We start from the raw sequence: 57,671 nt of genomic DNA, 5'->3' as shown, positions 1-57,671 counted from the left end.
GTACTCATCCATATCCTGTTTACTTAATTCTGAATTTTTTTCAGCCATTTTTTCCAAATCGCCGTAGAGATCCAAAATACTGCCATCTGGAAAGAAGGAACGCCATTCATGCTCTACCCGTTCCGTCGAAATGTAATCTTCCATCTTTACATCACTATTAGTAAAGAGTTTTTCAAAAATAGGTTTCATTGTCAAAATAGAGGGACCTAAATCGAAACCGAAGCCGTCTGTATTCAAACGATTGAGCTTTCCGCCTAAGTGCCCATTTTTTTCATAAAGTGATACCTTAAAACCTTGCTGTGCCAAGGATACTGCTGCAGATAGTCCACCTAAACCGCCGCCAATCACTATTGCTGTTTTTGCCTGATGCATGTCTGTCCCTCCATTTAATAAAACATTTTGAATATCAAAATCATCTTACCTTATATCGCACACGATGTAAAACGTTTTCTTTTTTAACTTTTTTGAGTTATTATTGTTTACATCGTACAAGATATAAAATATGATAGTGGTAACATTAATAAAATTCGAGAGAGATGGTGCGGCATGTATAGTGAGAAAAAGAAGGTAATCGTAATAGGAGCCGGGGTAGCTGGTTTATCAAGTGCGGTTCGCCTACAAAAAGAAGGTTATGCAGTTGAGATTTATGAAAAAGAAAGTATCCCTGGTGGGAAGATGCATGTTATTGAAAAAGATGGCTTTAAATTTGATTTAGGCCCAACCATTGTGATGATGCCGGAGCTTTATCGTGAGGTTTTTGAGTTTGCCGGAAAAAATCCCGACGATTACATTCCGATGAAACGTTTGGACCCCATGTATCGTTCTTATTTCGATAAAGGGACGGAAAGTATTGATATTTCTTCCGATCTTGTGCAGCTTATGAAGACACTTGAAGCAAGAAGTCCACAAGATGCGGCTGGTTTCCTGCAATACTTGAGCAGCATCTACGATCGTTTCTCGGTAGCGCGGGATTATTTCATCCAACGTCCTTTCAGAAAGAAAAAAGATTTCTATAATCCGTTTATGTTGCAACAAGCTTTGAAATTAAAAACATTCGATTCAGCGACAGACTCCATCTCCAAATTCGTTAAAGATGAAAAAATCCAGCAAATGCTGACTTTCCAAACCCTGTATATTGGCGTCAGTCCCAAGAATGGTCCATCACTCTACACGATCATTCCCATGATTGAACTTCTCTATGGTATTTGGTATATCGATGGGGGCATGCACAAAATGGCAGAAGGAATGGAAAGTGTATTCCTGGAGTTAGGGGGTAAAATCCACTATAATTCTCCCGTTGAAGAAATTGTGGTTGAAGAGGGTCGTGCGACTGGTATCCGTGTAAATGGCGGGGAACAAAGTGCTGACTATGTCGTTTGCAATGCTGATTTCCCTTATGCAATGAAGAATTTAGTGAAGAATGAAGGAGCTAAAGGCAAATACACGGATGAAAAGATAGATAAGATGAAATATTCTTGTTCTTGTTTTGTACTTTATTTAGGGATGGACCGTAAATATGAGGAACTGGAACACGTGCATACTTTCGTCTTTTCTGAGGATCTGGATAAGAACCTTGAACAAGTCTTTTCCGGGGAATTTGTAGAGGATCCTTCCATTTATATCGTGGCAGCTTCAAAAGTTGATCCAACTGTTGCACCAGAAGGGAAAGAGGGACTGTATGTCTTGGTACCTGTTTCAGACTTGGCAACAGCTGATTATGATTGGAACGACGAAGCAACTGCCAAGTATTACCGTAAGAAAGCCTTGGATGCCGTCAGCAATTTGCCGGGCATGGCTAATGTGGAGAATGAAATAATTTCCGAAAGTATGATCACGCCGTTAGATTTCCAGGACCGATTTAATGCCTACAATGGTGCTTGTTTTGGATTGCAACCAACCTTGTTGCAGAGTAATCACTTCCGCCCGCAAGCGAAAGCAGAAGCATGCGAAAATCTTTATTTTACAGGAAGTAGTACGCATCCTGGAGCGGGTGTTCCAATTGTCCTTTTATCCGGAAAAATTGCCGCCGATGAATTAATGCTTGACGACAATAAATAAAGTGAAAGGGTGAATGCAATGGCAGGAACCGACTTGAAGAAAGATTATGCTTACTGTGAAAAAGTGATAAAAGCTTCTTCGAAAAGTTTTTATACGGCCTTTTCAAAGTTACCTAAGGAAAAAGCGGAGGCCGTCTATGCAATCTATGCATTTTGTCGACAAGCCGATGACACGGTGGACGCGAACGAGCCGATAGCGTTGAAGAAAAAGAAATTAATGCAACTGGAAGAGGAGCTGACAGCCTTCACCCAGGGAGAAACGCCTGATCACCCAATGTGGCGAGCGTTACGCGATGTTTTTACACGTTATGATATGGATGCAGCACCATTTTTTGATCAACTTGAAGGGCAGAAACGTGATCTATCCTTTCAAGAAATTACGGATTTGGCAGCTTTGAAAGAATATAGTTACTATGTAGCTGGTTCGGTCGGATTGATGCTATTGCCTATTCTGGCCCATCAAAAAGGAATAAACAAGGAAATAAAAGAAAGTGCTATATCCCTTGGTGTTGCAATGCAATTGACAAACATTTTACGGGATGTGGGCGAGGATTACCGCGATAACGACCGTATCTATTTGCCAACTGAGTTGTTGAACCACCATCATGTGCAATTGGAAAAAGTGATGCAGATGGGGCCTGACCAAGCCTTCATCGCTTTATGGGAAGAACTGGCCAAAGAGTCGGAAGAGGGGTATCAGAACTTTTTCGGTAGTATTCATTTGTTTGATAAAGATTGTCAGTTACCCGTTTTGGTTTCCGCAAAACTTTACAGTGGTATTATGGATAGTGTCCGCAAGAATGATTATGATTGCCTCAATAAAAGAAATTTTGTTCCTGAAGTTAAAATGACGGAATTGATTCTTGAAGCAAGAAAACTATTAAAGAAACGGTGATTTAATGGATGAGTCTATTTTTGATCGGCGCCTCGATGAACAGCTATGTTTTCGGCTATATCGTGCCTCGAGTGGCATCAACAAAATGTATGCCCGGGCACTGCAGACTTTTAACCTGACATTCCCCCAATATTTAGTTTTACTCGCTTTGTGGGATGACGAAGGGGTACCTATCAGTTCCATTGGAGCAAATACCGGCATGGGGATTGGCACATTGAATCCGATACTGAAACGAATGGAGGCAAGCGGGTGGATTGAAAAGAACCCGCATCCTTCTGATAAAAGAACCATACTAATTTTTTTATCAGCAAAAGCCAAAGAAAGTAAGTCATTGATAAATCGGTCGATTCTCAAGGAACTGGAAACCTGTAACTTTTCGGGAGTTGATTTGCCCGAGTTAATGAAACAACTTTCGAGTTTACAACAACGTCTAGACGAGATAAATGATTAAATTTAATGGAGGTTAACGGATATGGGGATTTATGATATTCCAGTAACAACAGAAAATGGCGAAACATATAAATTAGATCGTTATAAAGGGAAAACAATGCTGATCGTCAATACAGCGACCAAGTGTGGCCTTGCACCCCAGTTTGATGAATTGCAAAAACTGTTTGAAAAATATCAAGACCAAGATTTTGTAGTCCTGGGTTTTCCTTCCAATCAGTTCAAACAAGAAGTGGCTACTGCGGGCGCAGCCGCTGAGTCATGCCGAATGACTTATGGTGTATCATTCCCCATGCATAAAATTGTAACAATAAATGGAAAAGATGCCCATCCTCTTTTCAAACTTTTAACTGAAGAAACCAAAGGTATTTTGGGAAGTGCCATCAAGTGGAATTTCACCAAGTTCCTGGTAGATAAAAACGGGGATGTCATCAAACGCTTCGGGCCAACTGAAGAACCACTGTCTTTCGAAAATGAAATAGCAGCTTATTTGTAAAATGGATTTTTTGGCTAGTCGCGGCAGCATGGTGCCGTGACTAGTTTTTTTTAGGAGGTTTGATACAATAACCTTAACAAATATTCTGGCAGGAGGGATTGGATGTGTCAGTAAAAATTACGCGTAAGACGGGTTGGATTGGTCTCCTTGTATCAGTAAAAATCCGTATAAATGGTGATAAAGTTGCAAGAATTAATGATAACCAAACCATTGAGATGGAACTGCCAACAGAAGAAGCAATGATTCAAGTTACCCAACAAGGCTTTCGCAGTAATAAGCTGCAAGTTAAAAAGGGCGACAAACTCATGATACAAATGCGCAAGAGTGCAAAAATTATATATTTATTAATGTCTTTTACACCGCTATTATCCATTCTTTTTCTGTCAGGGTATGAGCATCAATTCCTGATTGGCCTGGTAGCCATTCTGGGGCTGGGTGCAAGTTTATTTCTTTTTAATGCTTATACAATCACTAAAATACCTTAATCCATATCATTAGGAAATGACACTTTTTGTTGTTACGCTTATTTTGTAAGGCAGTAAAACAAGAGGAGGATTTTTTATGCGTAAAAAAACGATTCTGATAACAGGTGCAGGGACGGGCTTCGGTAAAAATATCGCCTTTAGATTAGCGGAAAAGGGACATGATGTCATTGCCGGTGTCGAAGTAATGTCGCAAGTATCGGCTTTGGAAAAAGAAGCACGGGAAAAAGGGTTGGAAATGAGACTCGAACAACTCGATGTAACGAATCCTAAAGACCGCGAAAAAGCCTGGAAATGGGACATCGATATTTTAGTGAATAACGCCGGTATTAAAGAAGGTGGTTCCTTAGTGGATATCCCAGAAGAAAACTTGCGCCGTCAAATGGAAGTAAATGCGATTGCGCCCATGATTTTAACCAAAGAATTTGCGCGCAAGATGGTGCAGAATAACAAAGGCCGGATCATATTCGTATCGTCCATTTCTGGACTGGCTGCAAATCCATTTTCGGGCCCGTACGCGGCTTCCAAGCACGCGGTTGAAGCTTTTGCGGAAGCATTGAGTATGGAATTGCAGGAATTTAAAGTCGAAGTCGCAACCATCAATCCAGGTCCTTATTTGACTGGATTCAATGACCGTGAATTTGAAACCTGGAAAAATTGGGATGATGATCCTGCTACGCGCGTCTTTGATTACGAAAAGCTCGCTTTTGCGATGGAGCAGTTCGATCCCGATGAAGTAACGGAACCAGCCATCAAAGTCATTTTGGGTGAAACCAAGACCTACCGCAACCTTATTCCGGAAAAAATGATTCCGATGATTAAAGAAAAAATGGATGCAGTATGGCAAAAAACCACCGATGATAAATTAGGTAAACGGCATCCATCTGTGCAGAAGTCTTATGACGCTGAACCAGGAATGAAAGCATAATCTAAAAAGGGCCAGGACACGTGTCCTGGCCCTTTTTGTATTTAAAACGCAAATTCTTCTAAGAAAATTCGTTCTGGATCAACATGATTATCTGCCAACATTTTCTTAGCGGCATTTAACATCGGAGGGGGCCCACAAATATAATAATGGGCTTCATCATAAAGATCTCCCGCACCAATTTCCTGTAAATATTTGGGGGAAATGAACCCATGGGCGTACCCTGGCACTTCCTCATTGCTGAAGATAAAATGATAGGTGAAATTCGGAAATTCTTTTGCCAGTCGGTCCAATTCCTCCACCAACATAATATCTTCTTTAGTAGCCAAGCCCCAGACAAAGAAAATGCGCCGATCGGATTTATTCGCGATTTCGTGGCGTAAAATACTCAAGTTGGGTGTAACACCGATACCACCAGAAAGAAGAACCATCGGGGTCTTAGCCATTGCGGCCTCTTTAGGAAAGTAATCGCCATAAGGGCCATCCAGAGTCACTTTATCACCGGGCTTGACTTGATTGAGGGTCCGGGTAAAGTCACCTGACTCTTTGATAATCATTTGGAGTTTTTCCTTGCTGTGTTCAGGGGAACTCGAGAGGGAAAAGGGGTGACTTTCATTTGCTACATCTGAATCGACAAACCTCAGGAAGGCATATTGTCCTGCTTTATATGTCAGAACAGGTTGATTGTCAGCCGGAATTAATTCGAGCTGGTATAAGCTTTGGGTCGGCTTGCTAATGCTGTGGACGCTATACCTTGGTAAACGCATCAAGTTTATTTTGTAGATAGCATACCAACCTAAAACCACAATAGTGTAGGTAGTCAATAAGGTCATGAATATGGCATTTGAGGAGACGAAACGCAAGTTGAACAAGTGGAAATATATGGCCACGATTGCCAATAATGATAAACGGTGCAACCATAATTGCCGCTCACGTTTATATATAGTGTCTTTCCGTTTCATTAATTTTTTGGAGCGTTTGATGAAGGTGTTGGACAGTACAAAAACACCTGTCAATATGACGATAAGGAGCGAGAAAGCCCCGATAAAACCAAAAAGTGAGGCAGTGGATACTTGACCGGAAAAAATAACGGCGAAACCATTCCATTGATTCAGGAAGTGAATGAGGACCGCTAAGAGTGCTGCCATTCCCATAAAGCCGTGGACCGCATATAAATTTGGCAGGCCGATATGGTGCTCGATGACCTTGATTCTAACGGAAATCAACACTTGGGTCAGCATAAGGGAATAAGCAAACAAACCGCAAGCAAATGAAACGAGTACTTGCCATGAACCCGGGGTCCATTCCAACAAAAGGGTGCCTAATAAACTAATGAAAATAAGCAATGCCAAACTTGGGAAAAGTAGACGCATATATATTTTAGTCATATCTATTCCTCCAATAGGAAAATTACCTGTCCTACACTGTTAAACGACATGATTATTATGCAATTATTGTATCATTAACGACTTTTTATTAAAATTTTTATACTCATCGACACCTTTCTTAAAAATGATAAATATACTATAATCAAAATAGTGATAATTTGGAGGGAGCATTATTAATGAAACAACCAGACTTAACAGTAACGAGTAAATCACTTATTGAAGTGGATGGATTCAAATTTAAAGATTTAAATGGAAACGGTATCTTGGATGCTTATGAGGATTGGCGGTTGACAAGCGAAGAACGTGCTAAAGATTTAGTTAGCCAAATGACTACTGATGAAAAAGTGGGTATGATGCTCATCAACCAAATGAATATGGGTAAAGCGAAAAAAGAAGGCGACAATACACAAGTTTTGGATGAAGAATTCGAAAAGGCTGATGGCTCACCAATGAAACGTCGCGATAAGTACCCTTCGACAGAAACAATGGAACGATTGAAATTACGTCATTTCATTTTGCGCGACAATATGCCAAGCGAAGATATTGCGGAATGGGTTAACAAAGTTAATGAAGTAGCGGAGGCAACACGCTTAGGAATTCCGGCTCTTATTGCATCGAACTCTCGTAATGAAAACAGTGACGTTACCATTGAAGGTGATAAAACAGAAGGTAGTTTCTCACTCTACCCAGGAACATTGGGAATAGCGGCTGCTGTCCAAGGTGAGTTATCAGCTGGTGCTGATTATACATTAGTGGAGGAATTTGCTGAAACGGTGCGTAAAGAGTGGTTGGCTGCAGGAATCCGCAAGGGGTACATGTATATGGCCGATATTGTAACAGATCCAAGATGGCAACGGTCGTATGGGACATTCGGTGAAAATCCTGATTTGGTTGGAGAGATCATTAGCCGCTTGATTCCGGGTATCCAGGGAGAGAAACTGTCTGAAGATTCCATTGCGATGACAATCAAGCATTTCCCGGGTGGTGGACCACGTGAAAATGGGTTTGATCCGCACTACTTAGCCGGTAAATGGAATGTATACCGCACTCCTGGCAGTTTGGAAGATTATCATTTACCATCGTTTACTAAAGCAGTAGAAAAAAACCCCAGCTCCATCATGCCTTATTATTCTGCACCAAGCATTGAAAAAAGTCATTGGCAAGCAATTGAGGGGGAAATTGTACCCTTTGAAGAAGTGGGAATGGCTTTTAATGCGTATATGCTCCAAACTTTATTGCGGGATAAACTTGGCTTCAAGGGCTATGTTAACTCTGATTCCGGAGTAACAGATAATACGGCTTGGGGAATGGAAGAGGCAAGTGTTCCGGTTCGTTTTGCCAAAGTTGTGAATGCTGGAACGGACATTATTGGCGCAACTAATGATGTCGGGAATTTAAAAGCAGCTGTTGTGAAGAACTTCATTGCACCCCAACGTATCGACCAAGCAAACGTACGGTTGTTGAAGGAAATGTTTGATCTCGGGTTGTTTGATGATAAGACATACGTGGATGTCGAAGCTGCGAAAGCTGTTCGTTTAGAGCAAGCAGGTAGAGAAAAAGCTTATGAAGCTCATCTTAAATCCGTGACATTATTGAAAAATGAAGCAGGTTTGCCAGTCGGCAAAGACAAAGTTTATGTGGAAGCTTTCCATAAAAACTTGGAAAAAGCAGAAAAAATTACTCAAAATGCACGCGAAGTTGCAAAAGAGTTAGGCATTTCACTCGTTGATGACTATAAGGAAGCTGAGACAGCAATCTTGTTCCTACAACCTGAAAGTGGTGATTACTTCAATGCTACTCCAGGTTTACTGGAACTGGAAATTTGTGAAGATAAGACAAACATTGCCATGAATGGTGATACTTATAAAGAAACGACTCTTTCCAATTATAAGCGCTTTGAAAAAATCGCTGATGAGATGCGAGCAGCCGGGAAGACAGTGGTTGCCAGCGTAAATATCACGTTGCCGTGGATTTTAGGAAATGTAGAGCCAAAGGTAGATATTTTAATCGCTGGCTATGATACCTTCCTTAAGGCACAGCTGGAAGTTTTAATTGGCAATTATCAACCAAAAGGTAAATTGCCGCTGACTTTGCCGAAAAATACGGCTGTTATTGCGGTAGACGAACATGGCGTTTGTGTATCCCGCAATGATGTTCCGGGATATGACAAGGACAAATACTTCCGTGAAGGCATGACCTATGCTTATGAAGATACATCGGGAAATGTTTATAAATTTGGATATGGCTTAACTAAATAATAACGAAAGTCAGAGCGGAAATAGATCGCTTTGACTTTTTTCTTTTACGGATTATTCTCTAATCTTTTGCTGAACCGGTGTTTCTCATCATCAACAAATATAAAAAAAGTTTCATTTCTCATAAAGCCGAGGCGTCAACTTTTGTAAACGCTAACTAATTCAAAACCAAAATTATGATTAAAAATAAATTAAAAAATGGTTTGACATTCTCATTTTGTAAAGGTAAAGTAAGGGCACTAAAGAACAGACAAGGAGCGTTAACTATGACGAACAAGCAAACCTATTTCGCAAATCCGAATAATAACGCTCATGCAGCAATTATTTTATTAATTAAGCCCTAGGATTCTAACTATTAAATTAGTTGAGTCCTCATTTGTGTACCATTGAGGGCTTGGCATTTCTGAAGCCCTTCGATGCGAAGGGCTTCTTTTTTTATTTGCTGGTCTGAGAACTTGAGTATTGCTTACGAACTATTTGGAGGTGTCAGCATGAAAAAATATTTATGGAAAAGGTTTATGATTGGATTCGTTGTTCTATTTTTTATCACTTTTCTGTCTTATATGATTATTAACTTTGCACCAGGAGATCCGGCAACCTTATATGTGAGTGCCGATGCTACTGAAGAGCAAATCAATCAAGTGAGAGAAAGCTTAGGTCTGGATAAACCCCTCCTGATTCGTTACGGCTATTGGCTAAAAGAGCTCCTGCAAGGAAACTTAGGTAATTCGTTTGCGACTCGCCAACCGGTTATGAACATTCTGATGGAAAGAGTAGGCCCGACCGTAATCTTGATGGGGTCATCCCTAGTGGTGGCATATCTGATTGCTATCCCACTCGGAATCTACAGTGCTGTTAAGCAAAACACTTGGGTGGATTACCTTATCACAGGTTCATCGATTATGGGTGTATCCATTCCAAATTTCTTTTTCGGATTATTCATGATTTACATCTTTGCCGTTCAGCTGAAATGGTTACCTACTGGCGGGATGCAAGTTTTGGGATCAGATGGCGGGTTTTGGGAAAGAGTTCAGCATCTCATCTTACCGGTTGCCGTTATTGCCTCTACCATTTCAGCCAATATGGTTCGTTATGTGCGTTCAACCATGATTGATATTTTTGGGGAAAATTATTTAAGAACAGCTAAAGCTAAAGGATTGAAACCGAGTCAGATTATCTTTAAACATGGTATCCGGAATGCCTTGGTTCCTATCATTACCATCATTGCATCTGATATTCCAAAATTAATAGGTGGCGCGATTGTTACCGAACAAATTTTCCAATGGCCTGGACTTGGAGCCCTGACCATTAGCTCAATCCAATCAAGGGACTACAATGTTTTAATGGCAATTACACTGATTTCAGCCATCTCAGTATTGGTCGCAAACATCTTGATGGATATATTTTATGCCGTAGCTGATCCACGGATTCGTTACAGAGAAGGGTAGGGATAATCAATGGCTTCAATCACGACAGATTTTCAACGCGTTAAAAATGACGATACCCTGTTTCCTCAAGAACAGAGTGTTGCACAAACAGTAAAAACGGAAAGTAACCGTCAAATTGTCCTGAAACGATTTATGAGACACAAACCCGCTGTTATGGGATTGACCGTTTTAACCGGCATGATTCTAGCAGCCGTGTTCGCACCCATGATTACACAATTTGATCCCACTTTGATTACGCCAGATTTCGAGGCCAAACCAGATGCGACTTATTGGTTGGGGACCGATGCGATAGGCAGAGATGTCTTTAGCCGCTTGATTTATGGTTCCCGTGTCTCCTTGTTTGTGGGTGTTAGTTCGGTAGCGATTTACACCGTTATCGGAACGACACTGGGATTGGTTGCAGGATTTTTTGGAGGGAAAACAGACAATTTTATTATGCGGATGACAGAAATCATCCAGTCATTTCCATCCTTCATGGTTATCCTCGTCCTCGTCAGCATTATTGGACCCGGAGTATGGACCATTACCTTAGTCTTGGGATTATTGAATTGGGTTCCGTTATGTCGCATCGTGCGCGGAAATGTTTTGACCATCAAAAACACTGAGTATATTCAGGCAGCTATTTCTGTAGGCTACAGCACGTCATATATCTTGTTCAAGGAGATACTACCGAACGTACTCTCCAGCATCTTCGTGAACGCAACCTTCGGAATCGCCAGCGCGATATTGACAGAATCGTCCCTCAGTTTTTTGGGAATGGGAATTCAACCACCAACAGCAAGTTGGGGGAACATGCTCTCCCAAGCCCAATCTTTAACTGTATTATCCAGCCAACCATGGTTGTGGATTCCAGCGGGAATTATGATTGTGCTCGCAGTTTTATCTATCAACTTCATCGGTGATGGCTTAAGAGACGCCTTTGACGGCACGACAAACTAAAAATTGGAGGAATGAAAATGAGAAGAATGAATAAAAGATTTATCGGTTTTATGATGACGGCGAGTATGATGGTGTTGGCTGCTTGTGGGAACACAGATGCAGCAGAGGAAGGCACCTCAGGAACGGAAACAGCCAGTAGTTCAAAAACTTCAAGCGACACCCTTTATGTTGGTGTGACGAATCCGATGGGTAACTTGAGTCCAATCAATGCCAGTGGTGTTTCAACCAGATGGGTACAGCGTTATTACTTCGATACGCTTTTGGAAATGACGAGTCCATTGGAATTTGAACCAAAACTGGCCGATTCATTCGAAACAACGGACAACCAAACATATACGGTAAAGCTTAATCCGAACGCAACTTGGACGGATGGCACACCAATCACAGCCGATGATGTAGTCTTCTCATTGAATCTTTTTGCTAATCCAGAAGTTCAGACCACCGGACTCTATTTAACCGCACTGGAAGGCGTGAACAATTCCGGAAAATTGGAAGAAGGAACGGAAATTCCGAACCTTGTTGCGGTGGATGAACATACGGTAACTTTCAAAACGAAAACCCCAACTGACCCGAACTATGTTAAAGAAATGATTGGAACAAACATTTTTGTCCAACCTAAACATGTGGTAGAAGGCATTCCCTTTGCGGAATTGGATGCATCTGATGCTTTCACAAAACCATCCGTAACGAGCGGACCTTACAAATTTGTTGAATACGTACAAGATTCCCATATGGAGTTGGCTGCCAACGAAGATTATTATCGTGGGGCACCAAAAGTTTCTTCCGTATTCATCCGCGTTATGTCGGGTACAAACTTGGCAACGGAGTTGCAAACGGGTGGGGTCACCATGAATGCGAGTGGTGGAATCGGAGAAATTGCCATTTCCGATATCGATATGGTTTCCGGTGTAGAAGGTGTGACGCTTGAAACACAGCCTTCCTGGACAGCACAGTATATGTATATCAATACAACCAGTTATGATGAAAACATTCGTTTGGCAATGTCCCACGCGGTAAACCGTGACACAATCGTAGACAATCTGCTCCAAGGAAATGCGGATGTTATTGCGAGTCCATATTCGGCAGCGAGCCCTTATTATAACGACGATTTGAGTCCGTTGGCATATGACCCAGAAAAAGCAAAAGACTATATCGCAAAATCAGAATATAACATGAGCGAACCAATTGAATTGATGGTTCCAACAGGAAACAAAGTGCGTGAACAATCCGCTAACTTGATTGAGCAGGATCTGGAAGCAGTTGGTTTTACCGTTGAACAAGTTACTTACGACTTCCCGACTACTTTGGAAAAAGCGCGTGCTGCTGATTTTGATTTGTACCTAGGTGGAATTGCAGTCCCGGTTGACCCGGATTTGGCAAGTTACTTCGGTTCAGAAGGCGGCTCCAACTATGCACATATCCAAGATGCTGAAATCGATGCCATGCTGGAGGCAGGGAAATCTGAAACGGACAGTGCCAAACGGAAAGAAATCTATGACGCTTTCCAAGTTATGTTGCAAGAAAAAGCACCAATCGTTCCGCTATATTCCCAACACGATATCGTCATCAAACAAGATAATTTAACTGGTGGTATTAAGGAATACTGGGGTGGCTCATTGTACGATGTACATGAATGGACATTGGATTAATTAAATGGAGGTAGAAGCATGACAAGAACCTATCAAACAACAGCTATTGAATCGGCTCAGGAAATGGCCCATAAAAGAATGGAAGAATTTGAAGACTATTTACGTCTGGAGTCTGTTTCAACAGCAAACAGACAAATTCCCGAAACAGTTGCCTACGTGAAAGCATTAATCGAAAAAACGGGGGGAGAAGTCCAAGTCCTGGATGACTTGGGCGGAAATCCAGTTATATATGGCTTCTTCGCTGCTTCACCTCAAGGGAATAGTGAACGGACGCTTCTTTTCTACAATCATTACGACGTTCAACCGCCCGAACCACTTGAAGAATGGCTAACAGAGCCTTTTGAACCAACTGTTAGCGATGGCGTCCTTTATGCGCGTGGTGTATCTGATAACAAAGCCAACTTCATGGCCCGCTTAAATGCTCTTTCAGTACTGAGAGAAGCAGGCGGCTTTCCTTGCAACGTGAAATTTTTATTGGAAGGAGAAGAAGAAATCGGCAGCCCCAATTTGGGAAGGTATATTGAAAAGTATGCGGATTTATTCAAAGCAGATGCATGTATTTGGGAAGCGGGATCCAAAGATAAGTACGAAAACTATGTCGTGAGTGCCGGTATGAAAGGCATCGCCTACTTTGATTTAGAAGTAGATACAGCAAGTATTGATATCCACTCTTCCATGGCAGCGATTGTGGATAATCCAGCATGGCGTTTGATTCACGCTTTGGAATCAATGAAAAACAGTAATAATGAAATCGTGGTTGAGGGCTTCCATGATGGTATCCAGCCATTATCAGAAAAAGATAAATTAGCCGCAGCCACCCTGCCTTTCGAACCTGACCAGGTTGTCGAACAATACGGATTGACCGGTAAATTCATTACTGATGGCACAGATGTAACTCCGACAGAAGCGTTGGCGTTCTATCCAACAATGACCGTATGTGGCTTCTCCAGTGGCTACACGGGACCGGGCATTAAAACGGTTTTACCACGTTCGGCTAAAGCGAAACTGGATTGCCGACTTGTACCGGGGCAAAGTCCTGAAAAAGTTCGCGACAGTGTTCGTCGCCATCTGGATGAAAAAGGTTTTGAAGATGTCCGTTTAACGATGATTGCGGCAGAAGGGGCCCAACGTACCTCAGTCGAAGATCCGTTTATCCAGACAGTGGTTCAAACTGCGCAAACAGTTTATGGTGATAAAAATCCGGTCATCGTTTCGCCAAGCATGGCGGGAACAGGACCGAGTGAATTGTTTGAAAAATATTTGCACCTACCGATCGCAGGTGTTGGTGCAGGTTGGGCCCATTCAGGCGCACATGCCCCAAATGAAAATATTCGTTTGGAAGATTTTTACGAAAATATTGCACATATGGTGACCTTGATGGAAGTGTTTGGCAGTTAGAGAGAAGGAATAGGTGAGGATATGCATAAAAAGCTTTTGGAAGTAAAGAATCTGGAAATAGGATTTCGTACATATGCGGGGGAGGTTCAAGCGGTCAGAGGTGTTAACTTTGATTTGTACAAAGGAGAAACATTAGCGATTGTGGGTGAATCTGGATCAGGAAAATCGGTCTCTACGCAAGCAATCATGGGTTTGTTGGATAAGAAAAATACGATGATTAAAAATGGCGAAATACTCTATTTAGGACAAGATTTACTTAAGTTGAGCGACACAAAAATGCAGGACATCCGGGGAAAAGAAATAGCAACGATATTCCAAGATCCTATGACATCTTTGAATCCGACCATGACTGTCGGCAAACAAATTGCTGAATCGATTATCCAACACCAACGGACCTCTAAGGAGGAGGCTTTGGAAAAAGCCAAAGAGCTTCTCGAAATGGTTGGGGTGAAGGACTTTGAAAATCGGATGCATCACTATCCGCATCAATTTTCCGGTGGGATGCGGCAACGGGTCATGATAGCAATCGCCCTGGCCTGTAAGCCTAAAATCTTGATTGCCGATGAACCGACGACTGCATTGGATGTGACAATACAAGCGCAAATTTTGGAACTCATGAATGATTTGAAAGATAAAATTGATACATCCATTATTTTTATAACTCATGATTTGGGTGTTGTAGCCAATATGGCGGACCGCGTAGCTGTTATGTATGCGGGTAAAATCGTGGAGTGTGGCACAGTGGACGAAATTTTTTATAATCCTCAACATCCGTATACATGGGGCTTATTGGCATCCATGCCGACGATTGAAAATGTCGATAACGCTCTTTATTCCATTCCAGGGACACCGCCAAACATGCTCAATCCACCAATAGGGGATGCGTTTGCGGAAAGGAATGTTTATGCATTGGCGATTGATTTCAAGGAAGAACCACCTGTTTTTCCTGTTTCCAAAACCCATTTCGCGGCAACGTGGCTTCTGCATCCAGAGGCGCCGGCAGTAACACCACCTGCGGAAATTGTACGTCGCTATAAACTATATCAAGATAACCTAAAAGGAGGGACGAACGTTCATGGCACAAACAAAGAAAAAGTTGCTGGAAGTCAGCAACCTTAATCAGTTTTTCAACGCAGGAAAACCCAATGAAGTAAGAGCAGTGAATGATTTGTCCTTTTTTATTTATGAAGGTGAAACGTTTGGTCTGGTGGGTGAATCCGGATCGGGCAAATCGACGACCGGGAAGCTGGTTTCCAAACTTCAGGAAGCCACTTCCGGTGCCATCAAATTTGATGGCACCGACATCAGCTCGGTAAAAAAACGGCGCGAACTTCAAGCATTCCGCAAATCTGTTCAGATGGTCTTTCAAGATCCTTATGCATCATTAAATCCCCGTAAAACGGTTATGGAAATTATTGGTGGCGGACTTGAAGTGCATGGCTTGGTAAAAACACAAGCTGAAAAACAAGCGAAGGTTTTTGAACTACTTGAGCTAGTGGGTTTGAACCCCGAATACGCAACGCGCTATCCACGTGAGTTTTCTGGCGGCCAGTGCCAACGGGTGGGGATTGCCCGAGCTTTAGCGGTTGATCCCTCGTTTATTATTGCAGATGAGGCAATATCGGCACTGGATGTTTCCATCCAGGCCCAGATTGTTAATCTTCTTATCAAACTGAAAGAAGAACGTAATCTGACCTATCTTTTCATCGCACATGATTTGTCGATGGTAAAGTACATCAGTGACCGTATCGGTGTGATGAATGGCGGCCGGTTGCTGGAAGTTGCACCGGCAGATGCTCTTTATACAACGCCTTTGCATCCATACACGGAATCTCTCTTGTCGGCTGTTCCGCTTCCTGACCCAGTTAAGGAGCGCCAGCGCCGACGTATTGCTTACGACGAAACATTCCACCAATATGAGAACGAAAGCGACGTTGGACTGTATGAAATTGCACCGGAACATTACGTCTATTGCAAGAAACAGGAAATTCCTTTTTTAAGAAAAAAACACGAGAAAATGACTGCGCAAGCGCGAGCTTTCGAGAAAGAAGGTAAGGCATGGAACATGTAAAAATGACAGCAACAAATACTTACGAACGTTGGGCAGAAGAATTGGAGGAGAATTATACGGAAACGGTGGCGATGAGACGCCATTTGCATCAGCATCCGGAACCTTCCTTTGAAGAAAAAGAAACGGCGGCTTATATTGTCAATAAATTACGTTCTTTTGGCATTACGGATATTCAGGAGAATGTTGGCAATGGCTATGGAATCGTGGCAAAAATCGTTGGTGCTTATCCAGGCCCGACCCTTGCCTTCCGAGCGGACTTTGATGCACTTCGTATCCATGAAGAAAATGATGTGCCTTATAAGTCCCAAAATCCAGGCGTCATGCATGCTTGTGGCCACGATTCCCATACGGCAACGTTATTGAGTGTGGCGCAAGTACTAGCCAAATCTGCTGACGAATTACATGGTAATGTCGTTTTAATTCATCAAAATGCCGAGGAAGTTTTGCCAGGAGGGGCCAAAAGCATGGTCGAAGCCGGTGCAATGGATGGTGTTGATTATGTATTTGGTCAACATATTCAATCGTTACTGGAAGCAGAAACGATTGGCTATACACCAGGATATGCCATGGCGGCAGCTGATTTTTTCAATATTTCCATTCAAGGAAAAGGTGGACATGGCGCTTATCCGCATGAGACTGTCGATTCCGTCATTATTGCTACAAAATTAGTGGATGCCTTGCAAACTTTGGTAAGTCGGGCTGTTAATCCGTTGCATCCAGCGGTTGTTACTGTTTCAACTGTCCAAGCGGGGGGTGAAGCGAATAATATTATCGCGGATACTGCTTTGATCAAGGGAACGATCCGGACTTATCATGAAGAAGCGCGTGAAACGATTCGTAAAGAGATGGCTGTCATGGCGGATAGCATTGCTTCCATGTATCATGGAACAAGTGAGTTAACGTATGTTCGTGGTTATGATGCCGTGTATAATCATCCGGAAGAAACCTCCCGTTTTGTGGAATTGATGAAACAAAAATTTGGTGAGGAACGCGTCGTTGAACGTGAGCCTTCGATGGGCGGTGAAGATTTTGGCTATTTCACGAAAGTTCGTCCAGGAACTTTCTTCAATGTGGGTGCTTTCAATCCTGAATACGATGCAACTTTTCCGCACCATCATCCCCGTTTTAACATCGATGAAAAAGCGATGCTGGTTGCAGGTAAGGCCTTCCTGGCAATTGCAGATGATTATTTAATTAAAGAATAAAAGTAACAGAGTCCATTGTGTTGGTGAATCGACATGATGGACTTTTTGCGTCGCGATATACTATGATAAATGGAAAGACGAAAAAAGGAAGCGATCAGAGTGAAGCAAAGAGATATGAGAATGTTTGAACCTTTTACATTTCCAAACGGGGTTACGATTGAGAACCGGATTATCATGGCGCCGATGACAACCAATTCATCCTTCGTGAACGGAATGTTGACAACGGACGAGCTAGCCTATTATAAACGTCGTACGAAAGGGTTGGGCGCCGTTATCACCTCCTGTGCCCAAGTAATGGAGAATGGCCGTTTTGCCGGCTCTTTAAGTGCAGCGTCCGATGAAATGATTCCGAGTCTGCGCAAACTTGCAGATACCATTCATCACAACGGTACGAAAGCGATATTGCAGATTTTTCACGTGGGAAGGATGGGATCTCGGGAAACATTGAAAGGGCTCCAAACCGTCAGTGCCAGTGCCGTTGCGCCTTTACGTGAAAATGCTGAAGAACCACGTGCTCTGGAAGAAGAAGAGGTTGAAGAAGTGGTAAACGCTTTTGGAGAAGCCACCAGACGAGCCATCGAGGCCGGGTTTGATGGTGTCGAGTTGCATGGCGCCAATACTTATTTAATCCAACAATTCTTCTCTCCTCATTCAAATAGAAGAGAGGATCAGTGGGGCGGAACGTTAGAAAAAAGGATGGCGTTTCCTCTTGCCGTAGTAGAAGTGGCAAAAAAAGCTATCACTAAGCATGCAACTAAACCATTTATTCTAGGCTACCGTATCTCACCAGAAGAATTAGAAGAGCCAGGTATTACGTTGGATGACACCATGCTATTATTAGATGAACTGGGCAAGACGGGATTGGATTATCTCCACGTTTCATTGGGGCATTATAATCAATCCTCTATGCGGGATAAGACGGATAAAACGGCTCTCCTTTCGAAAATAATTACACACATTGGCGACCGTATCCCAGTAATAGGGGTTGGACAAGTTAAGTCAGCGGAAGACATTAATCACGTATTGAAAATGGGTGCACCGTTAGTGGCTGTCGGGCGCCAATTGATTGTTGATCCGGATAGCGTGGAGAAAATCCGTAAAGGAAAAGAATTATTAGCCACTATTTCCGAAGAAAATCGCGAGGATTTAGTGATTCCCGATATGATGTGGGAATACCTGCATGGTCGTCCCGGATGGCTCCCCTTTGAATAAACAGAGAAACCGCCTTGCTCCAAGAAATTGGAGCAGGGCGGTTCAATTTTATTTGTCTTTATCTTCTTCATCTTTTTTTGCTAATTTGTCGGCCGCGTCGAGGTTAAAATGTTCAAAATCTTCCGGAACAACATCGGCTTCTTTTTCTTCTTCAGTCGGTTCTTTTTTTAAGTCTTCGTCATCAACCAGGGCATCGGGATGAAGAACGGGATTGACAATTTTAGGAATATCTTCTCTGTTTTGCATCTCTGCCACCTCCTTTTTCGCTCTATTTTCCCTAACTATAACATTATAAGAAAGCGTTTCCTAGCGAGATGGTCAGTAGAAGGGATTACGATTCTGTTACAGGCCTGCGATGATGGATGCAGCGATTCCAGCCAAAACGACAGAACCAATGGATACAGTGACGAATCCCGCCACCAGCATTTTAGGGAGAATGTGATTCCGGATGGCATCGCGCTCCTCGTCCGTTGTGCCGATAGCTTGGGTAACTTCCTGTGACACGATGAAAGTGCCCGGGAAGCCAAACAAGGCGGATATGCCGATTCCAAAACTCATCCACATGGACATTTTTAAAATTTTGCTTGCAACAAATGTGAAAAGCAGGATTCCGATAGAACCAAAACAAAGTGCCACCAAAATACTCGGCAAAAGACCAAAAACGATTTCTGGCGTGGCGGCTGCCAATGTGGACAGGATAACCGAAGTCAAAGCCGCCATTCCCAAGCCAAATGAATTACCTTTGACCAGAATGTTATTATCAAGGAATCCCAATTCACTGAAGACAATTCCCAGCAATAGGGCCATGATGTTTGCGTCCATCAAACGGAACCCGACACCATCATTTATCCAGGTGGCAACGTAAGCCGCGAGTAAAGCGATCAAGGCTGTCTTAGCCAGAAAATAGTTGCTTGACTCGTAAGCAGTAGGGGCTTGGGGGAACAGTTTTTTCTTTTCAACCTTTTCTTCGGTTGCTGTTTCAGCCTGCACGGGGGCAAAGCTTCCGGCAATGAATTGTTCCCGGACGATTGTTGCTTCTTTCTTCAAGAAAAAAGATGCCAACGGATAACCGACAAAACCTTGGACAACAACCAGTAAAGAGGCCAAAACAGCTAAGTCTTCACGTCCTAGGAAATTTGCGGCTTCAGCCATCTGGATTCCCGCAATCACACCCCCGGAAACAGGTGGTGCAGCAACCAATGCTGCTTCCAGCCCGATAATAGGAGACCCCAAAAGGACGATGCCGACCGAAACACCGACAATAGCTAACAAGGCAATAATGACCGTTTTCCATTGTTCTTTCAGTTGTTTAATATTCAACAGAGTTCCCATGTGCACCAATAGCATGGTAATCATGACCTGTCCTAATGCAAGCAAATTAGAATCAGCAAAAATCGTGGTCGGCAAGCCGGACCAAAAAGCAGTTATAAAGAATACAGAAGCGAAAAAGAGCATGGAAATGATACTTTTCGTCTTGACCGCCAGCATATCACCGATGGCGAAGACGACTAAAATGATTGTTAAAGCCAAAAGACTGTTCATGATTGAACCTCCAAATAAAAGTTGTGTATAAATGTTTCTTCTAATCTTATTATAATATAAGTAAATCGTCAATTTACATTAGCTTATGAAAAAGAAATAACCATTTGACATTTAAAAGGATTCGCTTTAATCTAAATTGGAGCATGATTAAAAAAAGGTTAAAAAGGGGTCATTAATCGTATGGTACAAAATGCTATTGAAACAACAATAAAAGAATTCCTTCACGAAAACGAGGAACTGATGATTGCTTTTCGCCGGGACTTACATCGTTTTCCGGAATTATCCTTTGAAGAAGTTGAAACGACTCGAAAAGTTGCTGAAAAATTGGATGCATGGGGTGTTAGCTACCGTCTGACCGAACCTACCGGATTGATTGCAGAAATCGTAGGCGGAAAACCAGGCAAAACAGTTGCCTTGCGTGCAGATATGGATGCATTATCCGTGCAAGAATTATCAGACGATTTAGAGTATCGTTCAACCACTGAAGGAAAAATGCATGCTTGCGGGCATGATGCACATACATCCATGTTATTGGCTGCTACTAAAGCTTTGAACAGTGTGAGAGAGCATATTCCGGGAACTGTTCGCTTGTTATTCCAACCAGCGGAAGAAATTGCTGAAGGTGCGAAAAAAATGATTGAGCAAGGAGCTATTGACGGTATTGATAATGTCTTTGGTATCCATATTTGGGCACAGGGACCAGCCGGGAAAGTTTCTTGTCCGGTAGGTCCATCGTTCGCAGCTGCTGATATTTTTAAGGTCCACTTTAAGGGCAAAGGGGGCCATGCTGCAACACCACATTTGACTATCGATGCAGCCGTGATTGCAGGGCAATTCATTACTGATGTTCAATCAATTGTTTCACGTAAAGTTGATCCATTGAAACCAGCTGTTGTCACAATCGGCAAAGCAACGATTGGACAACGATTCAATGTCATCGCGGAAGATGCTTATATGGAAGGAACAGTTCGGACTTTCCATAATGATATCCGTCAAACGATTGAAGATACATTGCGAGCATATGCAGTTGCTTTGGCGGAAGCGAACGGCGCAACGGTGGAGTTCGAGTACATTCGTATGACCGAACCAGTTGTTAACGAAGAAAGAACAGCGCATCTCGTTCAGAGAGTAGCGGAAGATGCTTTTGGAAGAAATAATTTATATTCAGAGCCACCAACAATGGGTGCAGAAGACTTTGGTTATTACATGGCTGAATGTACAGGGGCTTTTGCTTTAGTAGGTGCCGGAAACGAAGAAAAAGGCACGACTTGGCCACATCACCATGGGCGCTTCAATGTTGACGAAGAAGCTATGATAGTTGGTGCCGAATTATATGCCCAATATGCGTTAGCATATTTGAGCCAGGATGAATTTTAATAAGCAGATAAAAAAACCGACAGAGTTTCTGTCGGTTTTTTTAGTTTATGTAAATGGGACTTAAGGCGCAACCAATTCTGGTTTCAGTTGGTTATAATGAAAAAAGAAAGGGGTGAGCCAAGATGACAGAAAAACAGATTATTGAAACCAACCGCAATGTTATTCGCCTATTCATTGTAATGGGCATCCTTTTATCCGTTGGATTGGCTTACTATACCTATCAAATCGGCTATAATGAAATATTGTCCGGTACACAAGCCCTCATATTCAGAATGGGAATCTTGGGACCCATTATATTTATCCTCTTACAAATGTCCCAAGTAATCTATCCCATCGTGCCGGGAGGGATTATTCTCATTATCGCCCCTTTACTATTTGGTAATCTTTGGGGGTTTATCCTGAGTTTCATCGGTGTGACATTGGGGTCGATAGCCAACTTTTTCTTGGCCCGTCGGTTTGGAAAAACGTTTGTCCGCGCTTTTGTTCAAGAAGAAACCTATCAAAAATATTACGCCATTCTAACCAAAGGAAAACGATTTGATATTTTTCTGGGGGTCGCTTTTGCTTTTCCTGGCTTTCCGGATGATTTTTTATGCATGTTGGCTGGCATTACGGCGATGACTTTCAATCGGTTCATGAAAATTTACCTTTGGACTAAACCATTGACACTCTTTGTTTATGGCATCGGTGGGGCATCCATTACTGATTGGTTCATGCGTTACCTGGGACTATGATCAGCGTTTTACTTTCATCAATGCTTTGGCGATAATAGGTGCAATGATGGCAGAAGCGACAGCTTCGGCAATCCCGTTCGTAGCTACAACGGCAGCCAGGGCACCCATTAGATTAGCTGAGCTGATTCCCAAGGCCTCAGAGTATTGCTCTCCAAAAAGCAGGGCAATAAAACCGAGAACTAAAATTGTATTTGTAAGTGAACCAACGACAGCTCCAATAACCATACCGCGTTTTTCTTGCCCGCGTTTATTGAATTGTTGGAAAATCCATCCAGCAGTTAAACCAATCAGAATACGGGGAATAAGAGAAATCATGGGATTGGTAAATAATAATAAATCAAGTGGAGAAGTTGGTAAGGTATAGGCTTTTAACATACGTACCAATCCCCAAATCCCACCGACAATCATCCCATCTTTAATGCCCAAAACAAAAGAAGCAACGATAACCGTGATTTGAATAATGGTTGGATTAAGTGGTGGAATCGGAATATTTCCAAGAAACGGGACAAAATTTTGAATGATGATGATAGCTGATAAAATTCCTAAAATGGCGATTCGATAGGTTTTGTTTTTGCTTTCTTTCATGGTTTTATTCTCCTTTGAAATGTTCCTTATATTTTACCAGATTAACTACATGGCGCAAATGATATTTTAGTTATGGTAAAATAGAATTAGATTAAAAGTTTTTATAAAGGAGAGGGAAAATGATGGAAGAATTGAAGAAAATATTTCTAGCTGGTGTTGGCCTGACCTCTATGTCTGTGGAAAAAGCAGAGAAACTGATTAATGAAATGGTAGAAAAAGGGCGGGTAACCGTTCAAGAAGGAAAAGAGCTACAAAGTGAACTGACGCGAAAAGTCACTGACAAACGCCCTATTCAAAAGAGCGAACTAGCTGACCTGGGCTATGCGAAAAAAGAAGACCTTGACGAAGTACATGAAAAATTAGATGCTTTAAGTGCAAAATTGGAAGCGCTGTTGAATAAATAATGGAAATAGGCGGGGGAGAGAACAATGGCAGATGACAAACGCTTGCGGGAAATTGTGCGGGTCCTTTCAAATTACGGATTTCGTTTTGTTTACCACCATAAAGTTCAAAATCGGACAGATGCTGTTGAGATTGATGCAGTTAATTTGCGCAAAGCTTTTGAAAAATTGGGACCAAGCTTTATTAAAATCGGCCAAATTCTCTCTACCCGTCTAGATATTTTACCGCAAGCTTTTGTGGATGAATTGACGCTCTTGCAAGATCGTGCGCCAGAATTCCCATTTTCCGAGGTGGAACGCATTTTTCTTGAGGACACGGGACTGTCTTTGGGCGAAGTCTTTTTGCATTTGGATGAAAAACCGTTAGCGAGTGCCTCGATGGCCCAAGTCCATAAAGGAACGTTGCGAACGGGCGAAGTGGTTATTCTTAAAGTGCAACGCCCGGTTATCGATGAATTACTTATTCGGGATCTGGATATCTTGATTCGCTTGAGTGATTTAATTCCGAAAGGCATTGTCGATGTTATTGACCCCAAGGAAGCTTTCCAGCAAGTGAAAGATGCAACGATGATAGAACTCGATTTTCGTAATGAAGCAAAACTCTTGGTGGAGTTCCAGGAAAAGAATAAGAGTGTAGCTTGCGTGGCAGTGCCTAAAGTGTATGAAGGTTTGACCAGAAGAAGAGTTCTGGTCGAAGAATATATTGAAGGAACAAAGATAACCAATAAGGATGAATTGGAATTGCTTGGTTATGATATGGAAGATATCAGTCAAAAATTGATTCTTTCCTATTTAAAACAAATTTTTAAGGATGGCTATTTCCATGGCGATCCTCATCCGGGGAATATGATTATTAAAGACGGCAAAATCTATTTCATTGATTTCGGTATTATGGGGAAATTGAGTGAAACCTTAAGGCTAGAACTCAATCGTCTAATAGAAGCTTTGGCTTTACAGGATCTCGATATGATGGTCAAGTCTGCTTTGAAGATTGCAACGCCAAGTACGCCCATGGATAAACGTAAACTATACCGTGATTTGGAATACATCTTTGATGTTTATTTGACCTCAGATATGCAAAATGTGCGCATATCCGAAGCATTAATAGACTTCATTAAAATGTTTAAACGCCATAGCATGGTGATTCCCAGTGAGTTGACGATTTTAGCCAAGGCACTTTCAATCCTGGAAGGCGTTTATTTGGATTTGGCACCAGATTTGAATTTAATTCGGACCGCAAAAGAGTATTTGGCTGAAAACATTAATGTCTATACCTTACTAGAAAGATTTGAAAAAGAGAAGGTTTTAGGTAAAGGGTATACCGTCCTAAAAGACGTCAGTGAAATGCCGGAAAATATTTCTACGCTCCTGAAACAAATCATCAATGGTCGTTTGCGTTTGAATATCGATACGGATGATCTGGACGAAAAGTGGGCGGACGTAAAAAAAATGTCGAACCGGGTCGTCATGGCCATCATCATTGTAGGATTATTACTATCTTCCTCTTTCATGTCTTCTACAGAAGGCGGACAGTTGCTGGGGCAAACTGGTTTCGTCGTTTCAGGTTTGTTTGGTATTTGGCTTCTTTACTCGATATTCCGCTCGGGTAATTTGTAAATGAGAATATCATTAAAAATGGTTGAATATAATTGAAAAATATCCAGACCTATTTTAAGATGGATAAGTCCGTAATTTACGGATTAAGGGAAGGGTAGCGAAGTGGCTAAACGCGGCGGACTGTAAATCCGCTCCTTCGGGTTCGGCAGTTCGAATCTGCCCCCTTCCACCATTGGGCTATAGCCAAGCGGTAAGGCAACGGACTTTGACTCCGTCATCGTTGGTTCGAATCCAGCTAGCCCAGTTCAAAATCGAATAATAAGAATGAGTGCGGCGATGAGGAGATTCGAAAATCCTCATCGCCGCTTTTTTTGAGAAAATGCGGCGATGGCTAGCAAAATATTATCCGAACGCCACACTCCACGGTGTTTCTGTGATTAAATAATTCCAATTTGAAATTTCTTAATCCAGGCTATTGATAAAAGCTTGTGAATAATGTACTATACTAAAAGTAAGCGAAATTATTCCCCGGGAGGACAATACATTATGAACGTATTATTAATTAAAGCAAATGACCGTCCAGCAGCAGATAGTGTTTCAAGCCGTATGTATGAAACATTTTTAAATGAGGTACAAAATAAAGAAAACTTGAATGTACGTATTTATGATATTTTTGAAGAAGATATGCCTTATATCGGTCAAGACCTATTTAACGCTTTTGGTAAAGGCGCAATTGGTGGCCAATTAACCGAAACTGAAAAAGCTGTATTAGAAGCAAACAATAAAGCACGCGAAGCATTTACAGAAGCTGATGTTATCGTTATTGCATTCCCATTATGGAACTTAACAATTCCAGCACGTTTACAAACATTCATCGATTACGTATTTGCAGGTGGTTTCACTTTCAAATATGACGCTGAGGGCAACATGGTTCAACTACAACCGAACAAAAAAGTTATTTTATTAAACGCACGTGGTGGCATCTACTCTACAATAGAAACACAGGCGATGGACATGAGTGTAAACTACCTACGTAATGTATTTGGCGGAGTTTTTGGTCAAGAAATTATTGCTGAAGTCGTTATTGAAGGACATAACGCACAACCTGACAAAGCAGAAGAAATCATTGCTGAAGGTTTGGAACGCGTTAAAGAAGCAGCTCAACTTTTATCTAAATAATCAAAAGGCAAGCCCGTTAATTTACGAGGCTTGCCTTTTTTCACTTATTTATCTAGAAAGTGCTAAGTAATAGCGTGTCCAGGTTGCTTTTTGATAAGGGACCGAGTAAAAGGCGACCAGGCCAAATGTGAGAGAAGCCGCCAGGTCCCACAATATAAAAGACCAATCCATCACGAACAAGTCCCATTTATAGCCATCCGTCAGACGTTGGGACAAGTCAATCGCTTGGGTGATGGTGATGGAATCATCTTCGGCTAGAATATACGGAACCAGAGAATAGGAATAGGCCTTGACGATGCCCGGAATAACCAACAATAATGTCCAGAGAAAGGTGTAGAGTCCCACCAAAAGCATGGCACCTATGTCGCGCAACCAGCGTTCGTTCTTAAACATACTTTCTTTCACATTATTAAATGAACCGATGCTCAAGTGAATGGCCAAACGACTAAGGGGAACTAAAAAAATAAGCTCAAAAATATTTAACCACTGAATCCGAATCTGAATCTGCGTATTTTTACCGATCAGTGAGGATGAATCATAGTTATCAAACTGCGAATAGCTCTGGAAAAAAATAATAAAAATAGAAATAAGAGCAATCAAAAGCCAGGGTAAATAATTGTTACGTACATCATGTTTAGCTTGCTTTTTTAATGTTTTCCGATTCAAGTAACCACTCCTTTTTATATAACAATATTGTATAGGAAACTCCTGAATTTGTAAAAGTTTGTTGATGATGGGTTATTCTAATAAACTGTTATGATATAATTAAGCAGATCTTACTAGTAGGGGGTGGTCTTGTATATGAACTTTGACTTTGACAATATACTAAGCTGGCAAAACCTCACGAATGTCATTGATATCATGCTTGTATGGTACTTGATTAACAAATTAATCACCATACTTAAGGGAACCCGGGCAATTCAACTTTTAAAGGGCGTTCTGGTCATTGTCCTTATTAAGATGGGGGCTGTTCTCTTGAATCTGAGCACGATTGATTGGATTATTAATCAAATCATTCGTTGGGGCGTAGTTGCGGTTATCATCGTTTTCCAACCTGAAATTCGACGCGGCTTGGAACATCTTGGTAAAACGGGTTTTCGGAATCGAGCAAATCGACGGGTTCGAACTTCCGAATATTTTATCCAGGAAATCGACAAAGCGGTCCAATACATGGCAAGGCGTAAAATCGGGGCTTTAATTTCAATTGAACTGAATGATCTTTTGGATGAATATGCACACACGGGTATACAAATAGGTGGAGATGTTTCTAATCAGTTATTGATAAACATCTTTATACCCAATACGCCCTTGCATGACGGTGCAGTCATCATTCAAGATTTTAAAATCACTTCCGCTGCCGGTTATTTGCCTCTGTCGGAGAATCCCTTGATATCCAAAGAATTAGGGACACGACATCGGGCAGCAATCGGGTTAAGTGAAATTTCAGATGCATTGACCATTATCGTTTCCGAAGAGACTGGTGGCATCAGTATTGCACACCAGAATCGTTTGTACCGGGATATGACGCGAGAGGATTTTGTTGCTTATTTAACTGATCAGCTTGTTATGGACGAAGATGAAGAAGAGAAACCGAATTTGGTACAAGAATTCCTGGATAATTTGAAATGGGGGAATCCCAAATGAGTAAAAAAAACAAGGATTTATTTGAGAATGTCTGGATAGTTCGATTGACTTCTTTACTCGTTTCCATTCTCCTGTTTAGTTATGTTTATTCAGAAAACTATGGGTTGAGTACAACAAACCGAAATGATGCAATCAGCACGTTGCGAAGTGAAACAATTTCTAATTTACCAATCCAGATAAATATGGACACAGATCGTTACTTTATTTCCGGTCTACCGGAAACGGTGATGCTTAACGTCTCGGGTCCAGAAAGTGTCATTGTTCAAACTTTATCCGCCAGCGATTTTAATATCGTTACGGAAGATTTGGATTTACTTGGTCCGGGAAGGCATACTGTTCAATTACGGGTAGAAAACTTATCGGAAGAATTGACCTATCAAATTGTACCATCGCGTATTAATGTTCAAATTGAAGAGAAAGTAACAATTGAGAGTCCGATAGAGGTTGTGTTCGATACTAATTCGGTAGACGATTCTTATGTTGCAAAAGATCCGATTTTAAGCCGAGAGTCGGTAATTATAACAGGACCAACATCTACGATTGACCGAATCGATCGTATTTATGTGCGTGTCCCTTCTGAAAACGAACTGACAAGTTCAATTAATGCGACGCTTGTCGTTCAAGTAGAAGATGAAGCCCGCAATAAATTAAATGTTGTTGTGGAACCACAAGAAATAGACGTGGAAATTCCAATTGAACCATATGAAAAAACAGTCCCTATTCGTTTAGTCCAAAAAGGGACACCGGTTTCTGGTCGTACGTATGAGTTAAGCCTGGCAGGTACGGAGAATGTAACGTTGACTGGGAATCAAAAGCTATTGGCTGATGTGAATGAAGTGGTTGCCGAGGTTGATATCAGTAATATTCGTACGACTTCAGTTGTGACAGCAAATGTGGTACCATTAGATATTATGGGCACAGAAGTAACTCCAAACCAAGTTGAAGTGAATGTCACTGTTAAGACCACGGAGACAGAAGCAACTTCGGACCGTACAAACCAGACTACAAATACTACAAATAATAGATAAAAATTTCGAGGATACATAAAGGAGATTGAAGAATGGGTAAGTATTTTGGAACAGATGGCGTGAGAGGCCTTGCAAATAGTGAACTAACACCGGAATTAGCATTTAAATTAGGGCGTTATGGTGGACATGTTTTGAAGGAGCACGCTCCAGATGTAAACAAACCTCTTGTTTTGGTTGCACGTGATACAAGGATTTCTGGTCAATTACTTGAACATGCTCTTATAGCAGGTTTGTTGTCAGTCGGCATTGAAGTATTGCAATTAGGCGTTATTACTACCCCTGGCGTGGCGTATTTGACACGCGTTCAAGGTGCAGTAGCAGGCGTTATGATTTCAGCTTCACATAATCCAGCTGAAGATAATGGCATTAAGTTTTTCGGCGCAGATGGATTCAAACTTTCTGATGACCAAGAATTGGAAATTGAAGCATACTTGGACCAAGAAGAAGATACTTTACCACGTCCAGCAGCTGACGGTTTGGGAACAGTTGACGAGTATAATGAAGGTGTATTGAAATACATTTCATACTTGCAAACAACAATCCCCTCTGATTTATCAGGTTTAACAGTTTGTGTGGATGGTGCGAATGGCGCAGCTACGCCACTTGTAAACCGTTTGTTCGCTGATTTAGAAACAGATTTCTTCACGATGGGTGTTAAACCGAATGGTACTAATATCAATGCTGGTGTTGGTTCTACTCATCCTGAACAATTGCAAGAATTTGTACGCGAAAAAGGTGCTGATATTGGTGTTGCCTTCGACGGTGATGGGGACCGCTTGATTGCAGTGGATGAGAATGGTGAAATCGTTGATGGCGATAAAATCATGTTCATCTGTGGCAAATTCTTGAAATCAAGAAATGAATTAAAACATAATACAATCGTATCTACTGTTATGAGTAATCTTGGTTTCCATAAAGCAATTGAAAAAGAAGAAATGATTGCATTGAAGACCCAAGTTGGTGACCGTTACGTTGTTGAAGAAATGCGTAAAAATGGCTACAACTTAGGTGGAGAGCAGTCAGGTCACATCGTATTCCTTGATTTGAATACAACGGGTGATGGTATTTTGTCCGCTATTCAATTAATGTATGTCATGAAAGCAACAGGCAAAAAACTTTCCGAGTTGGCTGCTGAAGTAACAACTTACCCACAAGAACTTGTTAACATTCGGGTTAAAAATAAAAACGGTGTTATGGAAATTCCAGCTGTGAAGGCTGTCATCGATCAAGTTGAAGCGGAAATGGCTGGAAATGGTCGTATCCTGGTTCGTCCTTCCGGTACAGAGCCATTATTGCGTATCATGGCTGAAGCTGAAACAGATGAAAAAACACATGAATACGTAACACGTATTGCCGATATTGTCCGTCAAGAAATCGGTGAATAGAATATTATGAGAAGCAGTCAGGTTTTCCTGGCTGCTTCTTTTTTACAGCTTTATTTGATGGAATTAAACCATTTTGGACGAAGGTTAAGGTTGAAATGGTTTAATCCTGAATAATTAAACCATTTGAAGTAAAAACTTATGTCAAAATGGTTTAATTATTAAAATGGAAGGAATTAATGAAGCATTTGAAGGGATTGTTGACTAATTGCTGTCATTTAGTATATACTTTCCTTGCTTCTGGAAAATTTGAGAATAAGGAGGATAGGTGAGGTTAGAACGGATAGCGCCAGGCCTAACCAAGCTGACATGCTTGTGTAAGGTGACGAGGATTGAGTTTATCGAAAGATTCGGCGGATGACTCAAGGTAAGTGTAATCTACAGAGTGGATAAAAAATAAACTGCAAAGTTTAAACAGAGGTCCATTCCCACACCCAGAAGCAAATTTAATAGAAAAATGAGGTTTATTTGCTATGTGTGGAATTGTAGGATATATCGGTCAAGATGCTGTACAGGAAATTTTATTATCAGGTTTAGAGAAATTGGAATATCGGGGTTACGATTCAGCAGGGATTTTTGTGGTCGATGAAGAAGGGAAAAGTCATCTGTTCAAGGAAAAAGGTCGTATTGCGGAATTACGTGAGGTTGTTGATTTTACGGTTCCCGCACATATGGGGATTGGGCATACACGTTGGGCGACACATGGCGTACCAAGTATCGTGAATGCTCATCCACATCAATCAGTGGATGGTCGTTTTACGCTTGTCCATAACGGTGTCATTGAGAATTTTCAGGAACTGAAAGAAACTTATTTACAAAATATTTCACTTTATGGAAATACAGACACAGAAATCGTTGTGAATGTCATTGCCCATCTGGCACAAAAAGAAAAATTATCCACCAAAGAAATATTGCGGAATACGTTAAAATTAGTCAAAGGTTCGTATGCCTTTGCTTTAATCGATTCCGAAGCACCAGCAACGCTTTTTGCCGCTAAGAATAAAAGTCCATTACTGATCGGTGTTGGAGATGGCTTCAATGTCGTCGCAAGCGACGCGATGGCAACGATCCAGCTAACAAATGAATATGTAGAAATTCACGACGGCGAAATGGTTACTTTGACAAAAGACCATGTTGAGATTGAAACGCTGGAAGGTGAGGTAATTTTGCGCGATTCCTATCAAGCAACTGTGGACGCAGCGGATTTGGAAAAGGGCATGTATCCTTACTACATGTTGAAAGAAATTGATGAACAACCTGCGGTATTGCGGAAAATCATCCAACAGTACCAAAACGACAGGGGTGAATTGGCAATTTCCGCTGATTTAAAACAAGCTATTCAAGAGGCAGACCGCATCCATATTGTAGCTTGTGGCACGAGCTACCATGCTGGCTGGTTAGGTAAACACTACTTGGAGAAGATAGCGAACATCCCAACTGAAGTGCATGTGGCAAGTGAGTTCTCTTACAACCCGCCATTGGTTGTTGGAAAACCATTGTTTATCTTCATTTCCCAATCAGGCGAAACAGCGGATAGCCGTCAAGTTTTGGTAAAAGTGAAGGAGTGGGGTTATCCAACTCTGACAATCACCAACGTGCAAGGTTCGACGTTATCGCGCGAGGCTGATTACACGCTGTTACTGCATGCTGGTCCGGAGATAGCGGTAGCCTCAACCAAAGCCTACACAGCCCAAATTTCTGTTTTGGCGGTGCTTGCGGCAACACTCAGTGATTCAGCGGATATTGACATGATTCACGAGCTGGGTCTGGTTGCGAACGCTATGGATACCGTCATTACTGAAAAAGAACAAATTGCTGATTTAGCGCAAAGTTACCTCGCTGAGCAGCGCAGTGCTTTCTATATTGGTCGGGGACTGGATTACTACGTCTCGATGGAAGCAGCCTTAAAATTAAAAGAAATTTCTTATATCCAAACAGAAGGATTTGCGGCTGGAGAATTGAAACATGGGACCATTGCCTTGATTGAAGAAGGTACCCCTGTGATGGCAATTATCACCCAAAAAAATAATGCTAGCCACACCCGCGGAAATATTGAAGAAGTGCGTTCTCGTGGCGCACATACGTGTATCTTTGCGATGGAAGGATTGGAGCAAAGGGATGATCAAATGGTATTGCCAGCTGTTCATCCGTTGTTGGCGCCGCTATTGGCAGTCGTACCAACCCAGTTATTTGCTTATTATGCCACTTTGCAACGTGGTTATGACGTGGATAAACCTCGTAATTTAGCGAAATCTGTTACAGTAGAATAGACATTGCGGAGCAGGAGAAAGTTATTTCTTCTGCTCTTTTTGAATTTAGACTTATAATAAGAGTAACGAAGGGATGAAAGTGGGAGAGGACATGAAGAAGGTAAAAAAAGTGTTGGGTAGCATATTCATTTTCCTGCTCATTATGGTGGGTATATTTCTAATCTATGTGAATGATGATTCAAATGCGGAAGATGTAGCACTTACAGCCCTGGAATCTGACGACCTCATTCAAGTGGTGGGGGAAGATCCGCTGTACTTTTCTCCAAAAAACAAAGCATCAAAAGAAGTAGGGATTATTTTTTATCCAGGGGGCAAAGTGGAATATGAGAGTTATGCACCGTTGATGCGTCAATTGGCTGAAAATGGTTATTCGGTATTTTTGGTAGAGATGCCATTTGGATTGGCGGTGTTTGATATTGATGCGGCTGGAGATGTAATGATGGAACATCCAGAAGTTACGGAGTGGTATTTGGCGGGGCACTCACTGGGTGGGTCGATGGCTGCAATTTTTGCGGGGAATGATCCAAACCATGTAGATGGATTGATATTGTTGGCTGCCTATTCCACTGCAGATTTGGCCGAAACGGGTCTTCCGGTCTTGAGTATTTATGGTAGCGAAGATACAGTTTTGAGTAAGGAAAGCGTAGAGGAATACCGTTCGATGTTACCCGTTAACTATGTAGAATTCATAATTGAAGGTGGAAATCATGCGCAATTTGGTAATTATGGTGAGCAAGATGGCGATGGCGAGGCTTTGATTTCGCCTTTGGAGCAACAACAAGTCACGGTTGAAGAAGTGACGCGTTTTATAGAACAGGCCGAACTTTCACCACGTTAAGATGGTAACAAGCTAGGAGGAAATAAAAAAATGACGAACCTAGAAATGGACAAAATTGGCCTCACGGAATCATTTGTCAACGAAGCCCAAAAATATCCCGATTTATTTGTCGGTCGGGTTTCATCGCAATCGAAAAATTTATATAAGGTATTGACGGAAAAAGGTGAAGTCACAGCTGAAATTTCTGGTAAATTTCATTATCAAACAGAGGAACTGTCACAGTTTCCTGCGGTGGGAGATTTTGTGATGGTTGACCGGGTGAATGATGCATCTGGCCATGCCATTATTCATCACGTTTTGGCACGAAAAAGTGTCTTTGTACGAAAAGTAGCGGGCACACGCGAAGATAGTCAAGTGGTAGCAGCCAATATCGATACCGTCTTCATTTGTATGGCGCTAAATAATGATTTTAATTTAAGAAGGTTGGAACGCTACCTGGCCGTGGCTTGGGATAGTGGAGCGATGCCGGTTGTTGTACTGACGAAGTCGGACTTAAGTGCCGATGTTGAAGCGCAGCTGAATGATATTCATGCGGTGGCGGTCGGGGTGGATGTATGCATAACTTCGAGCGCACGAGAAGAGGGTTTTGACGCGCTACTAAAATATGTGGCACCTGGGAAGACGGTTGCATTTATCGGTTCTTCCGGTGTGGGCAAATCGACCCTCATCAATCACCTGGTCGGCAAGGAAATAATGATGACCCGAGGCCTCCGCAATGATGACAAAGGAAGACATGCCACGACTAGCCGTGAGTTACTTCTTGTTCCGGGTGCCGGTGTAGTCATTGATACACCAGGGATGCGGGAACTTGGCCTCATTCAAACGGACTTAGCCAAATCGTTTAGTGACATTGAAGAACTAGCCACCCACTGCAAATTCAATGATTGTACCCATACGACTGAACCGGGCTGCGCCGTTCAGCAAGCCATCCAGGAGGGCACCTTGCCAGTAGAGAGATTGGAGAGTTACCGTAAACTTGCCAAAGAAACGAAATATGATGGCTTAAATTCCAAAATGATTGAACGTGAAAAAATGAATGAGATGTTCAGCGAAATGGGTGGCATAAAAAATGTAAAAAAATACCTCAAGGAAATAAAGCGAAGAAAGCAGTGATAGCATTGCTTGGAGAATCGTAACTGTTCTGGCTATAATGGTAATAGCATAAGAGGTTGGAGGCGAAGTTAGATGAGTAGACATAAAATATATGATATGACCATGGCAAGAATCTATCCATTATACATTAACAAAGCAGAAAGAAAGGGGCGCTCGAAAGCAGAAGTTGATGAAATTATTTGGTGGTTAACCGGTTACGACCAAGAAAGTTTCGAGAATCAGTTGACTAAAGAAACGAACATGGAAGATTTTTTTGCGGAGGCTCCACAACTGAATCCATCCCGTTCATTAATAAAGGGAGTCGTTTGTGGGGTCCGCGTTGAAGAAATCGAAGAGCCATTGATGCAGGAAATTCGGTATATGGATAAGTTGATCGATGAGTTGGCAAAAGGTAAAAAAATGGAAAAGATACTAAGGACTTAATAGAATGGAGTGATTGAAATGCAGACAAAAACGAAAGCATGGCTTAACCTGATAATCCTTTTAGCAACGTTGGGAATCAATTTCCTCGGTGGCACGGGTATGATAAATAATGCTTCCCAAGGAGAGGTTTCCGCTGAATTTCAGACACTGATAACACCGGCGGGATTTGCATTCAGTATTTGGAGCGTCATTTATGGTCTTTTGGTTGCAAGTATGATTGTGATGATTGTAAAAAGTGATGAGCCGTATTATCAAAAAGCAATCAATGGCATTTCACCATTCTTTTGGCTGAGCTCAGCGTTTAATATGATATGGATTGTCGCCTTTTCCTACTATCAAATCGGGATTTCGACATTGTTCATAGTAGGGTACCTCTTGAGCTTAACGCGAATTATTCAAATTCTTTTGAAAATCCAGGAAGGTAAACGGTGGTTATTACCACTGACTTTTGGCCTTAACGCGGGTTGGTTGTTTATTGCAACGGTTGTTAATATTTCAGCCTTTTTAGTTCAAATCGAGTGGAATGGATTCGGTTATGCTGATGAAGTTTGGGCTACCCTCATCTTGGCAATTTCCGTTGTACTTTGTTTGGCCGTTTTATTACGCTTGAAGAATGCAGCTTTTCCACTTCCGATTGCGTGGGCCTATTGGGGTATTTATCAAGAGTTATCCGGTGCGAGTGATGTTGGACTGGTCAGGATTGTCGCGTTGGGTGGAATGGTTATCCTGGTTTTACTGGCAGGTTTCGTATTCTACCGAAATCGGCTTACCATTTTACCGGAATAGATTTTATCGAACCATAGCATCCTGCTGCGGTTCTTTTTTGTATTGGGTTATAATAAGGAAAAACGCGATAGGGGTCGATAAAAATGACAAAAGAAGCTTTGTTGATTGTGGACATGAGTAATGATTTTGTAGCGGATGATGGAACGTTGACAGTAGGAAAACCAGCTCAGGCAATTGTTCCTTATATTGTTGATTTGGCAAATCAATTTCTTGCTGAGAGAAAACCGGTTGTGATTGGCATGGATGCTCATCAAGTGAATGATTCACACTTTGAATTATGGCCAGCCCATAATGTTGTAGGCACCGAGGGACAAAAACTCTACGGAGCACTCAATGATTGGTACGATGAAAATCAAACAAACGACCTCGTTCATTATGTTCCTAAAACCAATTACAATGCTTTTTTCAAAACACCTTTAGCGGATACATTGCGGGAAAAAGGTGTGGAAAAAGTCCACGTTGTGGGGGTTACAACCGATATTTGTGATTTTATGACGGTTGCAGGTGCAGATTCAGAAGGTTTCCGGACCGCTATCCACAAACGGGGCGTGGCAACTTTTACCGAGTTGGGTGAAACGATGTTGAATCACATGGTACGGTGTTTCCACACGGAAATCATCGATTAAAGGAGTACGCGATGAAAAAGAGAATCCTCATTACCGCAGCGGTGTCAAGTTTCGTTGCTGCTTCGTACCTCGCTGTTGGAAATTTTTTCTATGAATACGCATTGAAAACGAAAAAGAAACAACTCGTTGAAGAGAATGACCCCGTTGAAAAAGATGTTTTAACAGAAACGGATTTAGCGAATGTTGCTTTTCTGGAAAAACATCCACCGCTTGAGAAATATCTTGTTTCAAAGGATAAAAGGGCGCTTAGATTGCATGCTTCGTTTTATCCGCAAGCCACAACTACACACCAATGGGTCATCGTGGTTCATGGCTATACGAGTCATAATCGGGAAATGACGCAATGGACGCGTGGTTTTTACGAAAAAGGTCTAAATGTCTTAACCCCTGATTTAAGGGGACATGGTATGAGCGATGGCGATTACATCGGTATGGGTTGGCACGACCGGATGGATATTTTAAATTGGGTGGATGCAATCATGGCGGAGGATCCCATCGCTGAAATCATTTTATTTGGTGTGTCAATGGGGGGCGCTACCGTCATGATGGTGGCAGGAGAGCGTTTACCTGAAAATGTGAAGGTGATTGTGGAGGATTGTGGCTATACAAGTGCGCGCTCCGTTCTTTCTTATCAATTGAAGGAACGGTTTAATCTACCGGAGTTTCCAGCAATACAAGCGGCTAATACGGTCGCTCAAATTCGAGCAGGCTACAATTTGTTTGAAGCTTCAGCGGTGAAGCAACTTTCCAAAGCGAAGGTTCCGATTTTATTTATTCATGGGGAAGAAGATACCTTTGTACCTTACCAGATGATGGAAGACTTATATGTAGCTACCCAAAGCGAAAAAGAAAAATTAACAATTCCCGGAGCGGGGCATGCTGAAGCAGTGAATGTTGCTCCGGAATTGTATTGGCATACGATATGGAAATTTGCTGGACGATTCATGAATTTAAGTGAACTAGACTCGGCGCGGTAAACGCCAATCATAATGCGCTGAAATGAGACGGAAGCAGACGATGGCCCCAAAAAGAAAACCAGCTTCCCATAGGTTATCAATCAGATCCAAACCAATAATGAGGCCGCCCATAGCGGCCCATAATGCGTAAATATCGGTATGCAGAATCATGGGTTCCTTGTGAGCGAGTATATCACGCACTACTCCGCCACCTGAACCAGTTAGGGTGGCGGCTACGATGATACCACTCAAGGGCATTCCTGCGTTTAAGGCTGCAAAAGCACCTTGAATCGAAAAAACGGCTAATCCGATAGCATCGAAAAGTACCGCCCATCTATCCCAACGGTCAATCCAGCGTTGGGGAACAAAAAAGACAACAGTGATGGTCACGAAAGCAGCAATGAAGTGTGCGTTTTGCGACCATATCAACTCAATGGGCGATCCGATCAGTAAGTTTCGGATAGCCCCACCACCAAATGATGTAATGAAGCCAAGGACATAAAATCCCAGAATGTCATATTTTTCTTCCAGGGCGGTAATCGCCCCACTGGCTGCAAAAGCAATGATTCCCATAAAGTTAAATAGTTCTATCATTCTGTTAAACCCTCCTGATAAACAAAATCTTCTTATACCTTATCATAGCTATTGGGAGGTTCGGAAATAGGATCACTTGAAGGTCAGCAAGTACCAAGCATCCATCGCGGTATGCTCTGAACCGGGTAAAGGTTGATCTAACAAAGTAAAACCAAATTTTTCATAGAGACGACAAGCCACATCAAGTTCCTTGAGCGTCTCCAGATAACAAGCTTCATAATGTGTGGCCGCATAAGCGAGAGCTGTTTTCATGAGAAGGTTTGAATAACCGTGTCCCTGAGCGCTGTCTTTCAGATAGAGTTTTTGTAGCTCACAAATTCCATCCTGCCATGGCGCGATTCCAACGCCACCAATGACTTCACCGTCCAACTCCAATACCCAGTATGCAGCATTTGGGGTGGCGGCATAATAAGAGGTTAAGTCCGCCAGCTGTGGATCAAAATAGGCAGTTCCGGGTAAATTAAAGCCACGGGATTTTAAAGCATCCTGGATAATTGTTTTGATGGCAAGGTTATCGGAATGGGTGATATTTCTAATAATCATGGCACACTTCCTTTTTTCAACAGTCTATCGAAACCATCTGAACGGGTCAAATTTATTTTTCAAAGGGGGAATTTATATGAACCGAATTAATTTAATCGCCTTAGGTGTCCGGGACATGGAAAAATCATTGGCGTTTTTCCGCGAAATCGGATTTCAAACGCGCACAGACGAAAAAAATCCGCCGATTGTTTTTTTCAATAACGAAGGATCCAAGCTGGAGCTATTTCCGTTGGAGGAACTGGCTCGGGATATTAATGCGATGGATCCTCCAGCATTATCCCAGGGAGGTTTCCCGGGATTGACACTTGCCTGCAATATGAAGTCCCAGGAAGAAGTGGACGCGGCTATGAAGAGAGCGGCGGAAGCGGGAGCAACAATTGCCAAAAAGCCCCAACAATTATCTTGGGGCGGTTATGGTGGGTATTTTATGGACCTGGATGGTTATTATTGGGAAGTCGCCTACGGACCAGACTGGGAATTTGATGAACAAAACATGCTGGTTATTGAATAATGACGTTTAAAATGACTTACTGGTATTTTCTGCCGAGCAAGTCATTTTGTTTTATTTTAAAGTGACTTGCGAATCAAAAAAACTGACTAAGTCACTTTAAAGGTCCTGTTTAACGATTTTATCCGCTTCCGTTATATCACGCAGAACGCGGCAAGGGGAACCGACGGCAACAACATTTGCAGGAATATCGCGTGTTACTACTGAACCGGCACCAATTACGGAATTTTCACCGATTGTTACACCGGGCATCACGACAACATTAGCGCCGATCCAGACATTGTCAGCGATAGTAATGGATTGATTATATTGCAGATGCTTTTTGCGTGCTTCAGGGTCAATGGGATGCGTACCCGCTGACAAAGTGACGTTTGGACCGAACATAACATCATCCCCGATATAGATGGGTGCGTCATCGACAAGGGTCAGATTAAAGTTAGCGTAACAATTTTTCCCGAAATGAGTATGACAGCCCCAATTAGCATAGAGTGGGAGTTGGATATAACTGCCTTTTCCGTAATGGCCCAATAATTGTTTGAGCTTCTCTTCTTGTTGTTTTATTTGAGTAGGACGCAGTTGATTCAAATCGAATAATAATTCATTGTAAGCGCGTTGTTCTTCCAAAATGTCTCCATTATCCGGGTTATATATTTCCCCGCTAAACATAACTTTTTTGAAATCCATTATTTACCTCCCGTAAATTAAATGAGTTATTACCATCTTACACTTAAACCTTCGCAACATCACGGAAATACATCCGAGCATGGTTCATGTATAATAAACTTAATTATAAAATGAAAAGAGGGGTTTTATGGTAAATAAGAAGACAAGGATCGGAATTGTAGGTTATGGAAATCTTGGAAAAGGTGTGGAAGAACAAATTCAATTCAATGAAGATTTAGAATTAGTCGGTATTTTTTCCCGCCGCAAGCCCGAGTCGGTAGAAAGTGAGAATCCCGTTTTTCATATGGATGATTTAGTGTCGATGAAAGACGCTATCGATGTTCTTCTTTTATGCGGAGGCTCAGCGACGGATATCCCAGAACAAGCACCGGTTTTACAAGAATCATTTAATACCGTCAATGCGTATGATAACCATGCGGAAATACCTGCTCATTTTGAAATTTTGGATGAGATTGCACTTCGTCAAGGTAATGTTGCCATTGTCGCAACAGGTTGGGATCCGGGCCTCTTTTCATTGAACCGTTTAATTTCCGAAGCGATTTTGCCAAAAGGTGAAACCTATACGTTTTGGGGAAAAGGAGTAAGCCAAGGCCATAGCGATGCAATCCGTCGTGTGGAGGGGGTTAAACGTGGCGTTCAATATACTATTCCCAATGAAAGTTTGATTAAACAAATCAAAGATGGCGAACAGGTTGTTTATACCAAGACTTCTTCACATAAACGCGTGTGCTATGTTGTAGCCGAAGTCGGAGCGGATGAACCGACGATCGCTGAAACGATTTCCACAATGAAAGATTATTTTGCCGATTATGAAACGGAAGTCCATTTCATTGATGAAGAAACTTTTGAACGTGACCACGGCGGTATTCCTCACGGTGGACACGTCATTCGTCGCGGTTACACGGCTGAAGATACAATGGCGGTTTATGAATTGAATCTGGATTTGGGAAGCAATCCAGGCTTTACGGCAGCAGTGATGGTCGCGTATGCGCGCGCTGCTCATCGTTTGGCAAGTGAGGGAATTTATGGGGCAAAATCTGTATTTGATGTGGCACCGTCCTATTTATCACCAAAGACATCGTCACAACTAAGAAAAGAACTCCTATAATAGATGCGCCGAGATGAAACTTAAACCTTTTATCTCGGTTTTTTTGATGAATATGAGTCAGGAGGAGGATAGGAATGCTATATCTCGGTTTATTGCGTGGCATAAACGTTGGTGGCAAGCATCGCGTTCCAATGGAAGATCTAAAAAAGTTATTTTATCGATTGGGATGCACGAGCGTGGAGACACTACTAAACAGTGGCAATATTCTCTATGAATGGGAAAACTCGTTAGCAGACAATGAAGTTGCTGAAGAATTAGCTGAACATTTATGAAAGCGTTTTTGTGTTATAATGGAGGCGACGTAAGCAATCACCCTCGCAAACACAAACCCCTAAATCATCTTTTATACTGCTTGAAGGTTTTTCTTTTCAAGAAATGAGGAAAAATTATGAATAAGACGACGAAGGGAAACGTTAACAGCGTCTCTCTCTTCAAGAAAATCGGTATGATTGTCTTGTTTCTCGCTACGTTTCTATTTTCCGCTAAGGCGTTTGCTTCTTCCTGGGACATGATGCCTGAAATCGATACTTTGGCACAGGAAGAAACCGTTGAAGGACCTGGTTTTTTTCTGGTACTTTGGTACGCGTAGATGGGACTGTCAATGGGACGGCTTTTGTCACCGGTGAAAATGTCCAGATTAATGGTACTATTAATGGTGATCTGTTTGTGGCGGCACAGAACGCAACCATAACCGGGGAAATAACTGGAAATGTTTATTTTGCTGGGATGACTATTATCATGGAAGGTGAAGTTGCACAGGATACTTTCATGGCCGGCCAAACTCTGACCATTGGAGAAGATGCATCTTTAGGTAGGGATTTATTTACAGCAGGGAGTACGATCATTCAAGCGGGAGCTGTTGAACGGCACATGTTTGGCGCAGGCGATAGCATTGTATTGAATGGCTCCATCGGAGGAGACGTCAATCTTGATTTAAATCGATTATCCCTGGGAAACGCGGCGGTAATCAATGGCGACCTTACTTACACGAGCGATAAAGAAGCCAACATGGAATCAGGAGCCCAAGTGCAGGGCGAGACCGATTTCCGCCAGGTTGAGAGAAACAGACAGGATATGTATAACAGGCAGATGCGTCGAGGCTTTGGTTCCCAAATCTGGTTCGCGGTTTTAAGTGTACTTAGTGCTGCCTTAATCTGGTTAGTAATTAAATTATGGCGCCCAACTTGGTGGGAAAGAACAGCACAACCTCTGTTGGAAAGACCACTAGCCACTATGGGAATTGGCCTATTGGCATTGTTGGTGACACCACTACTTGGTATCTTGCTGATGATAACCATTATCGGAATCCCGTTGGCATTTATTTTGTTGACAGGGTATGGCATCATGCTCTACCTAGCTAAAATATTTGTTTCTGTTGCGGCTGCTCTTGCACTTACTAGAAGAATCCATGGTACTAAGCGGATTAAGGAAAGCTGGCTGGTTGTTTTGAGTCTACTTATTCTAGGACTGATTGGGATGATACCGATTCTCAATTTCTTCTTATGGGTTCTGATGGCTATCGCGGGTCTAGGGACATTTGCCCTATCCCACTATAAAAAAGCTTCAGCATAGTAAATGTAACGGAAAAAGTAACTGCCAAAACTTAGTTGGCAGTTACTTTTTCTCGCGTTTCGTCATTTTTAGATTAAAAAATTAATTGATGTTCGGTTTCCACAAGGTTTAAATTAAAATAAAGTGAGAAAACCAGTGACAAACAATAGGAAGCGTGCTAAAGTAACCATAGAATAATCCACTCTCCACCTTTCAATACGCATCAAATCACTTCTGGAAAAACACTCTTCTTTTCTGACTCTCCAAATTTTATCCCTCTTACAACTTTTTTATCCACGATACAAGTAGCTTTATTTGTTATACCCTTTTTTCACCAACTGGGTCCCCCAAAATAATCTTCGATTACCAGTCCTTGCGTCACCACCACATTTTAACACCTGCCACCAAACGACCAACAACCTTATCTTTTCGTTGCCTCACAGGTCACCGGTGACGCTTATGAACAATTTTGAAAAGTGAGTTGTTTTAAATGAAAATACATCTTACCGAAACTAAAAAATTCATATTTCTTGAAAGTTCAGGGAAGAGGTGGAAATACTCCAAAAGAATTTTTTACTTGCTTTTCCTGATTACGATCGTTTTCCTGGCTCTGATTATAAGAGGTCTACTTGCTCAACCGATCCTGACCAACTTGGAGATGGGATTTGGAAACTTTGAACCCATTAATAATCCGGTGCTCCTGCAAGAAGATTTCGCAACACTGGATTCAATCAATGTGACGGGAGAAGAAACAAAACCGAAAGTATTTGCCTTTTACCAACTGGACGGATTTCCCAACAAGGAGAACAACGATTCCCTCCTGGGAAATATTGATAGCATTGACATTTTAGTTCCAGATTGGTTTTTGTTTGACAAAGAAGGTTCAATTATAGAAAAATCGGATCTAGAGATTGATTTATTGGCAACTGAGAACAACGTACAAATTGTCCCATCTATTTCCTTAAGTGAAAGCACCACAGCCGATGATCTTCATGATTGGCTTTCAAACCCAGCAATCAAGGATAAAATAATCAAGAATCTGCTAAATAAGATTAAAACCAAAGGCTACAAGGGTCTGCATTTAAATCTTTCGGCAGTCCATTGGGATGATAGAGAGCTATATAATGAGTTTGTTACTGATTTATATAACACTTTCCATCAATCTAATTTGCTCCTTACGGTTTTTGTTCGGTTAGGCGATGAAACCTATGACACCAAGTTTCTTACCCAAGTCTCGGATCATATTATGGCTAATGTATTTGACCAACATATTGAAAAAGATGAACCGGGTCCTTTGGCATCTTTTCAGTGGACACAAGAGACACTGGATCAATATCAGGGGGAAACAGAAAAACTGGTTCCTTTATTGGCCAACTATGGATATGCCTGGAACTTGACAACTAATGAGCCCGCCATCCCATATGATTTCACCAGTTTAATGGAAATGGTCAATAGGCAAAAATTCGAAATACAGTGGGAAGATCATTTATTAAATCCCTATATTCGCTATAAAAAAGATAAAGAAGAACATGTCATCTGGCTTTTGGATGGGACGACTTTTTATAATCAAATGAAACTGGCCCAAAGCAAGGAAATTCCATCCATAGGTGTTTGGAATCTGGGTTCGGAAGATCCGTCCATCTGGAAATTGTTGGTAAATGATAAGGTTGATGCCCTGGATTTGGAAACAATACCAAATCGCGTATCTACAGCAGTATCCGGGGATGGAGACTTTCTAAAAGTGACGATGGTAGAGGCGGAAGGGAAAAGGAACCTCGAAATAGACCATCATTTTATAACCAAGGCGACTTATGAAAAATACCCAACGCCCTATCTTCTGGAAAAATATGGAATGAATGAGAAAAAGGTAGCCATATCTTTTGATGACGGACCTAATCCAAAATATACTGGAAGAGTTTTAGAAATTTTAGACCAATACAATGTGAAAGCAGCCTTTTTCCTGATTGGCCAAAACGCCTCGATGTACCCCGAACTTACGAAAAAAATCTATGATGAAGGGCACGAAATTGGCAGCCACACTTATACGCATAAAGACATAATATCAGTTTCCGATCAGCAGTTGGAGTTTGAGTTAAATTCCACTCAACGTGTCATTCAAGGAATTACGGGGCACTCAGTAATCATGTTCCGCCCCCCTTATCTTTTGTTGAACGACGAACCTAATGAATTGCCGTCCAAAAAAGTACTGGATCGCTTTTTGACCATTCAAGAGATGGGATATACTGTTGTTAGTTCGACAATAGATCCCAGAGATTGGAACGGAGGAACAGCAGAACAAATATTTAATGACACCATCAAACGAATTCAAAATGGGCGTACGATTCTTTTCCACGATTCCGGTGGTGATCGAAACCCGACGATTGAGGCCCTACCAAGGGTTATCGAATGGCTGAAAGAGAATGACTATTCAATTGTTCCGGTGAGTGAATTAGTGGGATTGGAACGAAAACTTGTGATGCCGGATGTTCAAGAGGCTGAAAAGACAATGGTCCCGCTGTTTCAATTTGGTTCTTCCTTTAATGCGATGTTCATCACATTCGCAAGAAATCTCTTATCTGTATTGATTGGTATAGGCTTGGTACGTCTCGTCATTTTGGTTATTTTCAGTTACAAACAAAAAAGAAAAAGTGAAAAGCTTGTGTTCGACGAAGACAAACGTCCGTTTGTTACGGTTCTGATTGCTGCTTACAATGAGGAAACAGTAATCGGAAATACCATCCAGTCCATTTTGGCGAGTAGCTATCCCCATTTTGAAATCCTGATTGTAGATGATGGTTCAAAAGACAAAACAGCAAGCATCGTGGAAGCAGCAAGCAAAAAGTATCCTAACATTCGCTTGCTGAGAAAAGAAAATGGCGGAAAAGCCTCTGCTTTGAACCTGGGTATTCAAAAAAATTCATCAGAAATTATTGTTACCCTGGATGCCGATACGCTCATCGCGGAAGACACGATTGCTCTGATTATCAGACATTTAGAAAATCCTGAAGTTGGTGCTGTTTCGGGAAATGTGAAAATCGGGAACAGGAAAAACCTTCTTACTTGGTGGCAACATATCGAGTATGTGACTGGATTCAACTTGGAAAAACGTGCGTTTGATGAATTGGATAGTATTACTGTTGTTCCAGGAGCCATCGGAGCTTGGAGAAAGAGTGCCTTGCTGGAAGTTGGTTTATTCGAAGAAGATACACTGGCGGAAGATACTGATGTCACGATGAAGCTGTTGCGCAAGGGTTATAAAATAAGAAGTGAAGTTGCAGCGATTGCTTATACGGAAGCACCCGAAGATTTAAAAAGTTTTACTAAGCAGCGCTACCGTTGGACCTTTGGTATTCTACAGTGCATTTGGAAGCACCGAACAGCTTTATTCAATATGAAAAATAAAAAACTCGGATTCCTGGCCATGCCGAATATGATTTTCCAATATGTCTTGTTGGCAACTGCGCCACTTGTAGACTACATTTTGATTCTGGCGCTTATCTCTGGTAATATGTCTGTAATCTATTTCTATTTAGCGTTTTTATTGGCGGACAGCTCAGTTTCTATCTATGCTTTCAATTTGGAAAAAGAAAAGAAAAAACCATTACTGACACTGTTCATTCAACGGATAGTATACCGCCAATTTTTTACCATTGTTGTATGGAGAAGTTTTGTCAATGCTATCAAAGGACAGTTGCAGGGCTGGAATAAATTACAACGAACCGGTCATGTGACATGAGTAATGTGTGAAGCTCTCGTTTCACGATAGGCCGGAAACAGGAATTGAGGTGATAAACCAGAGGATGAAAAAAATGTTGAAGAACTTGGTTTTGTTGGCGCTTGCATTCGTTATCGGAGGGTGTAATTCAAGGGAGCAGGAAAAGGTCATGTATCCAGATAATGTCTCAGAGGAGCAGAGAGAAAAAGATATCCAGTATGCTTTCGAGGTATGGAACGAACGGTATTTGAAGCAAATTGATGAAGATCAATATTATGTGGCGTATGATGACAATGATAGTACCGTTTCGGAAGCGCATGGTTATGGGATGTTAATCTTGGTAATGACGGAAGGGCAGTATGGCATCGAAACAAAAAAACATTTTGATGGTATGTATCACTATGCCAAGTCTCATCCCTCGGACCGAAATCGTTCCTTTATGGCCTGGAAACAAACGCGTCAATCAGATGGAACGATGATGGATGACAAAAATGGGAGCCATACTGGTTCTGCCACAGACGGTGATATGGATATCGCTTTTTCCTTATTACTTGCCGACCAGCTGTGGGGGAGCGATGGCGATATCGACTACAAGCAGGAAGCAAACACAATAATTTATGCTTTGATGGAAACAGTTGTTAACCATGATGAGTGGACTTTGAAGCTTGGTGATTGGGTCAGGGATGAAGACCCCAAATATGGGAAAGCCACAAGGACCTCGGATTGGATGATTGGTCATATGGCTACCTTTTACGAAGTGACAGGTGATGAGCGCTGGCTACAAGTATTGGATAAGACCATCGAACTGACCGCAAGCATCCAAAATAAATTCAGCCCCGAAACAGGGCTCCTTCCTGATTTTGTTCGGAAACAGGAAGATGAATGGATTCCTGTGGAACAAAATTTTCTGGAAAGAGAAAATGATGCCTATTATGCCTACAATGCATGCCGCGTCCCTTGGCGGTTAGCCTCTGGTTATTACGTCACAAATAACATAGAAGTGAAGCAGCAGATAGAAAAAATCAACGCTTGGGTCATCGAAATGACGAACGGTGATCCTTCCATGATTAAGTCTGGTTACGATTTGGCTGGAAATGCGCTTGTCAGCTATACCGACATGGCTTTTGTCGCTCCGTTTATCATGAGTGGTTCCATAAATGCTGATAACCAGGAGTGGGTCAATCTTTTATGGGAAAAAATGACAAAACAACTGGGACCGGATGAAGCCAGTAATTATTACAGTGACACAATCCGCTTACTTGTCATGCTATTCATGGGGGAAGCGGAAAACCCATCCATTAACGTGACAAATATATAAATAAAATTATGGATATAAAAATACCGGACTACTATTTTAAAGTAGCTCGGTATTTTTGTATCTATTGGGGTTGATAATATGTGGTGGTCTGTGGAGGTGGTATAATTTACTTAGAAAGAAGGTAAAAAATGATTATAAGAGAAGCAGAAGAACAAGATTTAGATAAATTGATAGAGCTTTGGTATGAAGCGTCCCTCAAGGCCCATGATTTCATTGACCCGAAATATTGGGAAGCAAATAAAACAACGATGCGTGAGCTATATTTGCCTTTGTCTCAAAACTGGGTAGTAGGTGATTGCGATGGATTTGTATCCATGATGGGAAGTGAAGTCAATGCGTTATTTGTTTCCCCTGGCCAACAACACAAAGGTTTAGGCACTGCATTAGTAAATTGGGCAAAGAGAGAGGAAGGCACCTTGACTTTAAATGTTTATGCTCGCAATGAAAAAGCAATTCAGTTCTATGAAAAAATGGGCTTCGCTAATATAGAAACAAGTATGGATGAAGTGCTCAATGAAAAACAATTTCGGATGCAGTGGGTAAAAGGGTAAAATTTTAACAACAGTTGTTATCATACATATTATAAAGATATGTGTAGTAAAATAGAGTTAAGAAAAGAGGAATACGTGTGACAAAAATAGCAATCGTGGGAATGGGCGCCGCCGGGGTGAGTGTACTCCATGCCATGACGAAGTTCCCTGAGTATGCTGATGCTGAAATCATTATTTATACAGATCCAGATACTTTTGGAACCGGACTCCCTTATCAGCCGGACACAAGTATCCTTTTATTGAATCAAAGGGCAGAAACAATGAGTATTAAAGTAGAAGACCCGCTCGATTTTGTAAAATGGGCAGCAGTAAATAAAGGTTTCAATGACGGGGAGAAAGCACATTTACCCAGAACTTGGTATGGTGAGTACTTACAAGAGACCATGAACAAAGCGATTGAAATACTCAAGCCCACCATTATTAAGGAAGAAGTGCAAGATCTTTCTATTAAAATAGATGGAGCAATAATATTGAAAACGTTAAACAGCGAAAAACAAGTCAATATGGTTCATTTATGCATCGGCCACCTGCCCTATCAGGATCCTTACCACTTAAAAGGACATCCTAGCTTTATCTATAATCCCTATCCAACTTATGAAAAACTGGAAGCCATACCTAATGGTTCGCGTGTCGGTATTGTTGGAACCGGCTTGACCGGTATTGATATGATGCGCTATTTGTTAAGGAAGCGTGAAGGAATAAAAATATATTTCTTTTCTGACACGGGGACTTTTTCGTCAGTAAGAGGGGAGGAACCGGATGATGCGTTAAATTACCTCACGCTTGAACAGCTCGAAAGAGAGAAGAAGCATAACAACGGGTTTGTTTATCTTTCAAAAATGATTGAATGGTTCAAGTTGGAATGTGAGGATAAAGAAATCAATGTGGGAGCGCTTTTGAATCGTTATTCAAAAGGGGATATCGATGACTTAAAAGCGCAGCTAACGGATGAAGGTCAGTTGGGAATGCTTCAGATGATTATTCATGCCATGGACCCCTATTTAGCAGATTATTGGCTAGCGTTAAACGAAACGGATAAAAAACAATATTTTCATGATTATCGTGCTGACTTCGAACGCTTTCGGAGTCCAATTCCAAGCGAGTCAATTTCAGAATTGCTTGAAGGGTGTGAATCGGGGAAAATTTCTATCCACAAGGAATTGAAAGCGATTGCTGATGTGCAGGGAGCTTTTGATGTTTCTTTCGAAAACGGAAAAAATATTCAAGTTGATTATCTCATTAATGCAACAGGCCAGGATAAAAATATTGAGAAATCCTACAACAATAGCAAGCTATTAAATAATTTGTTGAATAAACGTATTGTGCAACCGGAAGTTTTTGGGGGTATTCAGGTTATTTGGCCAACTTCTCAGGCAGTTAGTCAACGCTACGGTATTATTTCTAATTTGGTGATCCATGGACAACTCATCAGTGGGTTGCAATATGGAAATAACACGGTAGGGATGATTCGTGATCATGCTTATCGAGTCGTAAAAATAAATAAATAAAAAGAGCTTCCAGATGGACGCTCTTCTCAAGGTTAGAAATTTTGTGGTGGTGTCGGTGGCATATTGCCTTGACGACGGTATTGTGAAGGCGTCATGTTAGACAACTCACGGAATGTTTTAGAGAAATGGGATGGCGATTGGAAGCCAACCAAATGGGCAATGTCGGCAATTGCAATATTGGTATTACGCAACATCTTTTGTGCCTCATCAATTCGAACGTGAATCAAATAGTCGATTGGTGACATACCAACTTCTTGTTTGAAAATACGGATTAAATAGAATTTATTAATGTGGATCAGTTCAACCAAGTCATCCAAAGTGATGTTTTTGTGGTAGTTCACTTTCATAAAGTTCTTAACTGTCTGGATTTCTTTATGATTTTTCTTGTTTAGTGAATTACGGATAGAGAACTCTTCGTCACGCAATAGATGGATTAAAATAACTTCAATATAACGTTTTGCGACTTCCTCATAACCAGATTTCTTAGCAGTCATTTCTTTAGTAAGGAATGTGATGAATTGACTTGTATCCGCTTCTTTTTCGTCATGAACGTAATAGGTAAATTCGCCATCAGCTTCACTTACGGAAGAAAATTCTAAGCCATGGATTCCGACTTCTGTAATATCTATGCTTGTATTATTTTCTAAATCCCAATAATGATCGATATTAGGATTAATCAAAATAATTTGATTTTTTCCAACTGTACGTGAAGAATCTTTAAAAGTTAACGTTGCTTCACCGTTATGAATGTAAATCATCTTAACGTGTGGTTGTTTTTGGAAAGTGGTGGTAAGTTCGGGCGTAACAGTCATTCTTGTGGCAGAAACAATTTTGAGAGACAAGTTTTTGAAATTCGACATGGTGTACATGGTTACCCTCCTCTTAAGGTTAATTGTATATGATAGATATATTTTTTATAATAATTTTATTGATTACTATTAATATAATAAAGCATTTTTTGGGAATGTCTAGTAATTTACCTTGAAAAACCAAAAAAATAATAGTGAAATTGATGAAATAATAATAAAGTAATTTTTTTAGTATCAACTTGTCTAGCGAAGAATCATTATTTTACGTTACTAAAATAAAAAAAGCTAGAGCGAACATTTTTGTTCCGAAAAAATAAACTTTTGATTATTTTCGAAAATCAAGTATAACATTATGCTAAAAAGTTGTCACTAAAATTTTTTATAATTTAGATAAAATTAAGTATTTTATGCGGTATAAATAAGGCTCCATAGGCTTGGGTATTTTCGAAAATAAAACAAACAAATGTTTTCATGTTGTTGGTTTGGTATGATAAGTAAAGATGTTGATATATTAGGCTTATTTATTAAAAGTAAGGTTTGAGGAGGTAAGGGAAATGAATATTCTAAACAGTTTTAAGAAGGGTGTTACCGGTATCGTGCAATCTTTAAGCAGATATCCCGTCACGATTCTTTGGCTTCTAGTAGTGGCAACGCTAAATGCCATGCAAATCCAAAATGACTTCGACTTGTATAGTCGTTGGTTATATACGGCATTAACGGGGGTTATGCTGGCAGCAGTAGCACAACATCTTTATGAACATTTCTTTGTTAAAGAAAATAATCGATGGTTATTGGCTTTTTTGGCGGTGGTGTTGGCAATTTTGTATTACTTCAGTTTGCCGAGTAATAATCAATACGACTTAATTTATCCTATTCGGACGATTGTTTTATTATTCGCTCTGTTCATTGCTTTTATTTGGATTCCAACCATAAAATCTGACCGTTTATATTTTCACTCAAATTTCCTGATTATTTTTGAGTCTGTGATGATGACCTTTTTGATGGCGGTTGTTTTGTCAATAGGCGTCTCGGCGATTCTGGGAAGTGTTGATTTTCTTTTGTTCAATTTTGACTCACGTGTTTACGGGCATGCATTCAATATAATCGGAACGCTATTCGCCCCCATCTATTTTTTGAGTCTTATCCCAAATTATAAGAAAACCAATCCAACAGATGCGGACCACGCAACAAAAGTACCACGTTTTCTTGAGATTTTACTTGTGTATATCGTGATTCCTTTGGTTGCCATTTACACATTGGTCTTGACGGCATATGTCGTCTTGAATATAGGTGGGGAATTCTGGACCAACAACTTACTTGAACCCTTGTTGGTATCCTATGCGATCATTGTTATCGTTGTTTATCTTTTGGTCTGCAACATCGACCATAAATATAGTCGCCTCTTCCGAAGAATATTCCCCAAAATTATGTTGGTGGTTGTCCTCTTCCAGACTGCAGCGAGCATTTTGCGTATTCAAAATCTTGGTATTACGCATGGGCGTTACTATGTCATTCTGTTTGGGATTTTTGCGACCGTTGCGGCCATCATATTTAGCTTTTTTCCAAAAGAAAGAAGTGGTTGGATTGCGCCCGTCTTGATTGCCCTTTCGCTTATTTCGGTTGCGCCCGTCATTGATGCTTTCTCAGTTGGTCGAGGCAGTCAACAGAATTTGTTGGAAAGGAAATTACAAGAAAATGACATGTTGGTTGCTGACGAAATTGTACCCAATTCCCAAATACCTTTAGAAGATAAGGTTGCGATCACAAAAAGTGTAGATTATTTAACAGTTTGGGGAGATGTGGACCAAGTTTCTTTCTTGCCAGATAATTTTGACATTTACTCCGACTTTAACGAAGTATTTGGCTTCAATATGATTTATTCTGTATTGCCAGACGAGGGGCCATTTGCTCCGGAGGGGAGATTTGTTTACCTTGATTGGGAAGGAGCGGGTTCGGTTTCATTGGAAGGAGCAGATTATTTACTCAAGGTAAGTCTCTACAACAATGAGGAAAATCGTAGTCAAAAAGTTAGTGAAGACCTAAACCTGATAATCGAAGATGCTGATTCCTTGATTCTGGAAAATAATTCGGGAACGCAAATATTGCGTTTTGAGATGCAACAATTATTTGAGAAGGCCTTCTCGGAAGCAGATGAAACGCAAAAAGGTGGAAATGTGACGCTTGAATCCATGATGGAGACACAGGAAAATGAACAAGCAAAAATGACTGTCATCATCACACAACTGGAAGAATATAATGATGTCACAAATGGTGAACTTTTCGTTATCATCACCATTAAATGATAGAAGATGCAGCAACGACTCGTAATTTCGTTGCTGCATTTTTCTGATTTAAAGGTTATTATCGAACATTTAAGAAATTCCTTGTTCATAATTTGACGTTGTTTTAGTAGAATGAAGGTATTGTTATAAAGGGGGATATTAAATAGATGATAGAAATTTTAAAGGCCATCATTCTTGGTATTGTAGAAGGAATTACCGAATGGTTGCCGATATCAAGTACGGGACACATGATTTTGGTAGAAGAGTTCATCCAATTGGATATGACTGCTGCGTTTAAAGAAATGTTTTTTGTGGTCATTCAACTGGGGGCGATTTTAGCGGTTGTAACCTTGTATTTTCACAAACTGAATCCCTTCTCGCCCAAGAAAACGGCACAAGAGAAGAAAGAAACGATGGAAATCTGGTATAAAGTTGTGGTGGGGGTCATTCCTGCCGGTGTTCTAGGGTTATTATTGGATGACTGGTTGAACGCACATTTTTATAATTACCTCGTAGTAGCTATTATGTTAATCGTTTATGGCGTTTTATTCATCGTGATCGAAAATCGCAACAAAGGTGAAAAAGCAAGTGTAACAAGCTTCCAGGAAATGTCATATAAAACAGCATTTATCATTGGATTATTCCAATGTTTGTCGCTTATTCCCGGAACATCTCGCTCTGGCGCAACTATTTTGGGCGCCATTATCGTGGGAACATCCCGTTTTATCGCAGCAGAATATTCTTTCTTCTTGTCGATTCCAATTATGTTCGGAGCTAGCGCTCTGAAGCTCGTTAAATTTGGATTCAACTTTACCGGGATGGAACTAACCATCCTCCTAACAGGTATGGTTGTTGCTTTCCTTGTTTCCGTTGTAGCCATTAAATTCTTGATTAAATACATTCAAAACAATGACTTCAAGGCTTTTGGATGGTATCGTATCGTTCTAGGAATTCTCGTAATCGGATATTTCCTCTTTTTCGGATGATAATGTTAGAATGAGGGTAATAATGCGTGAGAGAGAGGTATAAGATTTGAAAAAGTCTACAGTAATTATCCCAACTTACAATCCTGCTCGAGAATTTATTTCTTATGTGAAAGAACTTATTCATGAAGGGATAGAAAACATTATTATCATTGACGATGGAAGTACAAATGAAACGCAAGCTGTTTTTCGGGAAATTGAAAAATTTCCCCAGTGCATTGTTTTAATCCATCCGGAGAACCGCGGTAAAGGTGCGGGTCTCAAAACCTCTTTTCGTTATTTAAAAGAAAATCGCCCGGATATTACAAAAATTGTCGCAGCGGATTCTGATGGCCAACATGCCGTAAAGGATGTTCTCAATTTGTTGAAAGTTTTAGAGGAATCGAACCACGGTATCGTTCTGGGTGTTCGCGACTTCGATTTAGAACAAGTACCAAATAAAAATGCTTTCGGAAACAAGCTAACAAGTCATGTCTTTAAAGGTCTTTTTGGAACTTATATTTCTGACACACAAACGGGCTTAAGGGGATTTCATAGTTCTGATATTGATTGGTTGCTGTCAATCAAAGGCGAACGTTTTGAGTATGAAATGAATATGCTGATGATGGCCATTCATAACAAAATCCCTCTTCAAGAGGTTGCTATCCAAACACTCTATTTTGGGAAGAAACCAGCCTCGCACTACAAAACATTCCGTGATTCATGGCGAATCGCCAAGCAAATCATGATTGGCTTTTTTATGAAAAAACGGCTCATTGAATATAGGTAGGAGGGATAAAGGATGCCAACAGAATATGGCATATTTTATAAGTTCATACGCGGCATTTTGCGTCTATCTTCTAAGAAAGCGACTATTCAAGACTTTCGTAAAAATAAAGAAGGTCCGGTTGTTTATGTCTCCCACCATCAAAATATGGTCGGTCCGATCAGTGTCCTAAAATGGTATCCGGAATTCGTGAGAACATGGATATTCAGCGTTTTTATGGCCTATGAAACGAGCTATCATCAATATGTGGATTACACATTGACCGAAAGATTTGGTTGGCCACGTAGTATCGCCAAAATTGTGGCTATCCCGTTGGCTTGGTTTGCTTCGACATTGACACGATCTGGACGAGGGATTCCCGTATACAGGCAGTCACGCGACGTATTGCAAACGATGAATGAATCGGTAGAAGCTTTGGAAAATGGGAGCAGTATTTTGATTTTCCCGGATGTTGATTACAGTGATGATAGCCAAGAAATGAAAGAAATTTACGATGGTTTTTTATATATTGAAAAATACTATTATCGTAAAACGAAACAGCATGTGCCTTTTGTGCCCATCGTGGCCCTCAATGAGTCAAATGAAATTCGTGTGGGAGAACCGATTTATTTCACCGGTCGATTGAGTTTTTTCAAGGAGAAAAAAGTCGTCGCCGAAGAAATTCAGCACGCATTAAATACCTTGCCAAAAGATGTCATCACGCAACATGTCACAAAACAATTTAACAAAATTTATTGACCGAGGCCATGGCGCCTTGGTTTTTTTGTTACTTGAGCCAATCTTCGCACTTAAATGCCTACTTTTAGTCAGATGGGTTATCAGTCAGAATTTTAGTGACATTATGCTATACTTTTGGCAATTGGGAGGTGGTTTGACTGATATTGCGTATGTATATTACCTTGATGCCGGTGATCATAGCGGGTGTTGCGAATATGAAATTATTAAAGTCATCATGGCTTAAAAATTGGCAAACGCCGATGGATAAAGGAAAACTGTGGCGTGATGGTCAGCGGGTTTTCGGGGAAAATAAAACGTGGCGAGGTGCCTGGGGAATGGTGATGACTAGCGTACTTGCCATGGTTTTATGGGGCTTTATTTGTCGTCTTATTCCTTTTTTGGAAAGTAATAATCAATTTTATATAAAGCAATCAAATACGCTTACTTTTAATATTCTAGTAGGAGCATTACTGGGTATTGCGTATATTCTGTTTGAGTTGCCAAATAGTTTTATGAAGAGAAGACGAGGGATACAACCGGGAAAAGCAGCTTATGTAGCTAAACCTTGGAAATATCTGTGGTTAGATCAAATGGATTCCTTATTCGGTTGTGCCTTGGTGTTATGGCTGTTTTACCCAATCGGTTTGGGGCAATATCTGGGTTATGTATTTTTAGGAGCAGTGACCCATTTAGTTATTAATATGGTTCTCGTTAAGTTAGGGTGGAAGAAATCAATTTAGGAGAGGAGAACGTTATGTACAAAGTGATACCTGCCTTTCATAGGTCCAATCTATTGAGTTTGCTGGGTTTATTTTTATCGCTTATGTCCATGAGAAACATTTTCCAAGGACAATTAGATGCTGCTATTATATTATTCGTATTTTCCGGTCTCTGTGATCTTTTTGATGGAAAATTCGCCAGATTATTCAAACGTGATGAGAAGCAACAACAAATGGGCGAATATATTGATTCATTCGTGGATATGGTTTCCTTTATTGCTCTGCCCATTGCGTTTCTCTTTCAATTACTTGAAGGACAGTATGTACCGCTCATACTTGCGACTTTGTATGCAGTTTGCGGTGTCCATCGCCTCGGTTATTTTCATATTATCAAAGGTGATGCTTTTATTGGTATGCCATTGACGTATATCACCTTAACCTTAACGGTAACGTATGCTTTCTTCAGTCTTTTTGGAGCAGTGGAGAGTGCTTTGTTTCGCGCAACAGTCGCACTTATTTACTTCATTTTACCGTTAGGTTTCATATGGAATGTTCCGGTTGCAAGACCATCCGGAAAGATGTACATCCTTTTTATTATATTGGCGATAATCGTTCTTGTTATTGTTGGAAGTAGGTTATGACCATGCCGAAAATTTACAATCGTCAAACCGAAGACTTTTATGAAGAATTGGAAGTGGGCGGAAAAACACTCAAGTTTCTTTATGGAACTTCTTTAGGAAGAATCATTTTGAGACCGCTTATCCAGCCTGCTTTTTCCAATTGGAAAGCACGGCTTAATAATACCAAGCGGTCCATTAAAAAAATCCAGCCTTTCGTTGAAAAATACGACATCGATTTAACTGAATCCGAAAGGAATTCTTTTCATTCTTTTAACGCCTTTTTTACCCGACGTTTGAAACCTTCCGTGCGTCCCATTGCGACCGCAACCGACCAATTAATAGCCGTCGCCGACAGCAAGTTGATGGTCTATCCGATAACGCGTGCGGGTGTTTTTAAAATTAAAGGCCAAAGTTATACGCTCGAAGAATTGGTTCGGGATAACGATGTAGCCGGACAATTTCAAGGCGGGCATTGCTTCGTGTATCGTCTGACGATGGATGATTATCATCGCTACTGTTACCCGGAAGCTGGAAAAAAGGTTGCTGGACAATACATCCCCGGCGTTCTTCACTCAGTGCGCCCGCTAGCTCACCGCCATACACGTGTATTTTCCGAAAATACCAGGCAATGGCAACTATTGGAGACGGAACATTTTGGGCGCATTTTATTTATCGAAGTGGGTGCGATGTTGGTTGGGAAAATCCACGATCACGGTATTACGCAATTTAAAAAAGGACAAGAGAAGGGCTATTTTGCCTATGGCGGTTCTAGTATTGTGGTCTGTTATGAAAAAGATACCATTATGCTGGATGAGGATATTTCATCCCACAACCATAAAGGGATTGAAGTAAAAGTTCGATACGGAGAAAAGGTGGGGAGACATGTTTAAACGACTACAAATTTATGCGAATGAAATGTACCCAGTTATCCCGCGATTATTGATAAGTACTTTAATGGTGGCTGTTCAATATTTAGCTGTTTTAACTTTTGCGGAAGTGCCCCCGATTTATCAATTTCATTGGGAAGATTTAGGGATTGGTTATACAGTCTTTGCCTTTTTGTTTTTATTACGGATAGCTGATGAATTCAAGGATTTAGAAAATGACCGGATTAATTATCCAGAACGCCCCTTGCCATCCGGTCGCGTTTATAAACGAGATTTATGGTTCCTGGGAACGCTACTTTTTGTAATAATGGTGGGAATCAATTTAGTGCTGCCACAGCCGCTGGGGCCGCTTTTATTGGTTATCTTTTATGGATTTTTGATGACAGTTTGGTTTTTTCAACGCGATAAAATAGAACCGAGTTTAGTATTGGCACTTGTGACACATAACCCGGTTCAGTTAATTCTTAGTTTTTATGTGATTCATTTTGTTACCTATCATT

General features: G+C 41.2%; 57 protein-coding genes and 2 tRNA genes (2 of these 59 only partly in view). 49 read left to right on the top strand and 10 right to left on the bottom strand.

Annotated elements, in window-relative coordinates; all coding sequences use genetic code 11:
- Positions 1 to 372, bottom strand: the 5' end (the start) of a protein-coding gene (locus ACTVAI_RS08605) for a phytoene desaturase family protein (RefSeq protein WP_443486407.1). It extends 1,122 nt beyond the left edge of the window; the window shows 372 of its 1,494 coding nt (coding positions 1-372); it begins with the start codon at positions 370 to 372; its stop codon lies off the left edge, out of view.
- 174 nt (positions 373 to 546) lie between these two features.
- Here ACTVAI_RS08605 and ACTVAI_RS08600 point away from each other — a divergent pair, with 174 nt between their 5' ends.
- The 6 genes from ACTVAI_RS08600 to ACTVAI_RS08575 all read left to right on the top strand — a co-directional run bounded on the left by ACTVAI_RS08600 (position 547) and on the right by ACTVAI_RS08575 (position 5,305).
- Entirely contained in the window at positions 547 to 2,058 is a 1,512-nt protein-coding gene (locus ACTVAI_RS08600; protein ID WP_443486406.1) for a phytoene desaturase family protein, read from the top strand.
- A gap of 18 nt (positions 2,059 to 2,076) precedes the next feature.
- Entirely contained in the window at positions 2,077 to 2,952 is an 876-nt protein-coding gene (locus ACTVAI_RS08595) for a phytoene/squalene synthase family protein (RefSeq protein WP_443486405.1), read from the top strand.
- Between the two features lie 4 nt (positions 2,953 to 2,956).
- On the top strand, positions 2,957 to 3,403 hold the full coding sequence (locus tag ACTVAI_RS08590; RefSeq protein ID WP_443486404.1) for a MarR family winged helix-turn-helix transcriptional regulator: 447 nt from the start codon (positions 2,957 to 2,959) through the stop codon (positions 3,401 to 3,403).
- A 21-nt stretch (positions 3,404 to 3,424) separates the two neighbouring features.
- Positions 3,425 to 3,895, top strand: coding sequence for a glutathione peroxidase (locus ACTVAI_RS08585; RefSeq protein WP_443486403.1), 471 nt, complete (start codon positions 3,425 to 3,427; stop codon positions 3,893 to 3,895).
- Positions 3,896 to 3,999: 104 nt separating this feature from the next.
- Positions 4,000 to 4,380: a hypothetical protein gene (locus ACTVAI_RS08580; protein WP_443486402.1), complete on the top strand. Its 381-nt coding sequence runs from the start codon at positions 4,000 to 4,002 to the stop codon at positions 4,378 to 4,380.
- A gap of 76 nt (positions 4,381 to 4,456) precedes the next feature.
- Positions 4,457 to 5,305 (top strand): SDR family oxidoreductase, encoded by an 849-nt coding sequence (locus tag ACTVAI_RS08575; protein ID WP_443486401.1) that lies wholly within the window; start codon positions 4,457 to 4,459, stop codon positions 5,303 to 5,305.
- A 41-nt stretch (positions 5,306 to 5,346) separates the two neighbouring features.
- On the opposite strand, the gene ACTVAI_RS08570 is transcribed toward ACTVAI_RS08575, so the two are convergent.
- On the bottom strand, positions 5,347 to 6,690 hold the full coding sequence (locus ACTVAI_RS08570; protein WP_443486400.1) for a ferredoxin reductase family protein: 1,344 nt from the start codon (positions 6,688 to 6,690) through the stop codon (positions 5,347 to 5,349).
- A 176-nt stretch (positions 6,691 to 6,866) separates the two neighbouring features.
- Here ACTVAI_RS08570 and ACTVAI_RS08565 point away from each other — a divergent pair, with 176 nt between their 5' ends.
- From ACTVAI_RS08565 to ACTVAI_RS08525, 9 genes are all read left to right on the top strand, one after another.
- Positions 6,867 to 8,948 carry a glycoside hydrolase family 3 protein gene (locus ACTVAI_RS08565; protein WP_443486399.1) on the top strand — a complete coding sequence of 694 codons (2,082 nt, stop codon included), beginning with the start codon at positions 6,867 to 6,869 and terminating at the stop codon, positions 8,946 to 8,948.
- A gap of 488 nt (positions 8,949 to 9,436) precedes the next feature.
- Positions 9,437 to 10,393, top strand: coding sequence for an ABC transporter permease (locus tag ACTVAI_RS08560; RefSeq protein WP_443473575.1), 957 nt, complete (start codon positions 9,437 to 9,439; stop codon positions 10,391 to 10,393).
- Positions 10,394 to 10,402: 9 nt separating this feature from the next.
- Positions 10,403 to 11,332: an oligopeptide ABC transporter permease gene (opp4C, locus tag ACTVAI_RS08555; RefSeq protein ID WP_443473574.1), complete on the top strand. Its 930-nt coding sequence runs from the start codon at positions 10,403 to 10,405 to the stop codon at positions 11,330 to 11,332.
- A gap of 17 nt (positions 11,333 to 11,349) precedes the next feature.
- Entirely contained in the window at positions 11,350 to 12,981 is a 1,632-nt protein-coding gene (locus tag ACTVAI_RS08550) for an ABC transporter substrate-binding protein (protein WP_443486398.1), read from the top strand.
- Positions 12,982 to 12,999: 18 nt separating this feature from the next.
- Complete coding sequence (locus tag ACTVAI_RS08545; protein ID WP_443486397.1) at positions 13,000 to 14,379, top strand: M20/M25/M40 family metallo-hydrolase; 1,380 nt, start codon at positions 13,000 to 13,002, stop codon at positions 14,377 to 14,379.
- A 21-nt stretch (positions 14,380 to 14,400) separates the two neighbouring features.
- Positions 14,401 to 15,498 (top strand): ABC transporter ATP-binding protein, encoded by a 1,098-nt coding sequence (locus ACTVAI_RS08540; protein ID WP_443473571.1) that lies wholly within the window; start codon positions 14,401 to 14,403, stop codon positions 15,496 to 15,498.
- Positions 15,455 to 16,450 (top strand): ABC transporter ATP-binding protein, encoded by a 996-nt coding sequence (locus ACTVAI_RS08535; RefSeq protein ID WP_443473570.1) that lies wholly within the window; start codon positions 15,455 to 15,457, stop codon positions 16,448 to 16,450. The genes ACTVAI_RS08540 and ACTVAI_RS08535 overlap by 44 nt, the downstream gene beginning before the upstream one ends.
- Positions 16,438 to 17,655, top strand: coding sequence for a M20 metallopeptidase family protein (locus ACTVAI_RS08530; RefSeq protein WP_443473569.1), 1,218 nt, complete (start codon positions 16,438 to 16,440; stop codon positions 17,653 to 17,655). Before ACTVAI_RS08535 ends, ACTVAI_RS08530 begins: the two co-directional genes overlap by 13 nt.
- A 114-nt stretch (positions 17,656 to 17,769) precedes the next feature.
- Entirely contained in the window at positions 17,770 to 18,867 is a 1,098-nt protein-coding gene (locus ACTVAI_RS08525; protein ID WP_443486411.1) for an NADH-dependent flavin oxidoreductase, read from the top strand.
- Positions 18,868 to 18,915: 48 nt separating this feature from the next.
- Here ACTVAI_RS08525 and ACTVAI_RS08520 read toward each other — a convergent pair whose 3' ends face one another.
- On the bottom strand, positions 18,916 to 19,113 hold the full coding sequence (locus ACTVAI_RS08520) for a hypothetical protein (RefSeq protein ID WP_443473568.1): 198 nt from the start codon (positions 19,111 to 19,113) through the stop codon (positions 18,916 to 18,918).
- Positions 19,114 to 19,209: 96 nt separating this feature from the next.
- A complete protein-coding gene (locus ACTVAI_RS08515) occupies positions 19,210 to 20,409 on the bottom strand; it encodes a hypothetical protein (RefSeq protein WP_443486396.1) in 1,200 nt (399 codons plus the stop codon).
- A gap of 180 nt (positions 20,410 to 20,589) precedes the next feature.
- Here ACTVAI_RS08515 and ACTVAI_RS08510 point away from each other — a divergent pair, with 180 nt between their 5' ends.
- Together ACTVAI_RS08510 and ACTVAI_RS08505 are read left to right on the top strand one after the other, a co-directional pair.
- Complete coding sequence (locus tag ACTVAI_RS08510) at positions 20,590 to 21,786, top strand: M20 metallopeptidase family protein (RefSeq protein WP_443473566.1); 1,197 nt, start codon at positions 20,590 to 20,592, stop codon at positions 21,784 to 21,786.
- Positions 21,787 to 21,908: 122 nt separating this feature from the next.
- Positions 21,909 to 22,520: a TVP38/TMEM64 family protein gene (locus ACTVAI_RS08505; RefSeq protein ID WP_443486395.1), complete on the top strand. Its 612-nt coding sequence runs from the start codon at positions 21,909 to 21,911 to the stop codon at positions 22,518 to 22,520.
- Here ACTVAI_RS08505 and ACTVAI_RS08500 read toward each other — a convergent pair whose 3' ends face one another.
- Complete coding sequence (locus ACTVAI_RS08500; protein ID WP_443473564.1) at positions 22,521 to 23,105, bottom strand: ECF transporter S component; 585 nt, start codon at positions 23,103 to 23,105, stop codon at positions 22,521 to 22,523.
- A gap of 122 nt (positions 23,106 to 23,227) precedes the next feature.
- Between ACTVAI_RS08500 and ACTVAI_RS08495 the strand changes: the two genes are divergently transcribed.
- The 5 genes from ACTVAI_RS08495 to ACTVAI_RS08475 all read left to right on the top strand — a co-directional run bounded on the left by ACTVAI_RS08495 (position 23,228) and on the right by ACTVAI_RS08475 (position 26,242).
- Entirely contained in the window at positions 23,228 to 23,509 is a 282-nt protein-coding gene (locus ACTVAI_RS08495; RefSeq protein WP_443473595.1) for a phasin family protein, read from the top strand.
- A gap of 24 nt (positions 23,510 to 23,533) precedes the next feature.
- Positions 23,534 to 25,123, top strand: a complete 1,590-nt coding sequence (locus tag ACTVAI_RS08490) for an ABC1 kinase family protein (RefSeq protein WP_443486394.1) — start codon at positions 23,534 to 23,536, stop codon at positions 25,121 to 25,123.
- Between the two features lie 88 nt (positions 25,124 to 25,211).
- Positions 25,212 to 25,295: transfer RNA gene (locus ACTVAI_RS08485), tRNA-Tyr, on the top strand.
- A 1-nt stretch (position 25,296) separates the two neighbouring features.
- A tRNA-Gln gene (locus ACTVAI_RS08480) sits at positions 25,297 to 25,367 on the top strand.
- Between the two features lie 242 nt (positions 25,368 to 25,609).
- Complete coding sequence (locus tag ACTVAI_RS08475) at positions 25,610 to 26,242, top strand: FMN-dependent NADH-azoreductase (RefSeq protein WP_443473562.1); 633 nt, start codon at positions 25,610 to 25,612, stop codon at positions 26,240 to 26,242.
- 48 nt (positions 26,243 to 26,290) lie between these two features.
- On the opposite strand, the gene ACTVAI_RS08470 is transcribed toward ACTVAI_RS08475, so the two are convergent.
- Positions 26,291 to 26,908 carry a DUF975 family protein gene (locus ACTVAI_RS08470; protein ID WP_443486393.1) on the bottom strand — a complete coding sequence of 206 codons (618 nt, stop codon included), beginning with the start codon at positions 26,906 to 26,908 and terminating at the stop codon, positions 26,291 to 26,293.
- A 135-nt stretch (positions 26,909 to 27,043) separates the two neighbouring features.
- Between ACTVAI_RS08470 and cdaA the strand changes: the two genes are divergently transcribed.
- The 10 genes from cdaA (at position 27,044) to ACTVAI_RS08420 (ending at position 37,329) form a co-directional block, all read left to right on the top strand.
- Positions 27,044 to 27,886, top strand: coding sequence for a diadenylate cyclase CdaA (gene cdaA, locus ACTVAI_RS08465; protein ID WP_443473560.1), 843 nt, complete (start codon positions 27,044 to 27,046; stop codon positions 27,884 to 27,886).
- Entirely contained in the window at positions 27,883 to 28,914 is a 1,032-nt protein-coding gene (locus ACTVAI_RS08460; RefSeq protein WP_443486392.1) for a CdaR family protein, read from the top strand. Before cdaA ends, ACTVAI_RS08460 begins: the two co-directional genes overlap by 4 nt.
- A gap of 32 nt (positions 28,915 to 28,946) precedes the next feature.
- Entirely contained in the window at positions 28,947 to 30,299 is a 1,353-nt protein-coding gene (glmM, locus tag ACTVAI_RS08455) for a phosphoglucosamine mutase (protein WP_443473558.1), read from the top strand.
- Between the two features lie 470 nt (positions 30,300 to 30,769).
- Positions 30,770 to 32,566, top strand: a complete 1,797-nt coding sequence (gene glmS, locus ACTVAI_RS08450; protein ID WP_443486391.1) for a glutamine--fructose-6-phosphate transaminase (isomerizing) — start codon at positions 30,770 to 30,772, stop codon at positions 32,564 to 32,566.
- Between the two features lie 91 nt (positions 32,567 to 32,657).
- Entirely contained in the window at positions 32,658 to 33,404 is a 747-nt protein-coding gene (locus ACTVAI_RS08445) for an alpha/beta fold hydrolase (protein ID WP_443486390.1), read from the top strand.
- A gap of 30 nt (positions 33,405 to 33,434) precedes the next feature.
- Positions 33,435 to 34,517 (top strand): ribosome small subunit-dependent GTPase A, encoded by a 1,083-nt coding sequence (gene rsgA / locus ACTVAI_RS08440; protein WP_443486389.1) that lies wholly within the window; start codon positions 33,435 to 33,437, stop codon positions 34,515 to 34,517.
- 72 nt (positions 34,518 to 34,589) lie between these two features.
- Positions 34,590 to 34,940, top strand: a complete 351-nt coding sequence (locus ACTVAI_RS08435; RefSeq protein ID WP_443473554.1) for a DUF2200 domain-containing protein — start codon at positions 34,590 to 34,592, stop codon at positions 34,938 to 34,940.
- 18 nt (positions 34,941 to 34,958) lie between these two features.
- Positions 34,959 to 35,726, top strand: coding sequence for a tryptophan-rich sensory protein (locus ACTVAI_RS08430; protein ID WP_443473553.1), 768 nt, complete (start codon positions 34,959 to 34,961; stop codon positions 35,724 to 35,726).
- Between the two features lie 83 nt (positions 35,727 to 35,809).
- Positions 35,810 to 36,352 (top strand): cysteine hydrolase family protein, encoded by a 543-nt coding sequence (locus ACTVAI_RS08425; RefSeq protein WP_443473552.1) that lies wholly within the window; start codon positions 35,810 to 35,812, stop codon positions 36,350 to 36,352.
- 11 nt (positions 36,353 to 36,363) lie between these two features.
- Positions 36,364 to 37,329 (top strand): alpha/beta hydrolase, encoded by a 966-nt coding sequence (locus ACTVAI_RS08420; protein WP_443473551.1) that lies wholly within the window; start codon positions 36,364 to 36,366, stop codon positions 37,327 to 37,329.
- Here ACTVAI_RS08420 and ACTVAI_RS08415 read toward each other — a convergent pair.
- Together ACTVAI_RS08415 and ACTVAI_RS08410 are read right to left on the bottom strand one after the other, a co-directional pair.
- Positions 37,312 to 37,902 carry a trimeric intracellular cation channel family protein gene (locus ACTVAI_RS08415; protein ID WP_443473550.1) on the bottom strand — a complete coding sequence of 197 codons (591 nt, stop codon included), beginning with the start codon at positions 37,900 to 37,902 and terminating at the stop codon, positions 37,312 to 37,314. The two genes, ACTVAI_RS08420 and ACTVAI_RS08415, sit on opposite strands and share 18 nt — an antisense overlap.
- Positions 37,903 to 37,974: 72 nt before the next feature.
- On the bottom strand, positions 37,975 to 38,445 hold the full coding sequence (locus ACTVAI_RS08410; protein ID WP_443486388.1) for a GNAT family N-acetyltransferase: 471 nt from the start codon (positions 38,443 to 38,445) through the stop codon (positions 37,975 to 37,977).
- A 76-nt stretch (positions 38,446 to 38,521) separates the two neighbouring features.
- Here ACTVAI_RS08410 and ACTVAI_RS08405 point away from each other — a divergent pair, with 76 nt between their 5' ends.
- Positions 38,522 to 38,956, top strand: a complete 435-nt coding sequence (locus ACTVAI_RS08405; protein WP_443473548.1) for a VOC family protein — start codon at positions 38,522 to 38,524, stop codon at positions 38,954 to 38,956.
- A gap of 96 nt (positions 38,957 to 39,052) precedes the next feature.
- On the opposite strand, the gene ACTVAI_RS08400 is transcribed toward ACTVAI_RS08405, so the two are convergent.
- A complete protein-coding gene (locus tag ACTVAI_RS08400; protein WP_443486387.1) occupies positions 39,053 to 39,637 on the bottom strand; it encodes a sugar O-acetyltransferase in 585 nt (194 codons plus the stop codon).
- Between the two features lie 127 nt (positions 39,638 to 39,764).
- Between ACTVAI_RS08400 and ACTVAI_RS08395 the strand changes: the two genes are divergently transcribed.
- From ACTVAI_RS08395 to ACTVAI_RS08360, 8 genes are all read left to right on the top strand, one after another.
- Positions 39,765 to 40,745, top strand: a complete 981-nt coding sequence (locus ACTVAI_RS08395; RefSeq protein ID WP_443473546.1) for a diaminopimelate dehydrogenase — start codon at positions 39,765 to 39,767, stop codon at positions 40,743 to 40,745.
- A 74-nt stretch (positions 40,746 to 40,819) separates the two neighbouring features.
- Positions 40,820 to 41,017 (top strand): DUF1697 domain-containing protein, encoded by a 198-nt coding sequence (locus tag ACTVAI_RS08390; RefSeq protein WP_443473545.1) that lies wholly within the window; start codon positions 40,820 to 40,822, stop codon positions 41,015 to 41,017.
- 116 nt (positions 41,018 to 41,133) lie between these two features.
- Entirely contained in the window at positions 41,134 to 41,334 is a 201-nt protein-coding gene (locus ACTVAI_RS08385) for a hypothetical protein (RefSeq protein ID WP_443473544.1), read from the top strand.
- Positions 41,335 to 41,411: 77 nt separating this feature from the next.
- Positions 41,412 to 42,317 carry a hypothetical protein gene (locus tag ACTVAI_RS08380; RefSeq protein WP_443473543.1) on the top strand — a complete coding sequence of 302 codons (906 nt, stop codon included), beginning with the start codon at positions 41,412 to 41,414 and terminating at the stop codon, positions 42,315 to 42,317.
- 556 nt (positions 42,318 to 42,873) lie between these two features.
- The gene (locus tag ACTVAI_RS08375) at positions 42,874 to 46,032 is read left to right on the top strand and encodes a glycosyltransferase (RefSeq protein ID WP_443486386.1); all 3,159 of its coding nucleotides are present in this window, start codon (positions 42,874 to 42,876) and stop codon (positions 46,030 to 46,032) included.
- A 73-nt stretch (positions 46,033 to 46,105) separates the two neighbouring features.
- Positions 46,106 to 47,329: a glycosyl hydrolase family 8 gene (locus tag ACTVAI_RS08370; protein ID WP_443486385.1), complete on the top strand. Its 1,224-nt coding sequence runs from the start codon at positions 46,106 to 46,108 to the stop codon at positions 47,327 to 47,329.
- A 128-nt stretch (positions 47,330 to 47,457) separates the two neighbouring features.
- Positions 47,458 to 47,880, top strand: a complete 423-nt coding sequence (locus ACTVAI_RS08365; RefSeq protein ID WP_443486384.1) for a GNAT family N-acetyltransferase — start codon at positions 47,458 to 47,460, stop codon at positions 47,878 to 47,880.
- A 77-nt stretch (positions 47,881 to 47,957) separates the two neighbouring features.
- Positions 47,958 to 49,388, top strand: a complete 1,431-nt coding sequence (locus tag ACTVAI_RS08360) for an FAD/NAD(P)-binding protein (protein ID WP_443486383.1) — start codon at positions 47,958 to 47,960, stop codon at positions 49,386 to 49,388.
- A 32-nt stretch (positions 49,389 to 49,420) separates the two neighbouring features.
- On the opposite strand, the gene ACTVAI_RS08355 is transcribed toward ACTVAI_RS08360, so the two are convergent.
- Positions 49,421 to 50,248: an AraC family transcriptional regulator gene (locus ACTVAI_RS08355; protein ID WP_443486382.1), complete on the bottom strand. Its 828-nt coding sequence runs from the start codon at positions 50,246 to 50,248 to the stop codon at positions 49,421 to 49,423.
- A 503-nt stretch (positions 50,249 to 50,751) separates the two neighbouring features.
- Here ACTVAI_RS08355 and ACTVAI_RS08350 point away from each other — a divergent pair.
- From ACTVAI_RS08350 to ACTVAI_RS08315, 8 genes are all read left to right on the top strand, one after another.
- On the top strand, positions 50,752 to 52,500 hold the full coding sequence (locus ACTVAI_RS08350) for a DUF4153 domain-containing protein (protein ID WP_443486381.1): 1,749 nt from the start codon (positions 50,752 to 50,754) through the stop codon (positions 52,498 to 52,500).
- 146 nt (positions 52,501 to 52,646) lie between these two features.
- Positions 52,647 to 53,465 carry an undecaprenyl-diphosphate phosphatase gene (locus ACTVAI_RS08345; protein ID WP_443473536.1) on the top strand — a complete coding sequence of 273 codons (819 nt, stop codon included), beginning with the start codon at positions 52,647 to 52,649 and terminating at the stop codon, positions 53,463 to 53,465.
- Positions 53,466 to 53,511: 46 nt separating this feature from the next.
- Entirely contained in the window at positions 53,512 to 54,231 is a 720-nt protein-coding gene (locus ACTVAI_RS08340; protein ID WP_443473535.1) for a glycosyltransferase family 2 protein, read from the top strand.
- Positions 54,232 to 54,243: 12 nt separating this feature from the next.
- Entirely contained in the window at positions 54,244 to 54,966 is a 723-nt protein-coding gene (locus tag ACTVAI_RS08335) for a lysophospholipid acyltransferase family protein (protein WP_443486380.1), read from the top strand.
- A gap of 194 nt (positions 54,967 to 55,160) precedes the next feature.
- Entirely contained in the window at positions 55,161 to 55,685 is a 525-nt protein-coding gene (locus ACTVAI_RS08330; protein WP_443473533.1) for a CDP-archaeol synthase, read from the top strand.
- A 14-nt stretch (positions 55,686 to 55,699) separates the two neighbouring features.
- Positions 55,700 to 56,305 carry a CDP-alcohol phosphatidyltransferase family protein gene (locus tag ACTVAI_RS08325; protein WP_443486379.1) on the top strand — a complete coding sequence of 202 codons (606 nt, stop codon included), beginning with the start codon at positions 55,700 to 55,702 and terminating at the stop codon, positions 56,303 to 56,305.
- Positions 56,306 to 56,307: 2 nt separating this feature from the next.
- Positions 56,308 to 57,174, top strand: coding sequence for a phosphatidylserine decarboxylase (locus ACTVAI_RS08320; protein ID WP_443473531.1), 867 nt, complete (start codon positions 56,308 to 56,310; stop codon positions 57,172 to 57,174).
- A protein-coding gene (locus ACTVAI_RS08315) for a UbiA family prenyltransferase (protein WP_443486378.1) crosses the window boundary here: on the top strand, positions 57,167 to 57,671 show its 5' portion. The gene runs 380 nt beyond the window's last position; only the first 505 of its 885 coding nucleotides appear in the window; it begins with the start codon at positions 57,167 to 57,169; its stop codon lies off the right edge, out of view. The genes ACTVAI_RS08320 and ACTVAI_RS08315 overlap by 8 nt, the downstream gene beginning before the upstream one ends.

Origin of the sequence: Jeotgalibaca sp. A127 (assembly GCF_052266745.1) — a bacterium.
Classification (GTDB): Bacteria; Bacillota; Bacilli; order Lactobacillales; family Aerococcaceae; genus Jeotgalibaca.
Note: the sequence above shows the minus strand (reverse complement) of the source record. Positions and strands in the feature narration are given on the sequence as shown.

Bases quoted from the DNA above. Each gene is read 5' to 3' on its own strand.
- ACTVAI_RS08600 (WP_443486406.1), top strand. From the start codon at position 547: ATGTATAGTGAGAAAAAGAAGGTAATCGTAATAGGAGCCGGGGTAGCT.
- ACTVAI_RS08595 (WP_443486405.1), top strand. From the start codon at position 2,077: ATGGCAGGAACCGACTTGAAGAAAGATTATGCTTACTGTGAAAAAGTG.
- ACTVAI_RS08590 (WP_443486404.1), top strand. From the start codon at position 2,957: ATGGATGAGTCTATTTTTGATCGGCGCCTCGATGAACAGCTATGTTTT.
- ACTVAI_RS08585 (WP_443486403.1), top strand. From the start codon at position 3,425: ATGGGGATTTATGATATTCCAGTAACAACAGAAAATGGCGAAACATAT.
- ACTVAI_RS08575 (WP_443486401.1), top strand. From the start codon at position 4,457: ATGCGTAAAAAAACGATTCTGATAACAGGTGCAGGGACGGGCTTCGGT.
- ACTVAI_RS08570 (WP_443486400.1), bottom strand. From the start codon at position 6,690: ATGACTAAAATATATATGCGTCTACTTTTCCCAAGTTTGGCATTGCTT.
- ACTVAI_RS08565 (WP_443486399.1), top strand. From the start codon at position 6,867: ATGAAACAACCAGACTTAACAGTAACGAGTAAATCACTTATTGAAGTG.
- ACTVAI_RS08560 (WP_443473575.1), top strand. From the start codon at position 9,437: ATGAAAAAATATTTATGGAAAAGGTTTATGATTGGATTCGTTGTTCTA.
- opp4C (WP_443473574.1), top strand. From the start codon at position 10,403: ATGGCTTCAATCACGACAGATTTTCAACGCGTTAAAAATGACGATACC.
- ACTVAI_RS08550 (WP_443486398.1), top strand. From the start codon at position 11,350: ATGAGAAGAATGAATAAAAGATTTATCGGTTTTATGATGACGGCGAGT.
- ACTVAI_RS08545 (WP_443486397.1), top strand. From the start codon at position 13,000: ATGACAAGAACCTATCAAACAACAGCTATTGAATCGGCTCAGGAAATG.
- ACTVAI_RS08540 (WP_443473571.1), top strand. From the start codon at position 14,401: ATGCATAAAAAGCTTTTGGAAGTAAAGAATCTGGAAATAGGATTTCGT.
- ACTVAI_RS08535 (WP_443473570.1), top strand. From the start codon at position 15,455: ATGGCACAAACAAAGAAAAAGTTGCTGGAAGTCAGCAACCTTAATCAG.
- ACTVAI_RS08530 (WP_443473569.1), top strand. From the start codon at position 16,438: ATGGAACATGTAAAAATGACAGCAACAAATACTTACGAACGTTGGGCA.
- ACTVAI_RS08525 (WP_443486411.1), top strand. From the start codon at position 17,770: ATGAGAATGTTTGAACCTTTTACATTTCCAAACGGGGTTACGATTGAG.
- ACTVAI_RS08520 (WP_443473568.1), bottom strand. From the start codon at position 19,113: ATGCAAAACAGAGAAGATATTCCTAAAATTGTCAATCCCGTTCTTCAT.
- ACTVAI_RS08515 (WP_443486396.1), bottom strand. From the start codon at position 20,409: ATGAACAGTCTTTTGGCTTTAACAATCATTTTAGTCGTCTTCGCCATC.
- ACTVAI_RS08510 (WP_443473566.1), top strand. From the start codon at position 20,590: ATGGTACAAAATGCTATTGAAACAACAATAAAAGAATTCCTTCACGAA.
- ACTVAI_RS08505 (WP_443486395.1), top strand. From the start codon at position 21,909: ATGACAGAAAAACAGATTATTGAAACCAACCGCAATGTTATTCGCCTA.
- ACTVAI_RS08500 (WP_443473564.1), bottom strand. From the start codon at position 23,105: ATGAAAGAAAGCAAAAACAAAACCTATCGAATCGCCATTTTAGGAATT.
- ACTVAI_RS08495 (WP_443473595.1), top strand. From the start codon at position 23,228: ATGGAAGAATTGAAGAAAATATTTCTAGCTGGTGTTGGCCTGACCTCT.
- ACTVAI_RS08490 (WP_443486394.1), top strand. From the start codon at position 23,534: ATGGCAGATGACAAACGCTTGCGGGAAATTGTGCGGGTCCTTTCAAAT.
- ACTVAI_RS08475 (WP_443473562.1), top strand. From the start codon at position 25,610: ATGAACGTATTATTAATTAAAGCAAATGACCGTCCAGCAGCAGATAGT.
- cdaA (WP_443473560.1), top strand. From the start codon at position 27,044: ATGAACTTTGACTTTGACAATATACTAAGCTGGCAAAACCTCACGAAT.
- ACTVAI_RS08460 (WP_443486392.1), top strand. From the start codon at position 27,883: ATGAGTAAAAAAAACAAGGATTTATTTGAGAATGTCTGGATAGTTCGA.
- glmM (WP_443473558.1), top strand. From the start codon at position 28,947: ATGGGTAAGTATTTTGGAACAGATGGCGTGAGAGGCCTTGCAAATAGT.
- glmS (WP_443486391.1), top strand. From the start codon at position 30,770: ATGTGTGGAATTGTAGGATATATCGGTCAAGATGCTGTACAGGAAATT.
- ACTVAI_RS08445 (WP_443486390.1), top strand. From the start codon at position 32,658: ATGAAGAAGGTAAAAAAAGTGTTGGGTAGCATATTCATTTTCCTGCTC.
- rsgA (WP_443486389.1), top strand. From the start codon at position 33,435: ATGACGAACCTAGAAATGGACAAAATTGGCCTCACGGAATCATTTGTC.
- ACTVAI_RS08435 (WP_443473554.1), top strand. From the start codon at position 34,590: ATGAGTAGACATAAAATATATGATATGACCATGGCAAGAATCTATCCA.
- ACTVAI_RS08430 (WP_443473553.1), top strand. From the start codon at position 34,959: ATGCAGACAAAAACGAAAGCATGGCTTAACCTGATAATCCTTTTAGCA.
- ACTVAI_RS08425 (WP_443473552.1), top strand. From the start codon at position 35,810: ATGACAAAAGAAGCTTTGTTGATTGTGGACATGAGTAATGATTTTGTA.
- ACTVAI_RS08420 (WP_443473551.1), top strand. From the start codon at position 36,364: ATGAAAAAGAGAATCCTCATTACCGCAGCGGTGTCAAGTTTCGTTGCT.
- ACTVAI_RS08415 (WP_443473550.1), bottom strand. From the start codon at position 37,902: ATGATAGAACTATTTAACTTTATGGGAATCATTGCTTTTGCAGCCAGT.
- ACTVAI_RS08410 (WP_443486388.1), bottom strand. From the start codon at position 38,445: ATGATTATTAGAAATATCACCCATTCCGATAACCTTGCCATCAAAACA.
- ACTVAI_RS08405 (WP_443473548.1), top strand. From the start codon at position 38,522: ATGAACCGAATTAATTTAATCGCCTTAGGTGTCCGGGACATGGAAAAA.
- ACTVAI_RS08400 (WP_443486387.1), bottom strand. From the start codon at position 39,637: ATGGATTTCAAAAAAGTTATGTTTAGCGGGGAAATATATAACCCGGAT.
- ACTVAI_RS08395 (WP_443473546.1), top strand. From the start codon at position 39,765: ATGGTAAATAAGAAGACAAGGATCGGAATTGTAGGTTATGGAAATCTT.
- ACTVAI_RS08390 (WP_443473545.1), top strand. From the start codon at position 40,820: ATGCTATATCTCGGTTTATTGCGTGGCATAAACGTTGGTGGCAAGCAT.
- ACTVAI_RS08385 (WP_443473544.1), top strand. From the start codon at position 41,134: ATGAATAAGACGACGAAGGGAAACGTTAACAGCGTCTCTCTCTTCAAG.
- ACTVAI_RS08370 (WP_443486385.1), top strand. From the start codon at position 46,106: ATGTTGAAGAACTTGGTTTTGTTGGCGCTTGCATTCGTTATCGGAGGG.
- ACTVAI_RS08365 (WP_443486384.1), top strand. From the start codon at position 47,458: ATGATTATAAGAGAAGCAGAAGAACAAGATTTAGATAAATTGATAGAG.
- ACTVAI_RS08355 (WP_443486382.1), bottom strand. From the start codon at position 50,248: ATGTCGAATTTCAAAAACTTGTCTCTCAAAATTGTTTCTGCCACAAGA.
- ACTVAI_RS08350 (WP_443486381.1), top strand. From the start codon at position 50,752: ATGAATATTCTAAACAGTTTTAAGAAGGGTGTTACCGGTATCGTGCAA.
- ACTVAI_RS08345 (WP_443473536.1), top strand. From the start codon at position 52,647: ATGATAGAAATTTTAAAGGCCATCATTCTTGGTATTGTAGAAGGAATT.
- ACTVAI_RS08335 (WP_443486380.1), top strand. From the start codon at position 54,244: ATGCCAACAGAATATGGCATATTTTATAAGTTCATACGCGGCATTTTG.
- ACTVAI_RS08330 (WP_443473533.1), top strand. From the start codon at position 55,161: ATGAAATTATTAAAGTCATCATGGCTTAAAAATTGGCAAACGCCGATG.
- ACTVAI_RS08325 (WP_443486379.1), top strand. From the start codon at position 55,700: ATGTACAAAGTGATACCTGCCTTTCATAGGTCCAATCTATTGAGTTTG.
- ACTVAI_RS08320 (WP_443473531.1), top strand. From the start codon at position 56,308: ATGCCGAAAATTTACAATCGTCAAACCGAAGACTTTTATGAAGAATTG.